The sequence below is a fragment of the Amycolatopsis sp. NPDC050768 genome (assembly GCF_040654155.1).
Lineage (GTDB): Bacteria > Actinomycetota > Actinomycetes > Mycobacteriales > Pseudonocardiaceae > Amycolatopsis.
This window is the reverse complement of the sequence record NZ_JBFAHL010000026.1, coordinates 56,938-113,668: the sequence shown is the minus strand read 5'-3', so window position 1 is coordinate 113,668 and position 56,731 is coordinate 56,938. Positions and strand designations below refer to the sequence as shown.

Sequence of the window (56,731 nt, the reverse complement as noted above, 5' to 3'; positions counted from 1 at the left end):
GCCCATTATGTCCGCAGCGGTCAGCCTTCCCCGGCCACGTTCTCCACCGAGCGGCCTGTGGTGCGCGGGCCGAGGATCGCAATGTCCAGCGCCACCAGCACGAGCGCCGCGCCGATCACCACGAACAGCGTGGTCGCGCCCGAGCTATCGAGCAGCGGGACCAGCACGAACGGCATCAGGCCACTCGCCAGCCGCGAGATCGAGTACGTGCCGCTCGACGCCGTGGAGCGCAGCGCCGTCGGGAAGATCTCGGCCTGGTAGATGTGGTAGGAGTTCGAGAACACGTTGCTGATCGCCGTGTAGATGAAGCCGAACACGATGGCGAGAGCAATGGAGTTCGCGAGCCCGAACGCGAGGCCGAAGACCGCCATCGCGAGCACCGAACCGATGACCAAGTGCTTGCGCTCCAAGCGTTCCACGAGCGGCAGCGACAACGCCGAGCCCACCGGGTAGCCCAGGAACGTCAGCGCGGTGAACAGCAGCGACTGCGAGACCGGGTAGCCCTTCGCGGCGAGCACGAGCGGGACCATCGTGCCGAAGCCGTAGTAGCCGATGGTCTGCAACACGTGGAAGACCGTCATCATGATCGTGCGACGGCGGTACGTCGACCCGAACAGGTCACGGATCGGCGCGGCCTTGCGCACCGGCTTCTCGACCGGCGCGGGTGCGGGCTCCTCGGCCGGGGCCTGGCCCGCCTCGGCCTCGAGACCCCGGATCACGGTCTCCGCCTCCTGCGTGCGCCCCACCGAGTGCAGCCAGCGCGGCGACTCCGGCAGGCCGCGGCGCAGCAGGAACACCACGCCGGCGCCGAGCGCGCCGATCACGAACAGCCAGCGCCAGCCGGCGATGCCCAGGAACGACCCCTCCGTGAGCCCCTTCGCGAGGAAGCCGACGACCGGCACACCGCAGAACGCGAGCGTGTACGCCCACGCGATCAGCTTGCCGCGCTTGCGGGCGGGCAGCAGGTCGGTGAGGTAGGTGTCGGCCAGCGGCGGTTCGGCGCCGAGGCCCACACCGGCGAAGAACCGGGTGATCAGCAGCATGATCGCGTTGCCGCTGAACGCGCCGAGTAGCGAGAAGAACGAGTACAGCGCCAGGTTGAGCAGGAACGCCCCGCGCCGGCCGAAGCGGTCGGCCAGGCGGCCGAGCAGCAGCGCGCCGAAGAACATGCCGAGGAAGGTCGAGGCCAGCAGCGGCGGGAGCGCCGCCTTGCTGAGCTTGAACTCGCTGACCAGCACCGCGCTGATCGTCCCGGTCAGGAACACCTCGTAGAACTCGAAGAACAGACCGAGCCCGACGGCGACGGTCGCGCGCCGATGGGTGCGGGTGACCGGCAGCCGGTCGAGCCGCGCCGCGACCGCGGCCGTCCCCGGCTCCGCCGTGTCGAGGGGGTTCGCCATCCGTCGTCTCCTTTGACAGTTCATGGCCGCGCGGATCCAGCGTAAGGCAGGATCCACTATGTGATTCGTGCCCCCATGATGTGGCGGTAGGCGCGCGGACGTCAAGGGTCGCGGAGCGTTGTGGATCAGCCTGAGGGGTCCACCGATCGGGACGGATCCACCCCCGGCAGGCCCCTCACCAGCACGAAGGGTGGCAATCCGCGCGGTCGCATCGCACGACAAGAAATCTTCACTCCGCGACGAAACCGGCGAATCAGCCACAACGGACAGTGAGACCACTCCCCCGCGCACCGACCAGCGCGAACTCGCCCCGGGGTAGCGCGGTCCGTGAAGGGCACGTACCCACGCTGCAGCGCTAGCGGTTGTCTTCGGTGGCCCGCGCTCCACCAACCGACCACTCACGACACCGCGCAGCGGCGCCGAAGTCAGCCGATGACGTCGCGGGCCATTCCCGCGCGGTATCCCAGGCGTTCCGACGCCGCGGCCGCCGCGTCGAGCACCAGCGGCGCCAGGCGCGGCACGTCGGCCGACGTCATGCGCTGCGTCGGCGCGCCGATGCCGATCACGGCGCTCAGCTCGCCCGTCAGCCCGAACACCGGGGCGCTCAGCGAGGCCGCGCCGAGGTCGCGTTCCTCGAAGCTGCTGGCGTAGCCGTCGGCGCGGACCTGGGCGAGCTGCTGGTTGAGCAGGTCGATGTCGACGATCGTGTGCTCGGTGAAGCGCGCCAGGCCGTGCCCGACGGCGTCACGCAGCGCCAGCCGGTCCCACGCCAGGAAGACCTTCCCGGCCGAGCCGGCGTGCAGCGGCATCACCATGCCGACCACGAACAGCCGGATCACGGGGTGGCGCGACTCGGCCAGCGACACCACCGTGCGAAAGGCGCCGTCGCGCACGTACAGGCAGGCCGTCTCGCCCGAGTCGTCGCGCAGTTTGTGCAGCACGGGACGCACGAGCCGCACGAGGTCGAGGCCGAAGGTGCCCGGCGCGGCCCAGCGCACAAGGCCGAGCCCAACGCGGTAGGTGTCGTCGTACCGGTCGAGGAAGCCTTCGCGCACGAGGTTGTGCACCAGCCGCTGGCAGGTGCTGGCCGGCAGGCCGGTGGCGCGGGTGATCTGCTGCAGGGTCAGCTCGGGCTCCTCGATCGTGAACGACTCGAGGATCTGCTTGAACTTGCGCAGCACCAGCACCGGCGCGGTGCCGCCCCGCTCTTCCGCCATCGCCGCCCCGCTTCTGTGACCCACCCGACTGTTTCGCCGAGTGTAGTCAGCCTCGATCGTCTTGACGGCGACACGCACACCCGTATTCTGGGTTTGCAACTCACTATGTGGTTGGAGCGTGATCATGAGCAATCGAGGCCCTCTCACCGGAGTGCGGGTGGTCGAACTGGGCAACTTCGTCGCCGCGCCCACCGCCGGCAGACTGCTGGCCGACTTCGGCGCCGACGTCGTGAAGGTCGAGCGCCCGGGCAGCGGCGACGAGCTGCGCCGCTGGCGCCTGCACGCGGGTGACACCTCCCTGCTCTTCCGCACACTGGGCCGGAACAAGCGCTCCGTCACGCTCGACCTGCGCTCCCCCGAGGGCCAGGACGTCGCGCGCAAGCTCATCGCGAAGGCCGACGTCGTCCTCGAGAACTTCCGCCCCGGCACGCTCGAACGCTGGGGCCTGGGCCCGGACGAGCTCAAGCAGCTCAACCCCGGCCTCGTCCTCGTGCGCGTGTCCGGCTACGGCCAGACCGGCCCGTACCGCGACCGGCCGGGCTTCGGCGGCGTCGCCGAGGCCGTCGGCGGCCTGCGCGCGCTCACCGGGTACCCCGACCGCCCGCCGACGCGCGTCGGCGTGAGCCTCGCCGACTCCGTCGCCGGTCTGTATGCCGTGATCGGCGCGCTGATGGGCCTGCTGCGCCGCGAACGCGAGGGCGGCGGGGGCGAGACTGTCGACGTCGCGCTGTACGAGGCCGTCTACTCGCTGATGGAATCGCTGGTCCCGGACTTCGACGCGTTCGGCGTGGTCCGCGAGCCCGCCGGCTCCGCGCTGCCCGGCATCGCGCCGTCGAACACCTACCGCTGCGGCGACGGCAAGTACATCGTCGTGAGCGGCAACGGCGACGCCATCTTCCGCCGCCTCGCCCACGCCATCGGCCGCCCCGATCTCGCCGACGACCCGGCGCTGGCCGACAACGCCGGCCGCGTCGCCAACTCCGCCCGCCTCGACCAGGTCATCGGCGACTGGGCGCAGGGCCGTTCGCAGGAAGCCGCCGAGACGACGCTGCGTGCCGCCGACGTGCCCTGCGGCCCCATCCTCACCGCCGAGGACATCAGCAAGGACCCGCACTTCGAGGCCCGCGGCATGCACCAGCGCCGAACCGTGCGCATCGACGACAACGACGTCGAGGTCACCTTCCCCGGCGTCGTCCCCGCGCTCGGCGAGCACCCGGGCAGCGTACGGACGCTCGGGCCGGAGCTCGGCGAGCACACCGAAGACGTGCTGGCCGAGCTCGGCTTCGACGACGAGGCCCGCGCGCGCCTGCGCGCCGGCGGCGTGATCTGACCCTTCCGCACAGACCGAGAACAAAGGAGACCCACCATGGACGAGGTCCTCATCACCGAGGTCGTGCTGCGCGACGGCCTGCAGGACGAAGCCCGCACCGTGCCCACCCCCGACAAGCTCCGCCTCGCCCGCGGCCTCATCGACGCCGGGTTCCGTGCGCTCGAGGTCGGCTCCTTCGTCTCGAAGCGCCGCGTGCCGCAGATGGCCGACACCGACGAACTCCTGCGCACGCTCGACCCCGCGAACAGCCCTGTCACCCTGCACACGCTGGTCTTCACCGAGCGCGGCGCCCAGCAGGCCGTGGAAGCCGGCGCCCGCTCCGTGCGGCTCGTGGTCTCCGCGAGCGACGGCCACAGCACGGCCAACGCCGGCGTGCCGACCGAAGGCGCGCTCGCCCGGCTTGAGAGCTGCGCCGAGATCCTCACCGCCGCGGACGTCGCCATCGAGGCGACCATCGCGACGGCCTTCGTCTGCCCGTTCGACGGCGACACCGACCCCGCGCGCACCGCCGCCACCGCGGAACGCCTGGCCAAGCTCGGCGCCGGCGTGCTGCACCTCGCCGACACCATCGGCGCGGCCAACCCGAGCCTGCTGCGCCGCGGGATCGAAGCCGTGCGCGACGCGGTGCCCGACCTGCCGCTCGGCCTGCACCTGCACGACACCTACGGCTTCGCCGCCGCCAACGCGTGGGAGGGCCTGCGGCTCGGCATCCGCCGCTTCGACTCGTCACTCGGCGGGATCGGCGGCTGCCCCTTCGCACCCGGGGCCTCGGGCAACATCGCCACCGACGACCTGGTCCACCTGCTTCACCGCGAAGGCATCGCCACCGGCCTCGACGTCGCAAAGCTGGCCAGCCTGCGTGACGAGGTCCGGCTCGCCGTCGGGCACGAGCTCGGCTCGGCACTCTCGTCGGTTCCTGCCACGCCCGCCGCGCTCGTCTGAAAATTCCCGTCCCGCCGGATTCCTGGTCATTCGGAGTACCGGAGCTGAGCCGATTGCTGGTAGCGTGCCCGCACCTGAACGCGCGTCCGGTACCCACCGGGGAGCGCAACGCGCGCGGCGGTGAGGCGGATCGCAATGCGAGACGATGTGGTCGAGGCAAGCTCGACCGTCGGGCACCCGCCCGACGCGGTGTGGCAGATCGTCGGCTCCCCCGAGCTCTATCCGAGATTCCTGCCGGCGATCAGCTGGTGCGAGGTGACCGAGGCCCCGCTGCGTGGCCGTGGCCCGCGCTGCCTGATCAGGCTGGCTCCCGACCGGGAAACGTTGGTGGAAGGCACCATCCACGCGGTGGTGTACCGGCCCGGCGAACACGTGGTGTGGTGCGGGCTGCCCGACGAGCGCAACTGGATCTCGTTCGAGCTGCGCGCGCTCGCGGGCGGGGCGACTGAGATCGTGCTGCGCCTGATGCTCCCGTCGCTGCCGCCCGAGCACCACGACCTGCTTTCCCGCTCAGCGGTCAAGGGCATGCTGAAAGAACTGACGCGGCGGATCGAGCTGCAGCTGTCCGGCGAAGCCGCCGAGCCGCCGGAGTACGACCGCGCGACGACGCTGCGCACGGCCAACACGTTGGTACGCGCGGGCGTGCTCGTCGCGGGCCGGCCGGACAAGGTCGCGAAGCAGCTCAACTCGCTTTCGCAGTGGGGCGCCACGATCGCGGGCGGCTACCTCGCGGCGACCGCGCGCGGCGCCGACGACATCGCCGTGCACGACGAACGCAACAGCCGCTCGTTCCGCGACATCGACGAGCGCAGCAACCAGCTGGCCAACTCCCTGGCGAAGCTGGACGTGCGGCCGGGCCAGCGCGTGGCGCTGATGTGCCGCAACCACGCGGCGATGGTCGAGGCGTTCGTCGGGTGCAGCAAGCTCGGCGTGGACGTGGTGCTGCTCAACACCGGCTTGTCGCCCTCCGCGGTGGAAGACGTGCTCACCGAGCACCAACCCGCCGCCGTGCTGGCCGACGACGAGTTCGCGCAGACCATCGCGGGAGTGCAGGGCGACTTCCCCCGCGTGAGCACGTGGGACGACGCCGAGCAGGGTTACCGGACCGTCGACGAGCTCATCCACGAGGCGTCCAAGGCGCGACCGAAGCCGGCCAAGCGGCCGGGCCAGATCGTGGTGCTCACCTCCGGCACCACCGGCACCCCGAAGGGCGCGCGCCGTCCGACGCCGAAAGGCCTGAGTACCGCGGCGAGCATCCTCGCGCGGATTCCCTTGCGGGCACGGGACAAGATCGCCGTCGCGGCACCGCTGTTCCACAGCTGGGGCCTGGCCGCGTTGCAGGTCGGGATGTCCGTGCGGGCGGAGCTGTCGCTGATCCGCCGGTTCGACGCGGAGCAGACGCTGCGGATGATCGCCGAGCACCGCTGCGACGCGCTGTTCGCCGTGCCGATCATGTTGCAGCGCATCCACGAGCTGCCCGAGCGCGTGCGCAGCCGCTACGACCTGTCGTCGCTGCGGATCGTGGCCAGCAGCGGTTCCGCGATGTCGGGCTCGTTCGTCAGTTCGTTCATGGACACCTACGGCGACATCCTCTACAACTTCTACGGCTCCACCGAGGTTTCCTGGGCCAGCATCGCCGATCCGGTCGACCTGCGCGCCGCGCCGACCACCGCCGGCCGCTGCCCGCCGGGCACCCGCATCGCCATCCTCGACGACGAGCGCCGCCCCGTGCCGCCCGGCGACGAGGGCCAGATCTTCGTCGGCAACGACATGCTCTTCGACGGCTACACCAACGGCTCCAGCGTGCCGCGCTCGAAGGACCTGATGGCCACCGGCGACGTCGGCTACCAGGACGCGGCCGGCCGGCTGTTCGTCACCGGCCGCGCCGACGAGATGATCGTGTCCGGCGGCGAGAACGTGTTCCCGCGCCCGGTGGAAGAGGCGCTGGTCGCGTTGCCCGGCGTCTACGAAGCGGCCGTGGTGGGCGTGCCGGACGAGGAGTTCGGCCAGCGCCTCGCCGCGTACGTCGTGCTCCGCCGCGGCGCGCGCATGCACGCCGAGGACGTGCGGCACTACATCCACCAGAAGCTGGCCCGCTTCGCCGTGCCGCGCGATGTGTACTTCGTGCCGGAGCTCCCGCGCAACGCCACGGGCAAGATCCTCAAGCGGATGCTCAACGACGACCTGTGGCCGTTGCCGCAGGCGTGAGCGTCAGCGGTCGGCCTTGCGGCTGACGATCCACCGGGCGACCCAGGGCGCGGGGATGAGCAGCAAGAGGGCGTAGTAGCCGAGCACGGGTTCGACGGCGGCCGCGACAAAGGCGATCAGCAGCGCGGCCGTGGACAACAAGTTGTTACCGAGCCACAGGTCGGTCACGGAATCGGGGCTGCGGGCCACGTTCCGGTCCCGGCGGATGATCAGCACCAGCGCGGACTGGGCAAAGCTGCTCGCGAAGATCGTGCCCGTGTAGAACATGGCGGCGAAGCGGTTGGTCCCGAACGAACCGGTGATCTCCGTCGGGAACGGCAGCACGGCGATGGTGAAGAGCCACACGAAGTTCGCGTACACCAGCGGCCCGCTGTAGGCGCGGACCTCTTCGAAGATGCGATGGTGGCCCCACCACATCCGCGCGATCACCACGAAGCTCAGCACGAAGCTGAAGAGCTGGTTCCAGTGCTCCAGAACGACATCGACGGCTTCCTTGTGCTCCGCCGCCAGCTCGGGCACCAGATCGGTGAGCGGCAGCACGAGCAACGTCAACGCGATGGCCACCACGGCGTCGCTGAAGAACACGAGCCGCTCGGGTGATTTCGTCCGCTCCACATTGCTCTCCACGCTGTGATCCAACCACCTCACGGTGTGTGCGTGAAGCTGGGGCCGGGTGTCTACTCAGGACAGTCACTTCCGCAAAGCGGTAGCCGCCGCAGCCGCGACCGCCTCCGCCAAAGCAGCCAGCGCGGGTGAGTCCAGCTTCCACTGTTGCCAGTACAGCGGCACATCCGCCGGCCGGTCCGGCGCCAGATCCACCAAAGAGGACTCCCGCGTCTGGAGTTCCGGCACCATCCCCCAGCCCAGGCCGGCGGTGACGGCATCCGCGAAGGACTGCGACGACGGCACGTAGTGGCGGGCGCCGAGCGGTAGCGAGCGGCGGGTGAGGGTGCGCAGGAAGCGGTCCTGGAGGTCGTCCTTGCGGTCGAAGAGCACTGCAGGCGCCTCGGCCAGCGCGGAAGCCAGGGGGCGGTCCGCGAGCCAGCGCGCGACGAACGCCGGGGAAGCCATGGCGCGGTAGCGCATGAGGCCCAGGCGCGTTGAAGTGCAGCCCTGCACGGGGTGGGGCGCGGACGTGACGGCGGCCATCACGAGGCCCTCGCGCAGGAGGGTGGCGGTGTGGTCCTGGTCGTCGCTGCGGAGGTCGAAGGACACGCCGGGCACGGCGGCCAGCGCGGGGAGGAACCAGGTGGCCAGGGAGTCGGCGTTGACGGCGATGGGGAGGGTCAGCGGGCCCACGACGCCCACCAGGCCGAGTTCCGCGCGGGTGTCCTCCTCCAGACGCGTGAGCTGGCGCGCGAACCGCACGACGACCTGGCCCGAGTCGGTGAGCCGCACGGGTTTCGTCCGCAGGATGAGCACGCGGCCCAGGCGTTGTTCGAGCGCCTTCACGCGCTGGCTGACGGCCGACGGCGTCACGTGCAGCACGGCGGCCGCGCGGTCGAAGGACTGCTCGTCGACCACGGCGAGCAGTGTCCGGACCTGGTCGAGAGGGAGATCTGACATCACGGCAGCTAATGTTACGTAAGAATCTTTAGCTGGCCTAACCCGAAGGCCCCGCCTTACGGTCGAAGGCGTGGTTCCCGCACTCGCCGCCGGCTTCGGTACCGGCCTTTCGCTCATTGTCGCCATCGGGGCGCAGAACACGTTCGTGCTGCAGCAAGGGTTGCGCGGCGGGGCCGTCAAACGGCTGATCGTGGTGTGCGCGCTGTCGGACGTCGTGCTGATCGCCGTGGGGGTGAGCGGGATCGGCGCGGTGTTGCAGCGTTGGCCGGCGGCGATCACGGCGATCGGGGTCGTCGGTGGGGCGTTCCTGGTGACGTACGGGTTCCTCGCCGCGAGGCGCTGCATGAAGCCCGGCGCGCTGACGACAAGCGCGCTCGAGCCCGTGTCCCCGCGGCGCACGGTGCTCACCGGCCTCGCGCTGACCTGGCTCAACCCCCACGTCTACCTCGACACCGTGCTCCTGCTCGGCTCCGTGGCGGCCGGCCAGGGCGGTGGTCGCTGGGTCTTCGGCGTCGGCGCGGCGCTGGCGAGCGCCGTCTGGTTCAGCGCGCTGGGCCTGGGCGCGCGCCGGCTCGCGGGGGTGTTCGCGCGGCCGGCCGCCTGGCGGATCCTCGACGGGCTGATCGCCGTGACGATGACCGCGCTCGGCGTCTCGATGGTGCTCAGCCGGCTCGCCTGAAATCGCCAAGAAGGCCAACGAGCGCAAATCGTGAACAATAAGACCTAAGAGACATTTGGCGTTGATAATAACTCTGACTCAGAGCTAATGTCGAAGGCATGACCCCACCTCCCGACCTCGCCGAGCGGCTGATGTCCGCCGTGCAGGGCATCCGCCGCGTCGTGCGGCGGCGGGTGCGCGCGGAAGTGCCCGGCCCTCCCCTGCCCGGCGCGCAGGTCGAGCTGCTGCGGGTCGTCGACCGGCTGCCCGGCGTCGGCGTCGCCGCGGCGGCGCGCGAGCTGAGCCTCGCCGGGAACTCCGTGAGCACGCTCGTGAACCTCCTCGTCGAAGCCGGGTTGCTGCGCCGCGAGGTGGACCCGGCCGACCGGCGCGCCGCGCAGCTGCAGGTGACCGAGGCCGCGCGCGAGCGCATGGCGACCTGGCGAAAGGCGCGGACCGGGCTGGTCTCGGCCGCGCTCACGCGGCTGTCCGAAGAGGACACCGTGTCGATCACCGCGGCTCTGCCCGCGCTGGAGAAGCTGATGGACGCCCTGAAGGAGGAGGCATGAGCGCCCTGGAAACCGACCGCGAAGCCGGGCCCGAGCCCGCCGTCAGGTGCGCCGGCCTGCACCACTCGTTCGGCACCACGAAGGCCGTCGACGGCGTCGACCTGGAGATCGTGCCGGGCGAGATCTTCGGCCTGCTCGGCCCGAACGGCGCCGGCAAGACCACCACCATCCGCATGATCACCACCCTGCTGCCGCTCGACGCGGGGGCCATCACCGTGTTCGGCGTCGACGTCACGCGCCGCCGCATGGCCGTGCGCCGTCTGATCGGGTACGTGCCCCAGCAGCTCTCGGCCGACGGCGCGCTCACCGGACGCGAGAACGTGTCGCTGTTCGCGCGGCTGTTCGACGTCCCCCGCTCCCGCCGCGCCGACGAGGTCCACCGCGCGCTCGACCTGGTGGGCCTGCTGAATGAAGCCGACCGGCCCGCGGGCGGCTACTCCGGCGGCATGATCCGCCGGCTCGAGCTCGCGCAGGCACTGGTGAGCTCACCCCGGCTGCTCGTGCTCGACGAGCCGACCGTGGGCCTCGACCCGGTGGCGCGCTCGGCGGTGTGGGACCGCATCACCGAGATCCGCACGCGCACCGGCATGACCGTGCTCGTCACGACCCACTACATGGACGAGGCCGAGCAGTACTGCGACCGCGTCGCCCTGATGCACGCCGGCCGCGTCCGCGCGCTCGGCACCCCCGCCGAGCTCGAGGCGGAGCTCGGCCCGGACTCCACTTTGGACGACGTGTTCCGGTCGATGACCGGCGACGCGCTGCAGAGCGAAACAGGAGGGATGCGCAATGTCCGTGCCACTCGCCGCACCGCCCGCCGTCTCGGCTGACCCGGGACCACTGGAACAACTGCGCATCCTGCTCTCCCGCATCGGCGCGATGTGCCTGGTGGAGCTACAGAAGCTGCGCCGCGACCAGTCCGAGCTGATCACCCGCGCGATCCAGCCCGCGCTGTGGCTGCTGATCTTCGGCGAGACGTTCACGCGGATCCACGCGATCCCGACCGGCTCGATCCCCTACCTCGACTACCTCGCACCCGGCATCCTCGCGCAGTCGGCGTTGTTCATCTCCATCTTCTACGGCATCCAGATCATCTGGGAACGCGACGCGGGCGTGCTCTCGAAGCTGCTCGTCACGCCGACACCGCGGGCCGCGCTCGTGGCGGGCAAGGCGTTCGCGGCCGGGCTGCGCGCGCTCGTGCAGGCGCTGATGGTGCTCGTTCTCTCGGCCATCCTCGGCGTGGGCCTCACCGCGAACCCGCTGCGGCTGCTGGGCATGGTCGTGATCGTGATCCTCGGTTCGGCGTTCTTCTGCTGCTTCTCCATCGTGATCGCCGGCATCGTGCTCTCCCGCGAGCGGCTGATGGGGATCGGGCAGGCCATCACCATGCCGTTGTTCTTCGGGTCCAACGCCCTCTACCCGGTGGACCTGATGCCCGGCTGGCTGAAGGTGCTCAGCCACATCAACCCGTTGAGCTACCAAGTCGACGCCCTTCGCGGACTTCTCATCGGCACTCCGGCCAACCTCGGGCTGGACTTCGGCGTCCTAGTGGGTGCGACCGCCTTGGCGATCGGCGTCGCATCGGCTCTGCTCGGAAGGTTGGCTCGATGACAAACTCTGCTTTACCCACCGTATTCACACGAGCCCGGTCGTAGGTTGGGGACCGTGGGAAAAGGCAAGGGGGTAGCCCCGTTCCTCGGATTGTGCGTGCTGGCAGGCGTTCTCGTCGCGGGCACGATGGCACCGGTCGCCATCGGCGCGGGTGTTTTGTCCAATCAGGTCAGTGACTCCGTCGACGCGATCTCCGCGGATCTGGAGCACGCGGACCCGCCACTCGTGACAACGGTGACAGACCGGAACGGCGGCACGATCGCGACTTTGTACGCGCAGTACCGCATTCCGGTCACCGCGGCGCAGATCTCGCCCGCGATGAAGGCCGCGATCGTCGACATCGAGGACCGCCGCTTCTACACCGAAGGCGGTGTGGACCCGCAGGGCATGCTGCGCGCGGCGGTGAACGACAGCTCGGGCGGAGACCTCCAGGGCGCGTCGACGATCACGCAGCAGTACGTGAAGAACTACCTCATCAACGTCGTCGACCGCAACGACAAGACGGCGCAGGACAAGGACCGCGAGGACTCGTTGGCCCGCAAGCTGCGCGAGGCCAAGATGGCCGTGCAGATCAGCCAGACCGTGTCCAAGAACGACGTGCTCGCCGACTACCTGAACGTGGTGGAGTACACCGGCACCGTCTACGGCATCGGCGCGGCCGCGGAAGCGTATTTCGGGACCACAGCGGACAAACTGACCGTGCCACAGGCCGCGCTGCTGGCAGGCATGGTGAACAACCCCAGCGTCTACAACCCGTACACGCATCCGGACAACGCGCTCAAGCGGCGCAACACCGTCATCGACTCCATGGTCACGGCGAAGTCCATCCCCGCTTCCTTCGCCGCCACCGCGAAAGCGACACCGCTCGGCGTCGTCGGCACGCGCCCGGCCGCGCCGTCGAGCACGTGCATGGGCGCGGCGCCCGACGCCGGGTTCTTCTGCGCGTACGCGGTGAACTACCTCAAGCAGGCCGGGTTCACGATCGACCAGCTCGACACCGCCGGCTACGTCGTGAAGACCACACTCGACCCGCACGTGAGCCAGGTCGTGAAGGACGCGGTGGACGCCAACGTGCCGACGACACAGGACGGCGTGGCCAACACGTTCGCCGTGGTGCAGCCGGGCGCGAGCGGGCACCAGGTGCTCGCGATGGTCGCCAACCGCAACTACGGGACCGATCCGGCCCAGGGCGAGACGTCCACGAACATCGTGGCCGACGCGAGCAACAAGTTCGGCGCCGGTTCGTCGTTCAAGATCTTCACCTCGGCCGCCGCGATGGTGGCGGGCAAGGCCGGGCTGAACACGCCGCTGCCCAACCCGCTCAGCAACTGCTTCACGCCGCCGAACGCGAACAAGTACACGCCGTGCTACTCGGTGAGCAACGACGGCACCAGCTACCCCGACCCCATCTCGCTCGCCAGCGGCCTGGCGACGTCGCCGAACGTCGCGTTCGTGGGGCTCGAGTCGCAGGTCGGCATGCCCGCCGTGCTGGACATGGCGCGCAAGCTGGGCCTGCGCACCACGCTCGCGACCAACGACGCGGGCAACCCGCCGATCACCGATCCGTCGGACGCGCGGTCGAAGAACCCCCAGTACGACGAGCCGCAGTCGCAGTACTTCCAGAACCTGCTCTCGTTCACCCTCGGCAACAGCCCGGTGAGCCCACTGGAGATGGCGAACGTCTCGGCGACACTGATGAGCGGCGGCATATGGTGCCCGCCCGACCCGATCCTGTCGGTGACCGACCGCGACGGCCAAGCTGTGCCCGTAAAGCAGCAGGGGTGCGAGCAGGTGATCCCGACGGGCGTCGCCAACACGCTGGAGGCCGGGCTCTCGCAGGACACCACCGTCGGCACGTCGGCCGCCGCCGCGCACTCGGCCGGCTGGACACGCCCGGACATCGGCAAGACGGGAACCACGCAGCTGTCGGAGTCCGTCGCGTTCGTCGGTGGTGTGGACAACTACGCCGTGTCGTCCATGGTGTTCGCCGACGGCCCGCACCCGGAGGAGATCTGCCCCGGGACGCCCGTACACCTCGGCCAATGCGGCCACGGCGCGTTCGGTGGCACGGTCGCGGCCCCGCCGTACTTCCACGCCATGAGCACGCTGCTGGCGGGTGTCCCCGACACCCCGATCCCGCCGCCGGACCCGCAGTACCTCGACGCGCGGAACTGAACCGCTGTGGGTCCGGCTGAAGGGCTCCTTGAGGGACTTCGATTCCCGCAAGGAGCCCTTCACAATCACAGAGGTGGCCCGCGCGGCCCCGCAGCGTCCCGGCCGACTTGGCGCGAGGGCGAAATGACCGAGTCGGCAGCCCGTCCTTCGTGCCCCCAGCGACCCACGTCGGCGGGTGGCGCGCCGGCGCTGCAGTGAACGCAACCTCGCCGCACTCGTGCCTCATCGGCGGACCGGATCACGCGGAGGATCGGCGTGATCGACTCCCGGTGCGCCGCGGCGGTGACCACGACCTTCGCGTGCCAGGTCCACCGGCGTTGTCGATGTTCGGTGTGCAGTGCCGGCTCCCGGACGTATTCGTGCAGCCGGCTCGGCCTGCACGGTGAGCCCGAAACCGCACCGGCCGAAACCGCGGACGACGACGTGTGGAAGCCCGTCGTCCGCGGCTGAGCGCTCGTTCGAAAAGCGGCTCAGCCGAACAGCGGCGGCGGCAGTTCCTCCGCCAGCACGATCGACTTCAGCTGCGTGTACATGTCCAGCGTTTCCTTGCAGTACTCCCGGCCGAGACCGCTGCCCTTGTAGCCGCCGAAGGGCGAGCCGTCAACGAGGTTGAAGTACTGGTTGACCCACACGGAGCCGGCGTGGAGGCGGTCGGCCGTGCGCATCGCGTTCTTCAGGTTGGTGGTGTAGACGCCGGCGGCGAGGCCGTACTCGACGTCGTTCGCCTGGTCGATCAGCGCGTCGTAGTCCTTCCAGCGGATGACCGACAGCACCGGGCCGAAGATCTCCTCCTGCGCGATGCGGCTGGAGTTCTCGGTCTCGAACACGGTCGGCTCGATGAACCAGCCGTGTTCGCTGCCTGCCACCGTCGTGCGGCCGCCGCCGGTGACCAGTGACGAGTCGGAGCGGCCGGAGTCGATGTAGTCCAGCACGCGCTGCCCCTGCTTCTCCGACACGAGACAACCGAGGCGCGTGGCGGGGTCGAGCGGGGAGCCGACGCGCACCCCCTGGAAGCTCGCGGAAAGCTTGCCCAGGAAGTCGTCGTACAGGTCGTCGTGCACGAACAGGCGGGTGCCGGCCAGGCACGACTGGCCGTTGCAGTAGGTGGCGGCGAACGTCGCGTTGTCGATGACCCGGTCGAGGTCCTCGATGTCGGGGAACACGATGTTCGGGCTCTTGCCGCCCAACTCCAGCGACACCGGCACGAGCCGCTCGGCGCCGGCGTGCGCGACGAGCCGGCCGACCTCCGCGGAGCCGGTGAAGGCGAGCTTGTCCACGTCCGGGTGCGCGGTGAGCGCGGCGCCGGCCTCGTCACCGTAGCCCGGCACGACGTTCACCACGCCGGGTGGGAAAAGTTCGGCGAGCTTCGTGCACAGTTCCAATGTGGACAGCGACGCGTTCTCGTCCGGCTTGAGCACCACCGTGTTCCCGGCCGCGAGCGCCGGGGCAAGCTTGAACGCGGTCATGATCGCGGGCACGTTCCACGGGATGATCTGTCCGACGACGCCGATCGGCTCGCGCTTGGCGATGGCCCAGCCGCCGGCGACGGGATGGTTCCAGCCGTCGTGCGTGACGGCGGCCGAGGCGAAGAACCGGTACTGCCCCACCGCGATCCGGTGGTCCAGCGGCGTTTCGAAGATCGTGCGGCCGATGTCCATCGTGTCGATGGCGGCCAGGCGCTCGGCGTTGGCCTCGATCCAGTCGGCGAGGCGGTGCAGCAGCAGCGACCGCTCCTCGGGACGTGTGGCGGCCCACTTCGGGAACGCCGCGCGGGCGGCGGCCACGGCGGCGTCGACGTCGGCCGCGCCGCCGCGGGTGATCGTCGCGAGCTGCGCGCCGGTCGCGGCGTCCACCGCGGGGAAGGTCTCGGTGGAGAGCGAGCGGAACTCACCGTTGATCAGTGGTTCGTAGTGGGAAGCGAGCGCCGGTTCGAGCTGTTCGACGGTCACAGGTGTCCTCCTCCAACAGTGACGTGGCTTACATCTCCTGCGGAGTATTCGGCACCGGAACGGAGAGTCAACGCGGCGTGCGTTCCCCGGCCCCCACCGTGCGCGAACCGGCTTTCCACGACGCGGGACGCGGCTATCCGTTGCCGCGCAAGGTGTCCGACGGGCCGCAGCCGTAAAGACGCCGGTGCTCGGCGCTGAACCGCCCGGCGTTGCCGAAACCCCACCGCGCCGCGACGGACGCCACCGTCGTCTCCTCCGGTGACCGCTCACGCAGCTCCGCGTGCGCCCGGCGCAGCCGCGTCTCCCGCAAGTACGCCACCGGCGAAGGCCGCCCCGCCCGGCTGAACGCGGCCTGCAGCCCGCGCACGCTCAGCCGCGCGGCCGCCGCGATCTCGAGCAGCCCGATGTCCTCCGCGGCGTTCAGCTCGATGAACGCCTCGGCGCGGCGCACGGCCGTCGGCGACACCTGGCCGGTCGGCTCGGCCTCCGCTTCGCCGAATGTGCTCGGGTACGCCTCCAGCAACGCGGTCGCCGCGAGCCGGAAGAGCTGGGCGGCGAGCAGCGGGCTGCCCGCCATCCCGTCGGCCGACCGCGTTTCCTCCAGCAGCAGCCGGGTCGCGGTGTCCCACCGGCGGGCGGCAGCGGCCGACGCAGGCCCGCCGAGCGCGAAGCGCACCGGCCGCGGTTCGTCCCACCCGCGCAGCTCGGCGGCGATCCGTTCGAGCCCGCCGCGGTCCAGCACGGTGTTGAGCACCTCGGCGCTGTCGTACCACCGCAGCTGGTACGAGCCGTACGCGTCCATCACGAGCGCGCCCGACCCGGCGCCGACGAGACCGTCGGCAGTCGAGCGAACAGCGAAGCGGCCCTTGAGCGGACGCGTGACGAGCACGAAGTCGTCGAACGGCACCGGGTCCACGCGCACCTCGGGCCCGCCGTACACGAGGTCGAACAGCCGCACCTTGGCGAACCCGCGCGAGCTCTGCCGGCAGACGAACCCGCGCGCGCCGCCGACGAGGTCGAGCCGGTGCGGGCAGTAGACGTCGCTGAGCCGCGACCGCGCCTCGTCCGGATCGCGCGTGTCGACCTCGGGTTTCACGACCGCAGCCATGGCTCGGCCCCCTTCGGCCGCTCTAGCGTCTTCCTGACGATCGTAAATTGTATTACAGTGGCGTTCTCTTGACGGCCGCCACGGGAAATGAGGTCAGCCGTGCAGCTCACGCCCAGTGCCCACTCGGATACGTTCTGCCGGGACAACTTGCCTCCGTTCGACCAGTGGCCGCACCTGCTCTTCGAGCTTCCCGAACTGCACTACCCCGATCGGCTCAACGCCGCAACCCGCCTGCTCGACGGAGCCGTCGCGCACTGGGGCCCCGACCGGCCCGCGGTGCTCTCGCCGACGAGCACCTGGACCTACGGCGAACTGCTCGCCCGCGCCAACCAGATCGCGGGCACGCTGGTGAGCCTCGGTGTGGTGCCGGGCAACCGCGTGCTGCTGCGCGGCCCGAACACGCCATGGCTCGCCGCGTGCTGGCTCGGCGTGCTCAAGGCCGGCGCGGTCGCCGTGACCACCATGCCGATGCTGCGCACACACGAGCTGACGAAGATCGTCGACGCGTCCTCCCCCACGCTCGCGCTCGCCGACCACCGCTACACCGAGGACCTGCTGCCGTTCGCCCTGCCGCTGCTCGCTTTCGGCGGCGACTCCCCCGACGACCTCGCGGCCCGGTGCGCGACGCAGCCCGAGACGTTCGCCGACGTCGTGACGGCCGCCGACGACGTGGCGATCCTGGCCTTCACGTCGGGCACCACCGGGCGGCCCAAGGCCACCATGCACTTCCACCGCGACCTCATCGCCATCGCGGACACGTTCTCGCGCCACGTCGTGAAGCCCGAGCCCACCGACCTGTTCACGGGCACGCCGCCGCTCGCGTTCACGTTCGGCCTCGGCGGGCTGCTCGTGTTCCCGCTGCACGCGGGCGCGGCCACGCTGCTGGTCGAGCGCGCGACGCCGCCGGAGCTGGCCGACCTCGCGGCGGCCCACGGCGTCACGGTGCTGTTCACCGCCCCCACGGCCTACCGCGCGATCCTCGCCTCCGACCGAAGAGCCTCGCTGTCGGCGCTGCGCCGCGCGGTCTCGGCGGGCGAGGCGCTGCCGGAGAGCGTGGCCGTCGACTTCCACGAGGCCACAGGCCGCTGGCTCATCGACGGCATCGGCAGCACGGAGATGCTGCACGTGTTCATCTCCGCCGCCGACGAGGAAACCCGCCCGGGCTCCACCGGGCGCGCAGTGCCGGGGTTCCGCGCGCGGATCGTCGACGACGAGGGCCACCCGGTGCCCGACGGCACGCCCGGCCGGCTCGCCGTGCAGGGCCCCACGGGCTGCCGCTACCTCGCCGACGACCGCCAGACCGTGTTCGTGGAGGACGGCTGGAACCTCACCGGCGACACGTATGTGCGCGACGCCGACGGCTACTTCCACTACCGCGCCCGCAGCGACGACATGATCGTGTCCTCCGGCTACAACATCGCCGGCCCCGAGGTCGAGGAAGTCCTCATGGCGCACCCCGACGTGCTGGAGTGCGCGGTGGTCGCGGCGCCGGACGAGGCGCGCGGGTCGATCGTCGCGGCCTACGTGGTGCTGCGCGAAGGCGCGGACAGCGACGCCGCGATGGTCAAACAACTGCAGGACTTCGCGAAATCCGTTGCGGCGCCGTACAAATACCCGCGGCGGGTCGAGTTCGTGACCGAGCTGCCCCGCAACCCCAGCGGCAAGCTGCAACGGTTCCTCCTGCGCCGCCGGGCGGCCGGGCAGTCCGCGGAACCGCAGCCCGTCAACCCCTGAGCGTGGCCGAGCCCGTCAGTGCGACCGGGCGGGGATCAGGTTCCAGCCGAGGGTGACCACGGTGCCGTCCACGCCGGGCACGATGTCGGCGTGGTCGGCGCTCGCCCGCAGCAGCAGAAGCCCCCGGCCACGCAGCGACACGGGGTTCGGGTCGTCGACCGGCGCGCGCCAATGCCCGTGATCGGTGATCACGATCTCGACGCGGTCCCGCCGCACCACGGCTTCGAGGTCGAGCAGACCCCGCCCGTCGCCGCCGTACGCGTGGTCTGCGACGTTGGCCAGCGCTTCGTAACTGGCGAGCACGATGTCCTGCGCCCGGTCCTCGGGCACGCCCGCCGCGCGCACCCACGCCGTGAGCCGGTGGCGCAGCGCGCGCAGGGCACCTGGCTCGGCCACGACGTCGCGGCAGCTCAGCGGGGTCCCGCCCGGCTGGATGTCCTGGGGGAGCTTGTCTTCGGGCAGGGCCACGATCACGCCTCCGTTCCCGAAGCGAGCGCCTCGTCGACGGTGGTGAACAGGCCGATCCACGTGTCGAGCCCGGTGCTGGTGAGCGGCCGCGTCGTGACGTGCGACGTCGAGACCACGCGCAGCCTTCGCTCCCCCAGCCGCTGGTGCGCCGCGGCCAGCACCTGGAGCCCGGCCGAGCTGAGGAAGGTGACCTTGCGCAGGTCGACCACGAGTACCTCGGGACTCTCGTCGACCACGCCGGTCACGATCTCGTCGAGCTCGGGCGCGGTGACGAGGTCGATCTCGCCCGCGACGGTCACCACGGCGGCCCGCTCGTGACGCCGCACCGTGACCAGCAGGTCGCCGGTCTCGGGCACATCCCGGTGAGAAGACGTCACAAGATCCCATCGTGCAGGATCGCCGCCGCGCGCGCCACTGCCGGCGCTCAGCGCGGCAGCTTCACGACGGTGACGAAGAAGTCGTCGATCTGGCGCACGACCTCCACGAACCGGTCGAAGTCCACGGGCTTGGTCACGTACGCGTTGGCGTGCAGGTCGTAGCTGCGCAGGATGTCCTCCTCCGCCTCCGACGTCGTCAGCACGACGACCGGGATGCTGCGCAGCTCCGGCGTCGCCTTGACCTCGGCGAGCACCTCGCGCCCGTCCTTGCGGGGCAGGTTGAGGTCCAGCAGGATCAGGCCCGGGCGCGGCGCGTCGGCGTACCGGTCCTCGCGGCGCAGGAACTGCAGGGCCTCCACCCCGTCGGCCACCACGTAGAGCGCGTTGCGGATCTTGTGGTGCTCGAACGCCTCCTGCGTCATCAACACGTCGCCCGGGTCGTCCTCGACGAGCAGGATGTCGATGGGGGCCATGGTTTCGGTCATGCGTCCTCGTTCCCGGTTCGGGTCTCGATCAGGGGCTCGGTGTGCGCGGTCCGCGCTGGTTCCGGCTCGGGCGACGGATCGGGCGCGGGCAAGGTGAAGCGGAAGCGGCTGCCTTCGGTCACCTCGGTGTCGAGCCAGATGCGGCCGCCGTGGAACTCCACGATCTTGCGGCACATCGCGAGCCCGATCCCGGTCCCGCTGTAGGCCGACTTGCGGTGCAGCCGCTGGAAGATCACGAAGATCCGCTCGGCGTACTGCGCCTCGATGCCGATCCCGTTGTCGGACACGGAGAACAGCCACTCGTCGCCCTGGCGCTCGGCGCTCACGCGGACGACGGGCGGGACTTCGCCGTGGAACTTCAGCGCGTTGTTGACCAGGTTCTGCAGCACGGCAGTGAGCAGCGGCCCTTCGCCCCGGACCCGGGGCAGCTCATCGCGCTCGATCCGCGCGCCGGTCTCCTCGATCACGGGCTCGAGGTTGCCGAGCGCGTCGTCGAGCAGCTTCCCGGTGTCCACCATGGTCATCTCGCCGGCGCGGCGGCCCACACGGGAGAAGGAAAGCAGGTCGTTGATGAGGTTCTGCATGCGCTTCGCGCCGTCGACGGCGAAGGCGATGTACTGCTCGCCGCGTTCGTCGAGCTGGCCCTTGTAGCGGCGTTCGAGCAGCTGGCAGAAGCTCGCCACCTTGCGCAGCGGCTCCTGCAGGTCGTGCGAGGCCACGTAGGCGAACTGCTCGAGGTCCGAATTGGACCGTTCGAGCTCCTGCGTGCGGGTGTCGAGCAGCTCGTGCGCCTGCTCCAGCTCGCTGACCTCGCTCACGATCCGCAGGCGCATCGCGTCGACGTCGGAGCCCAGCTCCACGAGCTCGCGCGGGCCGGTGCCGCGCACGGGCCGGTGGATGTCGTCGGTGGCGGACACCGCGCGGACCTCGGCGGCCAGCCGCATGATCGGCACCGTGATCACGCGGCGCAGCCAGACCCACAGCAGGACCAACAGGATCACCACGAGCCCGGCGATCACGAGCAGCAGCACGGTGAGCTGGCTGGCGGCGCCGTTGAGGTCGGCCCGGCCGACGTCACGCGCGGCGGACACGTGCGCCGAGAGCGTGCCAAGGGTGACCCGGACCCGGTCGAACAGTGTCTTGCCGGCATCGGCCGCGCCGATTCCGGGCGGCGGGGCTCCGGGTGACGTCGGCTTCGTGACCGCGTCCTGCCACGCGCCGGCGGCGCGCAGCACGGACTCGAGGTCGTCGCCGACCTGGGTGCCGGGCAGCGCACCGAGGCGACGCAGCTCGGCCGCGGCGTCGTCCTGCTGCGTGCGGCCCGCCAGGTAGGGGTCGAGGAACTCGCGCCGGCCGGTGAGCAGGAACCCGCGGATGCCGGTCTCCTGGTTCAGCAGCGCCTGCGAAAGCGCGTTGGCCTGCAACAGCTGCGGGCCGCTCTGGTCAAGCAGACGGCTGCGGGCGTCGTTGAGGTTGCCCACCGCGAGGACCCCGCCGGCGACCGCCGCCAGCAGGAGCACCGCCTCGACGAGGCCGACCACCGAAACCCAGCGGCGGATCGGCCAGTGCGGCTGCGCGCGGACGTACCGGCTCACTCCGCGGCCTCCGCACGATCTTCGAGGTGCGTGAGCATGGTGAGGGCGACGTCGTCGTCGAGCGGGCCGGCGTTGAGCTCCTCGACACAGGTGATGAGCCGGTCGAGCACCACGCCGTGGCCGGTGTCCGGGCCGGCCTCGCCGAGGAGCTCGACGAGCAGCCGCGCCATCTCTTCGTGGCCGAGGCGCTCCGCTCCGCCGCCGACGCGGCCCTCGAAGATGCCGTCGGTGTAGAGCACGAGCGACCAGCCGGGTTCCAGGTCGACGTCCAGCGGGTCCCAGCGCGCGTCCGGGACGACGCCGAGCGGCACGCCCAGCCTTTCGCCGGACAGCAGGCGGCCGGTGCCGTCGCGGCTGATCAGCAGCGGGGGCGGGTGGCCGGCGAGGCTCATCCGCGCCGATCGGCGGTCGGGAGCGACGACGACCGTGCACAGCGTCGCGAACAGCGGGCGGATCCGCTCGTGCACGAGGACGCGCTCGACCGTCGCGAGCACGTCGGCCATCGGCATGCCGGCCAGCACCAGCGCGCGCCACGCGATGCGCAGCGCGACGCCGAGGGCGGCTTCGTCCGGGCCGTGGCCGCAGACGTCGCCGATCACCAGGTGCACGGTGCCGTCGGTGAGCTCCACGGCGTCGTAGAAGTCGCCGCCCAGCAGTGAGCCGTTGCGGCCCGGGCGGTACTTCGACGCCAGCTCCAGGCGCGGGTCGGCGAGCAGCGGGGTGGGCAGCAGACCGCGTTCCAGACGCGAGTTCTCGCTGGCCAGCAGCTGTTGCTGCAGCAGCTGCTGCTCCACCTGCTCGGTGCGCTTGCGTTCCCACGCGTAGCGCAGCGCCTTACCCAGCAGCGGGCCGTCGACCTGGTTCTTGCCGAGGTAGTCCTGGGCGCCCGCGGCGACGGCGGCGACCCCGGTGGTCTCGTCGTTCTGCCCGGTCAGAACCACCACTGCGGTACCGGGCGCGTGCTGGCGCACCCGCGTGAGCCCGGTGAGCCCCATGGCGTCGGGGAGCTGGAGGTCGAGCAGGATGCAGTCGGCGACGACCGGGCCGGCGAGGGCTTCGGCCAGCGTCCGCGCGCGGGCGAGGGTGGCCGGCACCGCGGCGTCGGCGAGCAGCTCTTCCACGATCAGGGCGTCGCCGTCGTCGTCCTCGATCAGGAGGACGCGCAACCGCGAACCCGGCGTGGCCGGAACGGCCGGCGGGAGCACCGGTGAGGTGTCCCGCTCCATGGTGTCCGGCGATTCCCTGTTCGACAGAGCGACCAGCCTTTCGAGAACCGTGCCGTCCCGATACCACCCGCGCGCGATTCGAGGCGACACGAAGGAGAGCCCTGGCGCGGACGAATCCACACCGGGGCTCGAAGGCTGCCTTTTCAACCTCCGCTCACCCTAGCCCGGCCGCAGCGTGCGGCCTATGCCGGACATACCGGAGCGTCCCGCTACACGGTGAACCGGTCGGGGTCCGCGGCCTTCCAGTCGACGGCCCACTCCTCGGGCGGCTCGGCGAGCAGTTGCCCCGGCTCCAGCCAGTCGTACAGCTCGGCGTAGGAGCGCACCACGTGCGGGTCGAGGCGGCGGCGCAGCTGGTGCGGCGCGAGGTCGGCCGGTTCGGACACGCCCATCGCGGCCATGATCTGCAGGGCACCGGCGACGGTCGAGTGCTGGTAGCGCTGAACCCGCTGCGACTTGTCCCCGACGTCGAGCGCGCGCCCGCGCCGCGGGTCCTGTGTGGCGACGCCGACCGGGCACTTGTTGGTGTGGCAGCGCTGCGACTGGATGCACCCGACGGCGAACATCATCGCCCGCGCGGCGTTGGTGTAGTCGGCGCCTTGGACCAGGCGCTTCACCAGATCGGCGCCCGTGGCGACCTTTCCGCTGGCGCCCAAGCGGATGCGGTCGCGCAGGCCGGTGCCGACGAGTGCGTTGTGGACGGTGATGAGCCCTTCGGTGAGCGGCGTGCCGAGGTGGTCGGCGAACTCCAGCGGCGCGGCGCCGGTGCCACCCTCGGAACCGTCGACGACGATGAAGTCGGGCGTGACCTCTTCGTCCGCCATCGCCTTGCACAGCGCCAGCATCTGCCGCCGCGAGCCGACGCACAGCTTGAAGCCGGTGGGCTTGCCGTCCGCGAGCTCGCGCATGCGCGCGACGAAGTGCACCAGCTCGCGCGGGGTGGAGAAAACGCGGTGGTACGGCGGGGAAATCACGGTCTGCCCGATCGGGACGTCGCGCACCCGGGCGATCTCGGCATTGACCTTCGACCCCGGCAGCACCCCGCCGATCCCGGGCTTCGCACCCTGGGAAAGCTTGAGCGACACGCACTTCACCGCGTCGTGCTGCGCCTTGTCGGAGAACTCGGCGGGGTCGAAGTCGCCGTCGGAGGTGCGGCAGCCGAAGTAGCCGGTGCCGACCTCCCAGATCAGGTCTCCCCCGCCGCGCAGGTGGTACTCGGACAGCCCGCCCTCGCCCGTGTCGTGCGCGAACCCGCCGAGCGCGGCGCCCTTGTTGAGCGCGAGGATCGCGTTGGCCGACAGGCTGCCGAAGCTCATCGCGGAGACGTTCAGCAACGCCATGTCGTAGGGCTTCGTGCAGTCCGGCCCGCCGATCCGCACGCGCGGCGGCGTCTCCGCCTGCTTGACCGGCGCCATGGAGGGCACGAGGAACTCGTAGCCGTCGGCGTACACGTCGCGCTCGGTGCCGAACGGCTCCTCCGCGTCGGTGCCCTTCGCGCGCTGGTAGACGATGCTGCGCACGTTGCGGTCGTACGGGCGCCCGTCGAAGTTGCGCTCGATGAAGTACTGCTGCAACTCCGGGCGGATGGCCTCCAGCAGGAACCGCGCGTGGCCGAGCACGGGGTAGTTGCGCAGCACGGAATGCTTCGTCTGCAGCAGGTCGTACACGCCGACCAGCGCCGGCACCAGCAGCGGCCCGGCGAGGAACCACCACCACGCGTTGCCGGCCGCCAGCACCACCGCACCCGCCGCGACCACCACGAGCAGCGCCACCGCGCCGAACCTCACCGCACTCAATCCACGCACGGGGAGAACGTAGCCGCAGCACCGCCTTTGCGCAGGTCCGGGCGGCCTTTCGAGCCGCCGGGCCAGATCGTTTCGTCCCGTTCGTGCCCGATCGACTACCGGAACCGGACACAGCCGACGTGGTGTGACCCACGCCGGCCGTGCTTCCGGGTCAGTAGGCCAGGTTCGGCCGCAGCCAGCGTTCCACCTCGTCCAGGTCCAGGCCACGCCGGCGGGCGTAGTCCTCGACCTGGTCGCGGCCGAGGCGCCCGACGGTGAAGTAACGGGACTCGGGGTGCGCGAAGATCAGGCCGCTGACGGCGGCGGCCGGGGTCATCGCGTACGACTCGGTGAGGTCGATACCGAGCTCGCGGGCGCCGAGCAGGTCGAAGAGCTCCTTCTTCTCGCTGTGGTCAGGGCTCGCGGGGTAACCCAGCGCCGGGCGGATACCGCGGAAGCGTTCGGCGTGCAGGTCCTCCAGCTTGGGCTGCGCGTCGGGCTCGAACCAGCGGCGGCGCGCCTCCAGGTGGATGAACTCGGCGAAGGCCTCGGCCAGGCGGTCGGCCAGGGCCTTGACCATGATGGCGCGGTAGTCGTCGTGCTCGGCTTCGTAGTGGTGCGCCAGATCCTCGGCGCCGTGGATGGCCACGGCGAAGCCGCCGAGGTGGTCGCCGGACGGCGCGATGTAGTCGGACAGGCAGCGGTTGGCGCGGCCTTCGGGCTTCTTCGTCTGCTGGCGCAGCATGGGGAAACCGCGGCCGGCGTACTCGCCGTCGAGCAGGATGTCGTCGCCCTCGGAGTGCGCCGGCCAGTAGCCGTACGAGCCGCGGGCGGTGAACGAGCCGTTGGCGATGATCTCGTCGAGCAGCGTGTTGGCGTCGTCGAAGAGCTCGCGCGCGACGGGCTGCTCCAGGATCGCCGGGTATTTGCCCTTGAGCTCCCAGGCCAGGAACAGGAACTGCCAGTCGACCATCTCGCGCAGCTCGGCGATCGTCGGCTCGACCACGCGCACGCCCGTGAACTCCGGCACGGGCACGTCGTCGAACGACACCTGCTCGCGGTTGGCGCGGGCCCGCTCGACGGTGAGCAACGGCGTCGCGTGGCGGTTCTCGTGCTGCTCGCGCAGCCGCTGCTGCTCCGCGCGGTTGGCGACGTCGAGCACGTCGGAACGCTCCGTGTCGAGCAGGTCGGACACCACGCCGACCACGCGCGACGCGTCGAGCACGTGCAGGGTGGAGTGGTCGTAGACCGGCGCGATCTTCACGGCCGTGTGCTGCTTCGACGTGGTGGCGCCGCCGATGAGCAGCGGCAGCTTCAGCCCGCGCCGCTGCATTTCCGTGGCCACGCTGACCATCTCGTCGAGCGACGGCGTGATCAGCCCGGACAGCCCGATCACGTCGGCGCTCTCGGCCACCGCCGTGTCGAGGATCCGCGCGGCGGGGACCATCACGCCGAGGTCGATCACCTCGTAGTTGTTGCAGCCCAGCACCACGCCGACGATGTTCTTGCCGATGTCGTGCACGTCGCCCTTCACCGTGGCGAGCACGACCTTCCCCTGGCCGCGGGAGGTCTCGATGCGGCCTTCGAGGCGCATCTTCTCCTTCTCCGCCTCCATGTACGGCTCCAGGTAGGCCACCGACCGCTTCATCACGCGGGCGCTCTTCACGACCTGCGGCAGGAACATCTTGCCGGAGCCGAACAGGTCGCCGACGATCTTCATGCCGTCCATCAGCGGGCCCTCGATCACCTCGAGCGGCCGGTCGAACTGCTGACGCGCCTCTTCGGTGTCGGCCTCGATGAAGTCGACGATGCCGTGCACCAGCGCGTGCGACAGCCGTGCGCCGACCGGGCCCTCACGCCAAGACAGGTCGACAGTTCGCTTGGTACCGCTGCCCTTCACCGTCTCGGCGAACTCGACGAGCCGGTCGGTCGCGTCCTCACGGCGGTCGAAGAGCACGTCCTCGACGAGCTCCAGCAGGTCCTTCGGGATGTCCTCGTAGACGGCGAGCTGGCCCGCGTTGACGATGCCCATATCGAGCCCCGCGCGCACGGCGTGGAACAGGAACGCCGAGTGCATCGCCTCGCGCACGACGTCGTTGCCGCGGAAGGAGAACGACAGGTTCGAGATGCCGCCGGACGTGTGCGCGCCGGGGCAGCGCTCCTTGATCCGAGGCAGGGCCTCGATGAAGGCCTTGGCGTAGCCGTTGTGCTCGCTGATGCCGGTGGCGACGGCCAGCACGTTCGGGTCGAAGATGATGTCCTCGCCCGCGAAGCCGGCCTGCTGCGTGAGCAGATCGTAGGCGCGGGCGCAGATGTCCACCTTGCGCTGCGCGGTGTCGGCCTGGCCCTTCTCGTCGAAGGCCATCACGACGACACCGGCGCCGTAGTCGCGGATGCGGCGGGCCTGCTCCAGGAACGGGCCCTCACCCTCCTTGAGGCTGATGGAGTTGACCACGCCCTTGCCCTGCACGCACCGCAGGCCGGCTTCGAGCACGCTCCAGCGCGAGCTGTCGATCATCACCGGGATGCGCGCGACCTCGGGCTCGGTGGCGATCAGGTTGAGGAACGTGGTCATCGCCTGCACGGAGTCGAGCAGGTCCGCGTCCATGTTCACGTCGAGCAGGTTGGCACCGCCGCGCACCTGCTCCAGCGCGACGTCCACGGCCGCCTGGTGGTTGTCGCCCTCGATGAGGCGGCGGAACTTCGCGGACCCCGTGACGTTGGTGCGCTCACCGATCATCACGAACCCGGTGTCCTCGCCGATCGTGAACGGCTCCAGCCCGCTGAAGCGCGAGCGGTGCGCCGGGTCGGGCACCTCGCGCGGTGCCACGCCCTGCACGGCTTCGGCGATCTTCGCGATGTGCGCGGGCGTGGTGCCGCAGCAGCCGCCGACGATGTTGACCATGCCCTCGCCCGCGAACTCGCCGAGCATGCCGCCGGTCTCGGCGGGCGTCTGGTCGTAGCCGCCGAACGCGTTGGGCAGGCCGGCGTTGGGGTGGCACGCGGTGTAGGTGCCCGCGATCTTCGCCAGCTCCTCCACGTGCGGGCGCATCTCCGCGGCACCCAGCGAGCAGTTCACGCCGACGACCAGCGGTTCCGCGTGGGCGACGGAGCTCCAGAACGCCTCCACCGTCTGCCCGGACAGCGTGCGGCCCGACAGGTCCACGATCGTCACGGAGATCCACAGCGGCAGGTGCGGTGCGACCTCGCGCGCGGCCGTGATGGCGGCCTTGGCGTTGAGGGTGTCGAAGATCGTCTCGATGAGCAGCAGGTCGACACCGCCGTCGGCGAGCGCCTGGATCTGCTCGGCGTAGGACGCCTTGACCTCGTCGAAGGTCACCGCACGGAACGCCGGGTCCTCGACGCGCGGCGAGAGGGAGAGCGTGACGTTGAGCGGGCCGATGGAGCCGGCCACGAAGCGGCCGCCGAACTCGTCGGCCGCCTGGCGCGCCAGCGCGGCCCCGCGCAGGTTCATCTCGCGCACGTGGTCCTGCAGGCCGTAGTCGGCCTGGCCGATGCTGGTGGCGGTGAAGGTGTTGGTGGTCGTGATGTCCGCGCCCGCGGCCAGGTACTGGCGGTGGACGTCGAGGATCACGTCGGGCCGGGTGAGGTTCAGCAGGTCCGGGTCGCCGGTGACGTCCTTGGGGTGTCCCTCGAGCCACTCGTCGCGGTAGTCCTCGGGGGTCAGACCGGCGCCCTGCAGCATCGTGCCCCACGCGCCGTCGAGCACGGCGATGCGCTGGTCGAGCAGGTCCCGCACGTTTTTGGTCCTGCACTGCTGAATCCTGCGCTGCTGGGTCATGCCACCTCCGTCGTAGTCACGGAGGCGCCCTTCGGTTCACAGTGGAGCCGGCCGAGCGTGGCGGACTCACGTGGTCCGTTGCAGCGCCTCTCGACCTTGGTAGTCGAGACTACCGGATCCCCCTGTTACAGGCAGCCACTGTTCACACTCCGGGACGGTCAGTCACCGAGCGGCGCACCCCGCCACTTCCACTCCGTCCGCCGTGACCTGCCCGGCAACGCGATCCGGCCCGCGCACCAGCGGAGGCCGTCCCACGGATCGGACGCCGGGGCCTCGCCGGGGAACAGCCGCGCGACGACGTTCGCGCAGACCTCGCGGGGCGGGTCGAGCTCGGTGCCGAGTCCGGTGGCCAGGTCTTCGCCGTGCAGCAGGAGTTCGGCGCAGCCCATGGCTGCGAAGCCGGCCAGATCGGCGCGGCCGGTGGGGTGGTAGGCCCGGGTGTCTTCCGCGCTCGTGCTGACGGCCGCTTGAAGAAGTCGGGCGCCGGTGAGGGCGAGCTCCAGGAGTTCGTCTGGTGTGGCGCCTTCGTCGGCCTTGGCGAGGAAGCGCACGTAGTGGTCCTGCGGCCGGCTGACCACCTGGGCGGCGTAGGACATCAGGACGTCCCCGACGTGCTCCGCGGTCTGGCGGCAGTCCCACTCGAGCTCGCCGGCTTTGCGGGTCCAGTCTTGGGCGAGGGTGGGCCGGAGCGTGGTGTCGACGCAGGTGAGCGCGCGTTCGAGAGCCGCGGCGGTGACGGTCATGGGGTCATGGTGCCTCAGCCGGGGTCGAGCTCCTTGCGCAACCGGGTGAGCGCCCGGTGCTGCTGCACGCGGACAGCGCCCGCGCTGAGGCCCAGCGCCTCGGCGGTCTCCTCGGCGGTCAGGCCGATGATCACGCGCAGGACGAGGATCTCACGCTGCCGGTCGGGCAGGATCCGCATGAGGTTGGTCATGCGCTCGTCCAGCGCCTGCCGACTGACGACCGCGCCGGCCGCCCTGCGCGCGTCGGTCACCTTGTGCTGTGCGATGCCGTACACGAGCGGGAGAAACGACGAATGGCCGCGGTCGTAGTCGGGCAGTTGCCTGAGCACCGCGAGGCAAACCTCTTGTGCGATGTCGTCCGCGCTCGCGAACCCGCCTTTCTGCCGCCCGGTCCGCGCCCGGCAATACCGCACGACAAGAGGCCGCACCGCTACGAGAATCTGGATCATCGCTTCGCGATCGCCCTGCGCGGCTTGGGCGACGATCTCATCGAAGCCGTCGCGCAGGATGCGCGCCGAGGTCGAGTCGGCGCCCAGCTCCTGGCTCATCACCCGGCTCTTGACCTGCGCCAGCATCTTGTCGAGCTCCAACTCCTCCCGCAGAGCGCCGGTGAAGGCGCTGTCCGCGGCGGCCAGCCAGTCGGGCACGTACTTCCGGTCGGTCATCGCGCTTCCCTCCTCCCCACGTAAAGACGTTCGAGCTGCCGGCGCGCGTGGCGCAGGTTGGATCGCACGGTGCTCGGCCGCATCGTCAGCGCCGCTGCGATCTCCTCGACCGAGTAGCCGTCGATGTACCAGGCCATGACCTCGCGCTGCCGCGGCGGCAACTGCTCCAGCACCTGCACGATCAAGGTTCGTTCTTCGTACTCGACCAGGCCGGGGTCGGAGACCGCCGGGTGTTTCTCCGGTTCGAAGTCCTCGTGGCCTTTCCGCTGCCGGTGGTTGTTGTTCGCGGCCCGGACGGCTGTCGTACGCACCCAGGCTTTCGGGTGCGTGATGCCGTCCCACGAAGACAACGCCTTCGTCATCGCCTCCTGGGCGGCGTCCTCGGCGGTGGTGCGGTCGTGGCCCTGCTTGCGCAGGAAGCCGACGAGGAGCGGGAAGTCAGCGCGGAAGAAGTCGTCGAAATCGGCACGATCGCTCACCCGGCATCGCTCTCCCTCCCCTGGCGCAAGCCGTTCGACAGTAGGAGCGCGACAAGGGGCCGAACGTGCAACGACACCGGAAAACACCCGCGCGTCGCAGAGCAGATCGTCAGTGAGTCACGGGGTGTTCCGGTGCCAGAACGTGCAGTGGTGGTCGGCGGCGAAGCCGGGGTCCGGGTGAAGGCCGTCGGCCGCGAGGGAGACGACCGAGCCGGCCGGCCAGGACGACAGCGGGCTGCCGTGGACGAAGGCCGCCCAGGCGTCGACCATCTGGTCGGACAGGGACTTCTGCGCGGGGGTGAGGGCGAGGGCGGCCGGGTGGCCGTCGAGGTCGAACAAGTACGGGAGTTCGGACGTGTGCGCCGCGCCGAGCGGGAAGGGGGCCGGGACGCCGGTGGCGGCCGGGGAGGTGGCGTCGGTGAAGTCGTAGCGCCAGACCGACGGCAGGGAGCGCGACAGCTGGTCGGCCACGCAGGAGAAGGACGAGTCCGTGACGGCCGCCGCGTAGGCGCGGGAAGCGTTGCCGCCGAAGGAGGACGGTGGGTATTCGGCCGCGACGGCCGTCGCGTCGGGGAAGTAGCGCGCGAGGGCGGCGGGGTAGCCGGCCGGGGTGATGGGCGGGGCGCCGGCCGCGAGCTGCTGGGCGAGGAAGTAGGTGAACTCGTCGTGGGTCGTGCCCATGAGCACCGGCACGGGGGCGGCGGAGCCGTGCCGGACGGCCGTGACCGGGTCGGCCGGGAGGACCGTGCCACCGGTGACCGGGCCGGGGATCTCGATGCCGGCCAGCGAGTAGTAGACGGGGGCGGTGGCCAGCTTCGCCACCGGCAGCGCGCGCAGGCAGGCAGCGGCCGTCGCGCGGTCCGGGCAGCCGTGGACCGCCGAATAGTCCACACTGGACTTTCCGGCCGCCGCGAGGGTGGCCTGCGCCTGGCACGGGGCGCTTTGGACGATCGCCGCGCGGAAGAGACCGCGGGATCCGGGGGCGACGAGGTGGTCGCACACCGACATGCCGCCCGCGGACTCGCCGGCGATGGTCACGGCGTCGGGGTCACCGCCGAAGGCCGCGATGTTGTCGTGGACCCAGCGCAGGGCCTGTTGCTGGTCGAGGAAACCGTAGTTTCCGGGCTGCGCGCCCAGGGCCGGGTCGGCGAGGAAACCCAGCGCTCCCAAGCGGTAGTTGATCGTGACGACGACCGCGCCGCCGCGCACGACCAGCCGGGTGGCGTCGTAGCCGTCACCGCCGCCGTCGAGGAAGGCGCCACCGTGGATCCACACGAGCACGGGGCGTTTCGCCGTGGAAACGGGTGGCGTCCAGACGTTGAGGTACAGGCAGTCCTCGCTCGTGCCGGTCGCGGTGCCCTGCGGGCAGCGCGGGCCGGGGGCCGTGGCGTCGCGCTCGGCGGTCCAGGACGCGGGCGGGGCCGGGGGCTGCCAGCGGCGCACGCCGACCGGCGGCGCCGCGTACGGAATCCCTTGGAACACGCGGTGATCCGGGGTCACCGTGCCGCGGACCGGGCCCGACGCCGTGCGCACGACCTCGCCCAGCCGCCCGATCGCCGCGTCCGAAGCCGCGCACGCCGACGCGGCCACCGCGAGCACGAGGAGCACCACCGCGAACCCACGCCGCCGCACCACTGCCTCCGCCACCGCGCGGACGATACCGGGCACCAAGATTTTTTCACGGTCCGGGATCCCCTCGCCGGAGCCGCGAAACGTGTCGGCGCTGGTCCCGACGTCGGCCACCCGGCCAAAGTAGCTCACCACTAAGCAACTTCGACAGATCGCTGACGTCCCTCACGGCTAAGCCACCCATTAGGCTGACGTCATGGCCGACCACGTGGACTCCGTGCTCGCGCAGTGGGCTGCGCAGCGCCCGGACCTCGACGTGTCCCCAATGGCCGTGATCGGCCGGCTGAAACGGGTGTCACGCCTGATCGACACCGAGCTGGCCCGCACGTTCGCCAAGCACGGCCTCGACGCGGCGTCGTTCGACGTGCTCGCCACGCTGCGCCGCAGCGACCCGCCCCACCGCCTGACACCGACCGAGCTCATGCGCACGGCCATGGTCACCTCCGGCGCCGTGACGCAACGGCTCGACCGGCTCGAAGACCGCGGCCTGATCGCCCGCAGCCGCAGCGAAACCGACGGCCGCGGCATCGTCGTCGCCCTCACCGTCGAAGGGCAGGCGCTGATCGACTGCGCCCTGCCCGACCACCTCGACACGGAGCACCGGGTGCTCGACGCCCTCGACCCGCCCGCGCAGGCCGCCCTCGCCGACGCCCTGCGCGTGCTCCTGGAATCCTTCGGCGACCGCACCGGCTGACTCTGGAGGCACCGCGTGAGCACCGACGACCTGGACCCGTTCCTCGGCGAGTGGACGGTCAGCATCCGGTTCCCCCACGCGCCCGCCGACCAGCCGCCGCCCGTCGCCCGGTCGGTCTTCGAGCGGATCCTCGACGGCCGCTACCTCACGCAGCGCACCGAAGTCCCCGTGCCCGAGGCCCCGGACAGCTACTCCGTCGTCGCCGCCCACGAGGACGGCACGTTCACCCAGCACTACTACGACGCCCGCGGCGTCAGCCGCCTCTACGCGATGACCTTCCGCGACGGCGTGTGGACGCTGCTGCGCGAAGCCGCCGACTTCTCGCCCCTGAACTTCCGCCAGCGCTTCACCGGCACCTTCAGCGCGGACGGCAACCGCATCGACGGCGCGTGGGAGATGGCGATGCCGGGCAAGGACTGGAAGCACGACTTCGAAATGCACTACACGCGGATCAACTGAGCCCCGGCCCGCTCACTCCAGGCCCGCTCACTCCAGGCCGTAGCGCCGCAGTTTGCGGTACAGCGTCGCGCGGCCGATCCCGAGCAGGGCGGCCGCCCGCACGCGATTGCCGTTCGCGGTGCGCAACGCGTCGGAGATGGCCAGGCGTTCGGCCTTCTCCAGCTCCGTCAGGCGCGGGTGCGCCGGTGAGGAGCGCAGGCGTCCCGGCAGATGGCGTGCGCTGACGGTCGGCCCGGCGGCCTCCGCTTCCGCCGCCACGACCACGGCCTTCAGCTCGACGAGGTTGCCGGGCCAGTCGTGCCGCTGCAGCGTCGACCGCGCGTCCTGGGTGAAGTGCGTGCCGCGGCCGAACCGCTGCGCGAGCTCCGGGATGTCTGCCGTTCGCTCGCGCAGGCTGGGCACCAGGATCTCGACCGGCGACCATTCGGTGCGCAGCACGTCCGCGCACTCCGGCCCGGTGCCGGTCGTGAGCGTCGCGATCACCCGGGCGGGATGCCCGGCGGTCAGGAGGGCGGCGAGCCGCGCGGCCCGGCTCCCCGGGAGGCGCTCGACGTGGCGCAGCAGCACTGCCGGCGCCGCCAGCGCCTCCGCGACTTCCGCCAGCCAGCCCTCGTCGTCGGCGGCCTCGAGGACGACGGGATCACCGAGCGCCGCCCTGGCGACGCCGGTCTTGCCCACACCCGGCTCGCCCAGCAGCAGCACCGGCCGGCTGCCCGCCCGCGCCACCGACCGCTCGAGCGAACGCCAGGCCGGCGAGGTACCCGCCAGCCCGGCGTCGGCGAAGAGGGAAAGCCGGGCGCGCCGGCGTCCCGGACGCGGCCGCGGTGGCTCGACGAGCACGAGCAAGCCCCGGCTGTCGCCCGGCAATGCGGGCCGGAGCCGGACCTTCACGCCGTCGTCGAGGATCAGTTCGGTCGTGGTCAGCCCGCCCTCGCGCGCCGCCTCGATCGCACAGGACTCCAGCGTTTCGATGTCGCGGGCTCGCAGCAGCCCGGCGGCGGCGTCGCTGACGAGCCTGGTGCGGCCGTCCAGCACAGCGATCGGGTACCGGCCGGGGCCGGCCCGCAGGTAGGCCTCGAGCAGACGGTGTTCGTGCGCCGAGGCGGCGTGCAGCAGCTCCCGCTCGATCGCGCCGGTCGCCGTGGTCGCGAGCGCGTGCAGCACCCGCAACGGCACGTCGAGCTCGCACACCACCGCGACCGCGCCGCTGACCTTCCGCGTGACCGGGTCGGTCACCGGGGCGCCGACGCACACCGTGCTCTGGTACAGCTCGAAAATGTGCTCCGGTCCCCCGACCACGACCGGCCCGCCCGTGTCCAGGACGTGGCTGATCCCGTTGGTCCCCGTGGAGCGCTCCGACAGGTCCGCACCCAGCCGGGTGTCGATCCGGGCGAGGTGGGCGCCCACCGCCTCCTCGTCGGCCCAGCAGCCGACGACCCGCGCGTGGCCGTCGCTGAGCACCACCGCGGCGCCGAGCCCGACGAGGTCACCGGCCAATTTGGACAGGACCGGGGTCGCGGCGCGGACCAACGGGGTCTCCAGCGGCACCGGCACCTGCGGCACGTGGTCACGCGTGACGTCGAGCTCGGCGAAACTCGAGCGGCGCCAGGCGGCGGACAACCAGGCCGGCAGGTCCTCCGGCAGCAACCGCTCGGTCAGGAAGACTTCCCTGGCGTGGCGCAGGCGGGCCAGCCCGTCGCGCGTGTCGATCTCGTAGCCCATCCGTTGTCACTCCATTGTGTTCACGGACCGAACCTCCGGCGCACCCATCATGGGCCATCGACCGGGCGCCGCGGCTGTCTCATTGTGAGACAACCGCGCCACGCGGGGAAACCGCAAGGTGTGTGCATGACGAAGGATTCAGTCGCCCCGCGAGAGAGCGCCCGGCCCGCGACACTCACGTCCGCGGACGTCGAAGCCGACGTGGTCGTGGTCGGTGGCGGAGGCGCCGGCCTGCCCACCGCGCTGTTCAGCCGGTGGCTGGGCAACGAGGTGGTCCTGCTGGAGAAGGCACCGGAACTCGGCGGCACGGTCAAGAAGGCCGCGTTCTGGTACTGGGTGCCGAACAACAAGCCCATGCGCGCGCTCGGCATCGAGGACCGATTCGAGGACTTCCTCCGCTACGTCGCGCGCCTGTCCCAGCCGACCCGGTTCGACCCGGCGAGCCCGACGGCCGGCCTCACCGACTGGGAAGCCTCGATGGCCCGCGCGTTCTACGACAGCGCCGGCCCCGCCGCCGAGCTGCTGGCCGAGCACGGCGCGCTCACCTACCGGCATTGCCCGGACGTGCCGGACTACTGGTCGGAACTGCCGGAGGACAAGGCTCCGAAGGGACGCGTGCTGGTGCCGGAAGGCGCCCGGGAATCGATGTCCGACGGCGGCGAAGTGGCAGTCCGGCAGATGTCCGCGGCCGCCGAGCGCGACGGTGTGGACTTGCGCACGGGGCACCGGGTCCAACGGCTCGTCGTGGACGGTGTCCGCGTTGCCGGTGTCGAGGCCACGACCGCCGCCGGGCAAACGGTGCGGGTGCTGGCGCGCAAGGGCGTCGTGTTCGCCACCGGCGGCTTCTCCCACGACGACGAGCTGCGCCGCGACTACCTCGGCGTCCCCGCCTACCCGGGCTGCGCGGCGGTGACCAACGAGGGCGACTTCGTCCGCATCTCCTCCGCGATGGGCACGCAGTTCGCCACCATGAACCACGCCTGGATGTGCCCGGTGCCGCTGGAGAAGACCGGGCGGCCCGACCTGGTCGGCATGTTCTCGGTGGCCGGCGACTCGATGATCCTCGTGAACCGGCGGGGCGAGCGCGTGGCCAACGAGAAGCTGCCCTACAACGAGGCCGCACGGACGTTCTTCCGATGGGACCCGGCCGCGGGCGAGTACCCGAACCTGGTGCTCGTCCAGGTGTGGGACCAGCGCAGCCAGGACCATTCCGCCGGCGACGAATACGGCCGCCTGATCGTCCCGCCGGGCAGCGACGACTCCCACGTGGTCAAGGCGCGGACGCTCGACGAGCTCACGGTGAAGATCCGCGAGCGCCTCGCGGCCCACGCCGCCGAGACCGGTGGTTTCACCCTCGCCGACGACTTCGCCGAGAACCTGCCCCGGACGATCGACCGGTTCAACCGCTTCGCCGCGAACGGCAAGGACGAGGACTTCGCCCGCGGCGAGACCGCGATCCAGCTGGTGTTCAACGGTCCGGTCAAGGAGGAGCCCGGCCGCGAGAACCCGACGATGTGGCCGATCAGCGACACCGGTCCGTACTACGCCGCGCTCGTCACCGGCGGCGTCCTCGACACCAAGGGCGGCCCGCGGACCGACCCGGACGGACGGGTGCTGGACGACCTCGGTGCCCCCATCCCGGGACTCTTCGGGGTCGGCAACTGCGTGGCCTCGGCTTCGGGCCGCGCTTACTGGGCGGGTGGCGCTACGCTCGGCCCGATCATCGCGTTCGCGTACCGGGCCTCAGGCGCCGTGGACCGCGCCTGGCGGCCCGCCTGAGGGCAGGAGCCGAAATGGCCTTGAGCACGCAGATCATGACCGACGAGCAGCGCAAGTCCGTGGCGATGGAATACCTCAAAGCCTTCGACCGCGGCGGCGTCACGTCGAGCGGTGGCGGCATTCTCGACCTGTTCGCCGTCGACGCGCAGGTCTACTTCCCGAAGTGGGGCATCGCGGACGGCCGCGACGAGATCGGCCGGATGTTCTCCGACGTCGGCGGCACCCTGAAGGCCATCAAGCACCACTACTCCGAGCTGACCTGGATCTTCTCCGGCAGCGACCTCGTCGTCGTCGAAGGCACCAGCCACGGCGAGCACCGCGACGGCCCGTGGCGCGCCGGCTTGCCCGACTGGGCGGCCGGCCGATGGTGCGACGTGTTCGAGATCCGGGACTGGAACATCCACCGCTGCTTCATCTACCTCGATCCGGATTACGCCGGGCAGGACACGGATCGCTACCCGTGGCTCGCTGAAGAGAAGTAGCGCGGCCGGCGGGCGCCCGAGGACGTGGCGCCCGCCGGCGCGCGGTCAGCCCATGCTCTTCGCGCCGTCGAGCGACTCGCGGATGATGTCGGCGTGGCCGGAGTGCTGCGCGGTCTCGGCGATGATGTGCACGAACACGCGCCGCGCCGACCAGCTCGCGTTCTCCTCGAACCACGGCGCCTTCGGCAACGGCTGGGTCGCGCCCAGGTCGGGCAGCGTGGCGACGAGCTCGTCGGTCTTGGCGGCCACGTCGGCGTAGACGGCCAGCACGCCTTCCAGCGTCTCGCCGGGCAGCAGGGCGAAGTCGTTGGCGCGCTCGGCGAAGTCGGCTTCGGTCATCTCCGCGAAGTCCGGCATGGCCGCCGGGCCCTGCACGATGAACTCCGCCCAGCCGCGTTCCACCGACGTCACGTGCTTGATGAGGCCGCCAAGGCACAGCTCGCTGGCCGTGGTCCGCAGACGGGCCTGGTCATCGGTGAGGTCGCGCGTCGTGAACCGCAGGAAGTGGCGGTGCTTTCCCAGCATCGCCAGCAGGTCGGCGCGCTCGCCCGTCGTCACGTCGGTCGTCAGGGTCTCGTTCACGGCTTCGTCCTCTCGTCGGTGTCTGCGTACAAACCTAAGGTAAAACCCATTCCGGCCACTTTGTGACCTCAATAGACGAGAATCTGGATTCATGGCCAACACGAGCTCGCGAACCCTGCGGTTGCTGTCGCTGCTGCAGACGCACCGGTACTGGCCCGGCCAGGAGCTGGCGGGGCGCCTGGAGGTGTCGATCCGGACGCTGCGCCGCGACGTCGACCGGCTGCGTGAGCTGGGGTATCCCGTCGAGGCGCAGCGCGGCGTCGACGGCGGTTACCAGCTCGCGCCGGGCGCGACGCTGCCGCCGCTGGTGGTCGACGACGAGGAGGCCGTGGCGCTGGCGGTGGGCCTGCAGGCCGCCGCGCAGGGTTCGGTCGAGGGCATCGCGGAGTCGTCGCTGCGCGTACTGGCGAAGGTGGTGCAGGTGATGCCGGCCCGGCTGCGGCGGCGCGTCGACGCGTTGCGCGCGATGACCGTGCCGCTCGGCTGGAACGGCGCGCCCGGCCCCAGCGTCGACCCCGGCGTGCTCACGGCCATCGCGCTCGCCTGCCGCGACAGCGAACGGCTGCGGTTCTCCTACACCGCCGCCGGCGGCCTGCAGACCGAGCGGCACGTCGAGCCGCTTCGCCTCGTACCGGTGGGCCGCCGCTGGTACCTCGTCGCGTACGACCTCGCCCGGCACGACTGGCGCAGCTTCCGCGTCGACCGCCTCAGCGACCCGCACGGCACCGGCGCCCCGTTCCGCCCGCGCGAGCTGCCCGCGACCGACGCCGCCGAGTTCGTCCGCGCCGGGCTCGACAACGTCGCGCGGCCCTACCGGGTGGAGGTCGTCGTCGAGGCGCCGGCCGCCACCGTACGCGAGCGCATCGGCCAGTGGACCACGGTCGAGGAGCTCGATGCCGGCCGCTGCCGGGTACTGATGACCGCCGACGCGCTGGACTGGCCCACCCTCGCGCTCGGCGTCGTCGGCGCTGAGTTCCGCGTGGTGACACCGCCGGAGTTGCTGGACCGCGTGCACGAATGGGCAGCGCGCTTCAACCGGGCGTAGGTATCGTGAGTTCCTCGGGAGGCTGCCATGGCCACAGTCAGCGTGCGCTACCTCGTGGACGACGTCGACGCCGCGATCGGGTTCTACCGCGACCACCTCGGATTCAGCGAGGTGATGCACCCCGCCCCGGCCTTCGCGATGCTCGCCCGCGGTGACCTGCGGCTGCTGCTCAGCGCGCCGGGCGGCGGGCCCGGTGGTGGACAGGCCCTGCCGGACGGCCGGGTGCCCGAGCCGGGCGGCTGGAACCGATTCGCGCTGGAGGTCGAGGACCTCGACGCCGAGGTCGGTCGGCTGCGCGCGGCCGGGGTGGCGTTCCGCGGCCCGGTCGTCGACGGGGTCGGCGGACGGCAGGTGCTGATCGAAGATCCGTCCGCCAACCCGGTCGAGCTGTTCCAGCCCACCCGCGCCGAAGCTCGCCTCGACGCGGGCTGAACGAAGTCAGCGCACCTTCGCGGGCTCCGCCGGCGTCGGGGCCCAGCCCCAGCTGTGCGGCGCCTCGCCCGGCTCCACGATCGTGCCGGCGCGCACGGTGAGCACCGGCACGAACGCGCGGTCCAGGCGCAGCGATGCGCCCACCGCGTCGGACACCGACCAGTCGCCGGAGACGACGTCGAGCACCGACAGGTCGGCCGGGCGCCCGACCTCCAGCCGGCCCGCGCGGTCGGCGATGCCGGCGGCCGCGGCCGGGCCCGCGGTGGCCATGGTGAGCACCTCGGGCACGCTGAAGCCCAGCGCGAGGTAGCGGCTGAGCACCTCGGTGAGGCTGAAGACGATCTCGCCGTGGCCGGTGAGCGTCATGTCCGTGCTCACCGCGTGCAGCGGAATCCCCTGGTCCAGCACCCGGCGGGCGACGTCGAACGACAGGTTCTTGCAGCCGTGCGCCGAGTCGAACAGCACGCCCCGTTCGGCCGCGGCCAGTGCTTCGGGCAGCACCACGCCGTCGGCGTCCAGCACGCCACCGGGGTTGGCGGTGTAGACGTGCGTGACGATGTCGCCGGCGTCGAGCAGGTCGAGCGTCTCCGGGCCGACGCGCGGGCCGGCCAGGCCGCCGATGTCGCCGACGTGCACCATCAGCGGCACCCCCGCCTCCCGCGCCACCGCGCGAGCGGTCCGGAGCATCTCCAGACCCGGGCCCTGCAACGCGGGCGACACCATGCGCACCTTGATCCCCCGCACCAGGCCGGGGTTCTCGGCCAGCACGCGGCGCACGCCGTCGGGGTCGAGGTCGTCGGCGGTGGTCACGTCGGGTTTCACCGCGAGCCCGCGCCGTCCGATGTGGACGAACGGCACGACCTGCGTGCGGCACGACGGCAGCAGCGCCTTGAACTCCACGAAGTTCTCCGCGCCGGAGCTGCCCGCGTCGACCACCGTCGTGACGCCCGAGAGCACGCCGGCGACGTCCGCGTCCAGGCTGAGCGCGGAGCCGGGCGCGAACACATGCGTGTGCAGGTCCACGAGCCCCGCCGTGACAAGGCTTCCGGTCACGTCAACCACGCGCGCGGCACCGGCACGATCGAGGTCGGGCCCGATCGCCGTGATGACCGAACCGGTGACGGCCACGTCGAGCCGCCCGGAAAGCCCGGCACCGGCGTCGACGACCTCACCACCGACCAGCAGCAGATCCGTCACTGTCCCGCCTCACTCACGACCAGCAGCCCGTCGAGCGCCACCGCGCGGCCGGCGGTCACCGAGACCGGGTTCAGCTCCAGCACGAAGCCCGGCCACGGCAGGCTTTCGACGAACCGGGAAAACCGCACGAGGAACGCCACCGCCTGCGCGCCGGCCTGCTCCAGGGCAAGTCCCTTCGACTTCCCCGTGGTCCGCAGCCGCCGCAGCAATGCCAGAGCCGCGGCTTCGTCCAACGGCGCCAGCGCGAAGCTGACGTCGTCGATCAGCTCCGTCGCCACTCCCCCGGCGCCGCACGACACGACCGGACCGAACACCGGATCGCGGAATCCCGACACGAGCAGCTCCGTGCCGCCGACGGCGGACTGCTGCACGAGCACACCCAGCAGATCCGCGCCCAGTGCTTCGGTGCGCGCCGCGAGTTCGCGGTACGTCTGTTCCGCGGTGGCCCGGTCGCCGACGCTCAGGCGCACCAGCCCGACCGCCGCGCGGTGCGTGATCTGTGGCGAGAGCGCTTTCAGCACCACCGGGAAGCCGAGTTTCTCCGCCAGCGCACCGGCTTCCTCGGCCGAGTGGGCGGTTTCGCCGCGCAGCACGTCGAAGCCCGCCTCCGCCAGCAGCCGGTGCACCTCGTGCTCCGCCACCACGTCACCACTGGACACGGCGGGCAGCGTGGCCTCGACGACCGGGGTCACCAACTCCGGCGCCGCCGCCAGGATCGCGCGCGAAACCTCGTCGTCCGTCCTGATCGGACCCGTGAGCAAGCCCAGCGTCTCGACCGCCACGCGCTGATCGTCGAACACGTGCAGACCCGCGTCCGTGTACAGCTTCACGGCCTCGGCCGTCGCCCCGCGCGAGTAGACGGCGACCGCCAGCTCACCCTTGCGGTGCAGGTCGATGACCGGCCCGGCGATGTCCTCGGGGTACACGATCTCGCCCACGCTGAACTGCGTCAGCAGCACATCGGCTTCACCCGACTTCGCCACCGCGTCCAAAGTGGACGACAGCTGCGAGCGCCACTTCTCCTGCACGTAGGCCTCGGGGGTGAGGTCGACCGGGTTCTTCGTCGACGCGATCTCCGGCATCGTCGGGGCCAGCGCCGCGCGCGTTTCCGGCGACAGCGCAGGCACTTCCAGCCCGGCCAGCGCGCACTGGTCGGACGCCAGCACCCCGGCACCCCCGCCGTGGCCCATGATCACGACCCGGCGGCCCCGCAGCGGCGGCAGCCCGGCTCGGCCGTGGAGGTACCCGGCGGTTTCGAGCAGCTGCTCCACGGAATGCACCTGCACGGCACCTTCCGCTTCCAGCAACGCGTCCCACACCCGCGTCTCGCCGGCCAACGCGCCGGTGTGCGCGGCGATGGCCGCCGCGCTCGCGGCCGAGTGACCGACCTTCAGCACCAGCACCGGCTTGCCGAGCTCGCGTGCCCGGCGCAGCATCTTCGCGAACCGGGCGCCGTCGCGCACGCCTTCCAGGTACGCCAGCACGATCTCGGTGCCCGGGTCCTCGACCACGGTCTCGAGCAGGTCGACGACGCCGAGGTCGACCTCGTTGCCCGTGCTGATCATGTACCGGAAGCCGATGCCGGACTCCTGCGACCACGCATGCGCGTTGGCCGCGAGCCCGCCGCTCTGGCTGACCATGGCGATGCCGCTGGTCAGCAGCTCGTCGGTGCCGCGCAGCCAGGTCGCGAACGTGCCCGTGAACCCGATCGCCGTGTTCACCACGCCGAGGCAGTTGGGCCCGATCAGCCGCACGCCCGTCGAGCGCACGACCTCGGCCAGCTCGGCCTGCAGCCGCTCGCCCTCGGGGCCGTTCTCGCTGAACCCGCCGGCCCACGCGATCGCGCCGGGGATGCCGGCCTCGTGCAGCTCGCGCGCGACGCCGGACACGTTGGCCGCGCCGAGGCCGATGATCGCCACGTCGACGTCGGACGGCAGTTCGGCGATGGAGCGGACGGCCGGGTAGCCGGCGACGGTCTCCGCGGTGGGGTGCACCGGGTACACGTCGCCGGCGAAGCCGAACTTCCGCATGAGGGCCGCCGCCGTGCCGCCGCGGTTGCCCTGCCGGTCACTGGCCCCGATCACCGCGACCGAACGCGGCGCCAGGATGCGTTGCAGTGGCGTCACTTGCCCTGCCACACGGGTGAGCGGCGCTCGACGAACGCGCGGCTGCCTTCCTTCGAATCGTCGGTGGCGGCGACGTCGCGGTCGAGCTGGCGGGTGTACTCGTCCAGGGCCGGGTTGAGCGACGAGATGCGGTACACGCGCGTCGCGGCCTGCACGGCGCTGGGCGAACCCGCGACGACCATCGCCGCGAGCTCCTCGGCCTTCGCCAGGATCTCGCTCTGCGGCGCGACCTTGTTGACGATGCCCTGGCTGTAGCAGTCCTGCGCGGTCAGCCGGCCGTTGCACAGCGTCAGGAACGCCGCCGTGGCGCGGGGCAGCGCGAGGAACTTCGCCTGCGGCGAGCCGAGGCGCCCGACGTTGGTGTGCTGGTCGCCGAGCCACGCGTCGTCGGCCATCACGCGCAGCTGGCACTGCATCACGAGCGTCAGGCCGACGCCGACGGCGAACCCGTTGATCGCGGCGATGAGCGGCTTGTCGAGGTTCGCGTCGTACGGCATGCCGCCGCCACCCCAGTAGTACGCGGGGTTCGACGGGTCCTCGTGCGGCGTCTGCTGGCCCTTCGCCTGGTACTCGGCGAGGAACTTGATGTCGCGCCCGGCGCAGAACGCCTTGCCCTCACCGGTCAGGATGCCGACCCGCACCTCGGGGTCGCGCTGCATGTCGAGCCACACCCGACGCAGCTCGCGGTAGGTGAAGGTGTGCAGGGCGTTGCGCACCTCGGGCCGGTTGATCGTGATGTACGCGACGTGGCCCTTCTTCTCGTACTTCACGAACTCCAGGTCGTTCGGCATGGTCGACGGGTCGTAGGTGCCGGGCATCGGCGCGGATCTCCTCTGGTCGCAGGGAAAGCAGGGTTACAGCTGACGCAGGAACGCACGGGCTCGGTCCGTGCGCGGGTTGTCGAAGAACTCGGCGGGCGGCCCGGCCTCGACGACCTTGCCGTCGGCCAGGAACACCACCTGATCGCCCACTTCACGGGCGAAGCGCATTTCGTGCGTGACCACGACCATCGTCATGCCGTCGGCGGCGAGCTCGCGCATCACGCGCAGCACCTCGCCGACGAGCTCGGGGTCGAGCGCCGAGGTCGGCTCGTCGAACAGCATCACGTCGGGCCGCTGCATGAGCGCCCGCGCGATCGCCACGCGCTGCTGCTGCCCACCGGACAGCTGCACCGGGTGGGCGTGGGCGCGGTGCTTGAGGCCGACGCGCTCGAGGATCGCCAGCCCGCGTTCCTCGGCCTCCTCGCGTTCGAGCTCGCCGTGCAGCAGCGGCGCGAGCGTGAGGTTGCCGAGCGCGGTGAGGTGCGGGAACAGCTCGAAGTGCTGGAACACCACGCCGAAGCGGCGCCGCTGTTCGAGCAGCTTCTTGCGCGGCATGTCGTGCAGCTTGCCGCCGCGCACCACGCGCCCGATGATCTCGCCGTCGAGCAGCACGTGGCCTTCGTCAGGGGTGAGCAACCCGTTGATGCACCGCAGGAGCGTGCTCTTGCCGGAGCCGGACGGGCCGATCAGGCAGGCGACCTGGCCCTCGCCGAGCGTCACGTCGACGCCGTCGAGGATCTTCGCTTCGCCGTAGCTCTTGCCGACGCCGACGATCTCCAGCAGGTCCGCGCGGGTCTGCTTCACGGGCACCTCGCCTGTCGTGTTCTCATGCGCTGCGAGCACCGGCGTCTCCTTCCGTGGCGATGACCGCCTCGGGCGTGCGGACGCGGCGCCGGTAGGCGCTGGCGCGGCGTTCGAGGTAGCGCTGGCCGACACTGGCGAGGCTCGTCAGCACGAGGTACCAGATCGAGGCGACGAACAGCATTTCCATCGTGGCGAGATTCTGCGACGCGATCTGCTCGGCGACGCCCAGCACCTCCGTGCCGGCGATGGCGTAGACCAGCGACGTCGACTTCAGCAGCATCACGAACGTGCTCCCGGCGGGCGGGATCATCACCGGGATCGCCTGCGGCAGCACGACTTTGCGTTCGATCTGCCACGTGCTCAGCCCCATCGCCGCGGCCGCTTCGCGCTGCGACTCGGACACCGACTGGGTGCCGGCCCGCACGATCTCGGCCAGGTACGCGCCCTGTTCGAGCGAGAGCGCGACGCCGCCGGCGACCATCGGCACGAGCACCGAGTTCGTCGAGACGGACCAGAGGCTGAGATCGGTGAACGGGAGCCCGATCCCGAGCCGCGGCAGGAAGAGCGCGAAGTTGCCGAAGATCAGGATGAACACGATCAGCGGCACGCTGCGGAAGAACCACACGTACAGCCAGCTCGCCGTGCGCGCCACCGGGTTGCGACTGACCCGCATGTACCCGACGACGATGCCGATGATCGAAGCCACCACGAACGACACGAGGGCGAGCGCGATCGCGCCGAGCACGCCTTCGAGGATCCGCCAGTCGAACAGGTAGCGGCCGATCACCGAGAGGTGGATGTTGTCGTTGTGCAGCAGCGTGTTCAGGATGATCAGCAGCACGACCGCGAGCGCCAGCCAGGAGATGATCCGGCCGACGGGCGAGCGTACGGCGTGCTGCTGCGGGATCGGGTCGGCGCGGGTGAACCGTCGCCCGGGGTGGGTTTCGGTGGTCATTTGGTGGCCTGGTTCAAGGTCGCGGTGGGCACCAGCTGGTTCTGCGGCAGACCGAAGCCGGTGAGGATCTTGGCGTAACTGCCGTCCTTGATCATCGCGTTGACGGCGGCCTGGAACGCGGCGGCGAGCTTCGGCTGGTTCTGGGCGATGGTGAAGCCCTCGTCGCCCTCGTCGATCTGCTCGGCGATCGCGTCGTTGGCCTTGGTGGCCACGAGCTTGCCCTGCGACTGCTGCGCGGTGTAGACGACGGTCGGCGTGGGGATCATGCCGCCGTCGACCCGCCCGGACTGCACGGCGAGCACGATGTCCGCCGTCGCCGAGAGGCCGACCATCTGCGGGGCCGGTTTGCCGCCCTGCGTGCAGTGCTTGACGATGTCGTTGAAGATCGCGACGGTCGCGGCCGCGGCCTTGCCGAGACCGATCTTCTTGCCGCACACGGCGTCGAGCGTCTCGAACTGCGAAGCCTTGTCGGCCGTCGCCAGGATGCCCTGGAGGTTCTTGAACGCGCCGACGACGTTGGCCTTGGCGATGATGTCGGCGTTGGCCGCGCTGGCCGAGCCGCTGACCACGATCTTGCCCGCCTGCATGGCGGGCAGCTGGTCGGGGTAGAGCACCTGCTGCCAGGCGACCTTCAGGCCCATCATCCCGGCGGCGTGCTCCACGAGCTTCACCACCGCGCCGGTGGGCGTTTTGGTGCCGGTTTCGTACATGGCCATGGGGGCGGCCTGGAAGTTCGCGCCGCCGTTGATCGTGCCGGCCGCCGCGATGTCGGCGGGGACGAGCGCCTTGATCGCGGGGTCGACCGCCGCGGGGGCGACGGCCGCCGCGGCCGGCTGGCTCGCGGCGGCGGACCCGGCCGGAGCACCGACCGGGGTGTCCGTGTTCGAGCAGCCGCTCAGTGCGGTCGCCACGGCGACGCCTGCGGCCAGCGAAAGCACCAGCTTCTTCATGGGGACTCCTCAGTCCAACTGCACTGTTGAGCTGCCTGTCGAGCAGCGCTCACAGTGCCCCACTGGTCCGGTCGAGTCAAGTACTTGACTGACCAAACTTGTATGACAAGTATTTCTGCAGAGCCGGACTTGCCGTACCTCGTCCGGGTGGATCAGTGCGCGCTCGCCTACACTGGGAGCGCTGTCGTTTCCCGGCCCGACCTGGCCGGGACGTGGGGCTGCGGCGCCGGTGCAGGGGGCGGCGGGCACACGAGGGATCAACCACAGGAGGTGCCAGCGGTGTCGTCGGTACTCGGATCGCCGTCATTGACCGAGTCGCTCAGCGACGCACTTCGCCAGCAGATCATCCGCGGCGAGGTCGCTCCCGGTCTCCGGCTCACGGAGGCGTGGGTGGCGAGCCGGTTCGACGTCGCGCGCCCCACGGCCAAGGCCGGCCTCGACCGGCTGGTCGCCGAAGGTCTGCTCCGCCGCGGCCCCCGGCGCAGCTCGATCGTGCCGCAGCTGTCCACTGAGGACATCCGCGACATCTACTTCAGCCGCGAGCCCGTGGAAACCCTCGCGGTGCGCACACTCGCGGAGGCCAAGAACGTGCCCGCCGACGCCCAGCAGGCGCTCAACATGATGCGCCTGGCCGCCGAGCAGTCGCTGCACTCCGACCACACCGAGGCCGACGTCGCGTTCCACCGCGCTCTCGTCGCGGCCGCCGGCAGTCCCCGCCTGCAGCGCATGCACGGCACCGTGATGGGCGAGGCGCAGCTCTGCATCGCCCAGGTTCGCCGCACCGCCTCCACCGACCTGGTCGAGCTCACGGCTCGCCACGCGGCCATCATCGAGGCCATCCGCGAGGGCGACGGGTCCATCGCGGAAGAAGCGATGCGCGCCGACCTGCACGGCTGCCGCGACATGCTGCTCGCCGACGCGGCGAAACGCGCGGGGGTCGCCGTCTGACGGCGTCTCTTCGCCGGCGGTGCGGATCGCTGCCGGGTTGGTCTCGACCGCCGCTGCCAGCGGAGTAGCCGGCGGGTATTGGCACGTCATCACTGAGCCGAGTTCTCCGGCGGGCGACCGGGCTTGAAGCGCGCCCACTCGCCGCGAGTGGCACGAGTTCACCCACCACAGCCGGGCCGCACGCGCCTTTCAGGCGTGCGGCCGTCCGGGACGCCGCGGCCGGAATGCGCTAGCGCGCCGCGCGGCGAAGCCAGGCCGCCGTCACCAGCCGGCCGCCCAAGCCCGCCGGCGCCGCGGCCTGGCCACGGTCACCAGCCCAAGCGGGGAACTCCTTCAAGCCAGGCCAGGGATTCCTCCGTCGGCACCGTCGGTTTGTATTCGCACGCCACGTTGCCGCGGTAGCCCGCCTGCCAGAGTCGCTCGAGCACGTCCGCGAAGTCGACTTCGCCAGTGCCCGGTTGGCCGCGGCCGGGGGCGTCGGCGAGCTGGACGTGGGCGATGAGCGCGGCGTGGGTGTCGATGACCTGCTCGAGGTCGTCGCCGCTGGTGGTGAGGTGGAAGGTGTCGAAGAGCAGGCCGATGGTGTCCGCGCCGGTGTCGGTGCGGGCCTGCTCGACAACGCGCGCGCCGTCGGCGGCGGTGGTGAGGGGGTAGGCGCCGTTGAGGCCGCGGCCGAGAGGTTCGACCAGGACGGTGCCGCCGACCTTGCCGAGGCGCTGGGTCGCGGTGGCGAGCTGTTCGCGGGCGACGGCGTCCTCTTCAGCGGGGTCACCGCCGTCGGCGCGTTGGCCGTAGAGGGCGTTGAAGGCCGGGCAGCCGGTGCGCTCGGCGATGGCCACGACGAGGTCGAGGTTGGCCGCGAACTCCTCGCGCCGCGCGGGGTTGGAGACGATGCCGCGTTCGCCGCCGGGCATGTCGCCGGCGAAGAGGTTGAGGCCGGCCAACTGGACGCCCGCGTCGGAGATCGCGGCCACGAACTCGTCAACCTCCGCGGCCGCAGGCACCGCCGAGGGCCACGGCCACCACGTCTCCACGGCAGTGAACCCGGCACTCGCCGCGCGCGCGAAGCGTTGCAGGTAAGGGACTTCCGCGAACAGCAGCGAGACGTTCGCGACGAGCCGCAGCTTTCCGTCCTCGGTCATCGGGCGCTCCACTTCTCGACGCCGGACAGCGCGGCCACCTGCGTCAGCAACGCGGAGTGGTCCAGTCCACCGGATCCGGTCGCGCGCAACGACGCCATCAGCTCACCCACGAGCGCGCCGGCCGGCGAGAATACCCCGTTCGACCGGGCGGCGGCGCGGTAGATCTCCAGGTCCTTGTGGTGCAGGTCCACGCGAAAGCCGGGCTCGAACTTCCCGGCCAGCATCGCCTCACCCTTGCGCGCCAGCACGGTGCTGCCGGCGAGGCCGCCGCCGAGCACGTCCACCGCGGGCGCGAGGTCCACGCCGTGCGTCTCCAGGAACACGAGCGCCTCGGACACCAGCTGCAGCGTCCCCGCGACGAGCAGCTGGTTCGCCGCCTTCACCGTCTGGCCGCTGCCAGGGCCGCCGACGAGCACGATCGTCGTGCCCATCGCCTCGAGCACCGGCCGCGCGCGCTCCAGCGTCTCTGGCGCGCCGCCGACCATGATCGACAGCTTCGCTTCCTTCGCGCCGGCCTCGCCGCCGCTCACGGGCGCGTCGAGCATCGGCATCGACACCTCCGCGGCGCGTTCGTGCAGCTCACGTGCCACGTCCGGGCGGATCGTGCTCATGTCGACCAGCAGCGTGCCGGCGGCGGCCGCCTTGAAGACGTCGGCGTACACGGCCTGCACGTCGGGGCTGTCCGGCAGCACCGTGACCACGACGTCGGCGCCGGAAATGGCTTCGGCGAGCGACGGGGCGAGCGCGCCACCGCCCTCGGTCAGCGGACGGCCTCTGTCCGCGGTACGGGTGAAGCCTACGACGTCGAAGCCCGCTTTGACGAGGTTGAGCGACATCGGGAGACCCATGACTCCCAGGCCGACGACCGCGATCCGCACTCTGTCTCCCTCCGATGGGCGCCCTGGAATGGACGCCGGTTGGACGGGTGCCACCTTTCCTCGTGTCCGGCACGTCGGTCAAGTACTTTTGTCAGGTGAATTTTGTCTAGCAAGATTACCCTGCGAGCGGACACAGCGGTACCGCACGAGGACGCGGTGATCGTCAGGCGGCCGAGTGCGCGGGCACCCGAGCCGGCGCGGGAACCGGAGTACGCGTCGGCAACGCCGTCGGTGCGGCCGGCCGGCGACGCAGCGAGCCGAGCCACTGGACCAGCAGCACAGCACCGCCGGGAGCCGTGGACAGAAGCCCCAGCAACCCGTACACGACAGCGACCGTCACCCCCTGCTGCGCGCCCAGCCCCGCGGCGGCGAACGCCAGCGCAGCGACACCTTCGCGCGGCCCGAACCCGCCGACGTTGATCGGCAGCCCCATCGCCAGCAGCGCGAGCACGAGCAGCGGCAGCAATGTCATCAGCGAAGCGGTGGCGCCGGCCGCGTGCGCCGCGACTACGAAGAGCGTGAGGTGCCCGGCCAGCGCCACGAGCGACAACGCCGTGACCCGCGGCCAGGTGCGCAGCCCCAGCAGCCCCGCGCGAACGTCCGCCATCGACTCGGCGAACCCCCGCCGCCACTTCGTCGCGCTGTGCAGCCAGCGGTCGCCCGTGCTGCACGCGACCGTGAGCACCACGATCGCGACGAAAAGAACCCCGGCGCCTGCGACAGTCAGCACATCGTGTGCAACCCCGGGCAACACGGCAGGTCGGAAAATCAACACGGCGAGTCCGGCCGCCACCACCACGACCTGTCCGGCTGTGCGTTCGAGCACAACAGCTCGCACACCCCGCGCCACGTCACCGGCCTGCCGGCCGTGCTCGACCGCCCGGTGCACGTCGCCGAGGATCCCGGCGGGCAGCACACCGTTGAGGAACTGCGCGCGGTAGTAATCCGCCACGGCCTGGCGCAGCGGCAGCCGCAGGCCCAGCCGCGAAGCGACCACGCGCCAGCGCCAAGCACTCACGACGGTGGTCAGCAGCCCGATCGCCAGCGCGGCCAGCACCGGCCCCAGGCCGATCACGCGCAGGCCGTCGAGGAAAGCGTCGGTGCCGAGGCGCCACGCCAGCACCCCGATGATCGCGAACCCGGCGAGGATTCGGAACCACGACCAGAACGTACGCATCAGGCCACCTTGATCGGGATGGAACGCCAGCGGGAAAGGACTTCGGTGAGCCGGCGGGCCGCGCCGTCCCACTCTTCGAGGGCGCTGCCGCGGCCGAGCGCCGCCGTGCGCAGGTCACGCCGCAGCTCGGCGTTCGTCACCCAGCTGCGCAGCGCGGAAGCGAGGGCGCCCGGCTCGCCGGGCGGCACGAGCAGGCCAGGCACGGCGCCGTCCGACGAGCGGCCGAGCGCGTCCGGCACCCCGCCGACGTCGCTGGCCACCACGGGGATGCCGCGCGCCAGGGCTTCGGTGATGACCATGCCGTAGGTCTCCGCGTGCGAGGGCAGCAGCACCAGGTCGGCGCGGTCGTACGCCGCGTCGAGTTCGGCGCCGGACTTCGGGCCGCTGAAGGTGACGCGTTCGGCGAGGCCGAGGCGGTCGACGGACCAGCGCAGCTCGTCGACGTACTCCGGCGCGCGCGTCAGCGAGCCGACGAAGTCCACGGTGAGGTCGAGGTCAGGCAGCTGGGCCAGCGCTTCGACGAGCACGTCCTGGCCCTTGCGCGGGGTCACCGCCGCCACGCACAGCAGCCGCGAAACCCCGTCGGTCCCCGACGCCAGCGGCGCCAGGTCCACGCCCGGCTCCACCACGGCGACCGTCGACGGCCCGAGGCGGTGGCGGCGGATCAGTGTGCGCGCGGCCGTCGGGCTGGTGGCCACGACCTGGCGCACCACCCGCAACGTCTCGCGCTCGCACGCGTCGAGCTCGGCGGCGTGCACGGGGTCCAGGCCGGTCTCGTCGGCCAGCGGCAGGTGTACGAGCACGCCCAGCCGCAGCCGCCGCGCGTGCGGCACCACCACGTCGGGCACCCCGCACGCCACCAGGCCGTCGATCAGCACGGTCGTGTGGTCCGGCAGCGCCGCGAGCGCCCGCGCCAGCCGCGCGCGCCCCGTCGGCCCCGGCTCTGGCCACGATCCGGGCACGGCGACCTGCAGCACGGGCACCCCCGCGCCCGGCAGGCTCTCGCACATCCGCCGGTCGTAGGTGTTGCCCCCGCTGGGCTCCGTGACGTCGTCCACGTTGCCCGGCAGCACGAACGCGACCACGTCCCCGGCCCGATGACTCCGCACGTTGCCTCCTCACGCCGCTCTCACCCAGCAAACACGAACGACAGGTGCCGGCGGTTCAATCACGCCCGGAATTCCCACCCCACGAACGGGCGATGGCCGAGTACCGAGGCACCTCGCCCCGACACCCGGCCACCGTTCGTGGTCCCCTCGCCGCGCGGCCTACAGCCACTTCGGCGAGTTCCCCTTTTCGAGCCGCTTCCACCGGCTCACGAACTCCCGCTGCATGCCCGCGCGCACTCCCCCACCGGTCCCGTACAGCACGCCGAACGTGAACCCGACGCCTTCATCGCGGCCATCGACACCGAGGCGGTACACGACCGGCCCCGCCACCACCCAGTCCTGGTGGTCACCGAGCAGCTGCTGCACGTTCTTCACGTTCTTGCGCCACACGCGCACCTTGTCGCCGAACACGGGCCGCACCACGTCCGCCGCGTAGCGGGCGCGCTTGGCCTTCTTGCGCACGTCGTGCAGTGCGTGCTCCAGCTCCCGGCCGGACAGCCCGTGCGCCGCCTTCTCCGCCTTCCGCAGCTTCCCCGCGGCTTTGCGCACCGGCTTGCGCAACACCTTCTTCGCAGGTCCGGCGTCGGTCGGCACACCCGACACCACGGCGTCCAGCTCCTGCACCAGAGCCAGGTACCGCTTGCCGCGCAACGCTTCCAGCACCTTCTTGCGCGCGTCCACGGCCTCGCGGGAGAACCGCCGCGTCAGGAACTGGTCGACCGGACCGACCACGAGCTCGGCCGACGCGCCGTCGAGCCACTCGCGCACGAGCGCCTCGACGACCTCGCCGTCACGGGCCGGGCCCAGCTCGCCGCCCAGCCACTTCAGCTCGCGCGTCACGCTCGGAATCCGGTCGTCGTCCACAATGGACGAGAACGTCCGCAGCGCGCTCCGCAGCTTCCTCGACGCCACGCGCAGCTGGTGCACGGAGTCCTCGACGTCGCGCCGCACCCCGACGTCGGCTCGCCGCAGCGCCGCGAACTGCTCCCGCAGGTAGGCGCCGACGACCTCGCCGGCGTCCGGCCGCTTGCCCACCACCTGCCCGTTGGGCACGCGGTCGCCGATCAGCCGCCGCAGCTTCGAAGGCCACTGCGACGTCCGGGCGCCTGCGTCGACCAGCGTGCTCTCCAGCTCGTCGAGCAGGTCCGGTGTGGCGTCGCCCTTCAGTTCCACTTCGAACTCGCGCCACCGGTCCAGCCGCGCGGTCTTGCCGCCGACCTCGCCGGTCACGTGGTCGTCGGTCACCGTCGCCACGATCTGGCCCGACGCGTCGGTGAGGCGATGCTCGAACCGGTCGGTCTTGAGGTGCGCGATCGGCAGCAGCTTGTGCCCCAGGGTGTGGGCGCGCAGCAGCTGGTTCAGCTCGCGGGGCACCTTGCCGTCGTCGGCGCCGAGCGGGACTTGCAGCTCCTCGCGCTCGTCGGGCCCGACCGGCAGCTTCAGGTGCCATCCGGCGTCGTGCCCGCCCACGCGGCGGCGCAGGGTGATCCCGGCGCGTACGAGGGAAAAGCCGGCGGTGTCGTAGTACGTCGCGTCGAGCTGCTCCTCGGCCGGAGCGTCCTGGCCCTGCACCGTCCCGCCGCCGACGAACTCGGGGACCACCGCGTCCTGCGCGACCTCGTACTTGCGCTCGCGTTCGATTTCGACCACGGGTCTGTTCATTCCGTCACTCCTCAGGTTCGTTCACGAAAGTCTGAGGCATGAAGGGCGTTCACGGCGCGCGATGCTCCAGCGGTGGGCTCACGTCCGGATAGCTCGCCTCCTGGGCCGGCACGGCCGTGGTCACCGCCGTTCCGCGTTGCTCGGCCTCCCGGCGCGAAATCCTGCGGTTCACCACGGCCTCGCCCACCTGCTCGCCGCGGATGCGGCCCAGCACGGTGAGCGTGATGGCGTGCACGATCGCCAGCACCAGCAGCAGCACGCCGACGCGGCCCACCACGCCGGGCAGATCGCTGTCGCCCAGCGGAATCGTGGACAGCAACGCCAGCAGTCCCAGCGTCACCAGGTGGAACAGCACCGTGACCAACCGGGTCATCGACGCGCCGGCGGCCGGGTCACCATAGGAACTCTCCAGGTACCCGCGTCCGCTGCGGTAGATGACCTGCCCGTCGATCAGCACGAGCACCACACCGATGGCGAGGAACGAGACGTACGCTTCTGTGCTCATCCCGGCACACTCCTTCCGGCCTCTTCCGAAGAACTACCCCTCGACCAGCGGGGGAAAACCCGCGGCGACGGTTCAGCCGCGGAACGTGTCGGGGTGCGGGCCCGTGCGGTGGTCGGCGTCGAGCTTGCCGATCGCTTCCAGGTCCTCGTCGGCGAGTTCGAAATCGAACACGTCGATGTTCTCGCGGATGCGCGAGGGCGTGGCCGACTTCGGGAACACGATGTTGCCCAGCTGCAGGTGCCAGCGCAGCACCACCTGGGCCGCGGTCTTGCCGTGCTTGTCCGCCAGCCCGGTCAGCACCGGGTCGGACAGCACGGCCGCCTGCGCGAGGGGGCTCCACGCCTCCGTCGCGATGCCGTGCGCGCGGTGGTAGGCGCGCATTTCGGTCTGCTGCAACGCGGGGTGCAGTTCGATCTGGTTCACCGCCGGCACCGTGCCGGTCTGGCGGGCGAGCTCTTCGAGGTGCTCCACCTGGAAGTTCGACACGCCGATCGAGCGCGCCTTCCCGGCGCGCAGCAGCTCTTCGAAGCCTTCCCAGGTGCGCACGTACTTGTCCTGGTGCGGCAACGGCCAGTGGATCAGGTACAGGTCCACGTATTCGAGGCCGAGCCGGCGCAGGCTGCCTTCGAGCGCGTTGATCGCATTGTCGTGGCCTTGGGCGTCGTTGGCGAGCTTCGTGGTGACGAAGACTTCCTCACGAGGCACACCCGACTTCTCGATGCCCTCGCCTACACCGGCTTCGTTGCGGTACATCTGCGCGGTGTCGATGTGGCGGTAGCCCGCCTCGAGCGCGGTCCGCACGGCGTCGGCGGTGTCGTCCTCCGGGATCTGGAACACGCCGAACCCGAACTGCGGGATGCGCACGCCGTTGTTCAGCTCGAGGTCCGGGACGTTCGTTGTGTGAGCAGTCATGATCTCGGCCTACCCGAGGCCCCGGGCCCCGAAACTCGCTCAGGACGCGACCGCGGCCGCCAGCGCTTCGGTGAGCGTCGTGTGCACGGCCAGCGTGTCGGACGCGCCGGTCACGTCGAGGCAGCGGCGCACGCCGTGCACGCCGTCACACACCACGGTGAACGAAACAGCCCGATCGTGCGCGGCGAACAACGCGCGGATTCCGGCGCAGCCGAGGAACTCGACGCGGGAGAGATCCGCCACCACGGGCCCGCCGAGCTGCGCGGCGTCCGCGAGTGCTTTGGCGAAAACGTGGGCGGTGGCGGCGTCGAGGTCGCCCACCGGGGTGAGCACGCGGGTGCCCTCGTGGTCGGTGGTCGTGATGGTGAGCTCCGCCGGTATCGAGACCGGGGAAAACGGGGTGTTCATGGAGCGCTCCTCTCGCAGGAACCTGCAGGGGCGCTGACCGGAGCACGTGTCTGAACAACAGCCAACACGTCCGACCGTACGCCGGTGTGCTGTGAGGTCAACCCTCGTCGAACACACGTTTCAGTACGGCGAGCCCGGCCGCGATCTTCTCCGGGGCCACGGCGCCGTACCCGAGGGCCAGCCCGGACGGCGCGGGTTCCCCGCAAAGTCCCGCCAATGTCTGCACGCCGACACCGCCCCGGTTCGCCCGTGCCGCAACAGGTTCCACGTCCACTTCGGACAGTGCACACAGGTGCAACCCGGCAGCCGAGGGCACCGGCGTGAGCAGTTCCGCGAATTCCTCGTGCAGCAGCGTCGTGATGTGCTCGTGGCGCGCGGCGTATTCGCGCGTCGCCTTGCGGATGTGGCGGGCGAACAGGCCCTCGTCGAGGAACCGGGCGAGCGCGGCCTGCGCGTGGTGGTCGCCGTGCCAGTCGGCGAGCTGCCGGGCGTGGAGGAGCGCGTCGCGCAACGAGCGTGGCGCGATCAGGAAACCCAGGCGCAGCACGGGAAGCAGCGTCTTGGAGAACGAGCCGACGTAGGCGACGCAACCGGCGCGGTCGAGGCTCTGCAACGGTTCGAGCGGCCGGTCGGAGAACCGGAACTCGCTGTCGTAGTCGTCCTCGATCACGAGCGCGCCGGCGCGCTCGGCCCAGTCGAGCAGCGCGGTGCGGCGCGCGAGCGACATCGGCGTGCCCAGCGGGAACTGGTGCGACGGCGTCACGTACACCAAGCGCGTGCGCGCGGGCAGCGCCGAAACCTGCAACCCCTCGCTGTCCACGGGTACGCCGACGATTTCGGCGCCGTGCGAACGGAACAGCAGCCGCGCCATGCGGTAGCCGGGTTCTTCCATCGCGATGCGGTCGCCGGGTTCGAGCAGCACGCGGCACAGCAGGTCGAGCGCCTGCTGGGCGCCTTGCGTCACGAGGACGTCGTCGGCGTCGGCGCGCACGGACCTCGAAACGCCGACGTGGCGCGCGATCGCCGCCCGCAGCCCGGCGTGGCCCGCGGGGTCGCCGTACTGCGCGAAACCGGTTCGCCGCAGCTCCGCCGACAGCAGCCGGCGCCAGGTCTGCAGCGGGAATAGCCGCGCGTCGGGGATACCGACGCGGAAGTCGTACTCCGGATCGGCGCCCGCCGGCTCGAGCGGGGGCAGCGTCCGCCACACCTCGCGCGGGCGCAGGGCCGAACCGGCGGGTGCGTGTCTCGTCCGGCCGGCGGGCAACTCGGCGGACACGTAGGTGCCGGAACCGACGCGGCCGGAAAGGAACCCGTCGGCGGTGAGCCGGTCGTAGGCCACGGCGACGGTGTTGCGGGAGACCGACAGTCGTTTCGCCAGCTCACGGGTGGGCGGGAGGCGTTCGCCGGAGCGCAGCCGGCCGTCGAGGATCGCGTCGCGCAGCTCGCGGTAGATGCGTGTGCCGAGGTCGCCGCGCCCGGCGAGCGTCACGTGGAAGTCCACCTCCGGCAGCCTACATTGGCCCGGTCCTGATGCGCGAAATTGGATCTCGTGCAGGGCCAAACGCTCTTTTAACTTCTACGGCATGACGACGATCGAGCGCCCCGCCTCCGTGACCAGCTCGCGGCCCGGCCGCCTGCTCGCGGGCGCGCAGCTCGCCGCTTCACTGGGCGATGGTGCTTTTCTCACGTGCTCGGTGCTGTATTTCACGCGTGTTGTCGGATTGACACCAGGCCAGGTGGGGCTGGGCCTCACGCTGGGCTGGGCGGTCGGCACGGTCGCCGGCGTGCCGCTCGGGAACGTGGCGGACCGCCGGGGTGCGCGGGGCGCGGCGGTGCTGCTTTCGGTGGCGACCGGGCTGGCGATCACGGCGTTTCTGTTCGCGGGTTCGGCGTGGACGTTCACGCTCGCCGCTTGTTGTTATGCCACCGGTCAATGTGGGGTCAGCGCCGTGCGGCAGGCTCTGCTGGCCGCGGTGGCGGAACCGCAGCAGCGCACGCGGATCCGCGCGCACCTGCAGTCGGCCGGCAATGCGGGGCTGGCCGTCGGAGCGGGACTCGGCGGGCTCGCGCTGCTGGCCGACACGCCCGGCGCTTACGTCGCCGCGTTCTCCCTCGACGCGGCCGCGTTCGCAGTGTCCGCCGTGCTGCTGCGCCTGCTGCCGGCCGTCGCGCCGGTGCCGCGGGTCAAGGGCGAGCCGGCGCTGGCCGTGCTGCGTGACCGG

Annotated in this window: 53 protein-coding genes (2 of these 53 running past the window's edge); 18 read left to right on the top strand and 35 right to left on the bottom strand. The window is 71.1% G+C overall.

Annotation, left to right across the window (positions count from 1 at the left end; all coding sequences use genetic code 11):
• The 3 genes from AB0H62_RS46350 to AB0H62_RS46340 form a co-directional block, all read right to left on the bottom strand.
• A protein-coding gene (locus tag AB0H62_RS46350; RefSeq protein WP_255637768.1) for a universal stress protein crosses the window boundary here: on the bottom strand, positions 1-6 show its start. Its footprint begins 489 nt before the window's first position; only the first 6 of its 495 coding nucleotides appear in the window; its start codon is at positions 4-6; its stop codon lies beyond the left edge, outside the window.
• Between the two features lie 14 nt (positions 7-20).
• On the bottom strand, positions 21-1,400 hold the full coding sequence (locus tag AB0H62_RS46345; RefSeq protein ID WP_360592497.1) for an MFS transporter: 1,380 nt from the start codon (positions 1,398-1,400) through the stop codon (positions 21-23).
• Between the two features lie 425 nt (positions 1,401-1,825).
• Positions 1,826-2,617, bottom strand: coding sequence for an IclR family transcriptional regulator (locus tag AB0H62_RS46340; protein ID WP_220238965.1), 792 nt, complete (start codon positions 2,615-2,617; stop codon positions 1,826-1,828).
• Positions 2,618-2,741: 124 nt separating this feature from the next.
• Here AB0H62_RS46340 and AB0H62_RS46335 point away from each other — a divergent pair, with 124 nt between their 5' ends.
• The 3 genes from AB0H62_RS46335 to AB0H62_RS46325 all read left to right on the top strand — a co-directional run bounded on the left by AB0H62_RS46335 (position 2,742) and on the right by AB0H62_RS46325 (position 7,097).
• Positions 2,742-3,947, top strand: coding sequence for a CaiB/BaiF CoA-transferase family protein (locus tag AB0H62_RS46335; protein WP_360592495.1), 1,206 nt, complete (start codon positions 2,742-2,744; stop codon positions 3,945-3,947).
• 36 nt (positions 3,948-3,983) lie between these two features.
• Positions 3,984-4,889 carry a hydroxymethylglutaryl-CoA lyase gene (locus AB0H62_RS46330; RefSeq protein WP_220238963.1) on the top strand — a complete coding sequence of 302 codons (906 nt, stop codon included), beginning with the start codon at positions 3,984-3,986 and terminating at the stop codon, positions 4,887-4,889.
• 135 nt (positions 4,890-5,024) lie between these two features.
• The gene (locus AB0H62_RS46325; protein WP_220238962.1) at positions 5,025-7,097 is read left to right on the top strand and encodes an AMP-binding protein; all 2,073 of its coding nucleotides are present in this window, start codon (positions 5,025-5,027) and stop codon (positions 7,095-7,097) included.
• Positions 7,098-7,100: 3 nt separating this feature from the next.
• On the opposite strand, the gene AB0H62_RS46320 is transcribed toward AB0H62_RS46325, so the two are convergent.
• Together AB0H62_RS46320 and AB0H62_RS46315 are read right to left on the bottom strand one after the other, a co-directional pair.
• On the bottom strand, positions 7,101-7,724 hold the full coding sequence (locus AB0H62_RS46320) for a TMEM175 family protein (RefSeq protein ID WP_255637767.1): 624 nt from the start codon (positions 7,722-7,724) through the stop codon (positions 7,101-7,103).
• Positions 7,725-7,787: 63 nt separating this feature from the next.
• Positions 7,788-8,663: a LysR family transcriptional regulator ArgP gene (locus AB0H62_RS46315; protein WP_360592493.1), complete on the bottom strand. Its 876-nt coding sequence runs from the start codon at positions 8,661-8,663 to the stop codon at positions 7,788-7,790.
• A gap of 70 nt (positions 8,664-8,733) precedes the next feature.
• Between AB0H62_RS46315 and AB0H62_RS46310 the strand changes: the two genes are divergently transcribed.
• From AB0H62_RS46310 to AB0H62_RS46285, 6 genes are all read left to right on the top strand, one after another.
• The gene (locus tag AB0H62_RS46310; RefSeq protein ID WP_220238960.1) at positions 8,734-9,342 is read left to right on the top strand and encodes a LysE/ArgO family amino acid transporter; all 609 of its coding nucleotides are present in this window, start codon (positions 8,734-8,736) and stop codon (positions 9,340-9,342) included.
• A 98-nt stretch (positions 9,343-9,440) separates the two neighbouring features.
• Complete coding sequence (locus tag AB0H62_RS46305) at positions 9,441-9,890, top strand: MarR family winged helix-turn-helix transcriptional regulator (protein ID WP_360592491.1); 450 nt, start codon at positions 9,441-9,443, stop codon at positions 9,888-9,890.
• Complete coding sequence (locus AB0H62_RS46300) at positions 9,887-10,720, top strand: ATP-binding cassette domain-containing protein (protein WP_360592490.1); 834 nt, start codon at positions 9,887-9,889, stop codon at positions 10,718-10,720. The genes AB0H62_RS46305 and AB0H62_RS46300 overlap by 4 nt, the downstream gene beginning before the upstream one ends.
• Entirely contained in the window at positions 10,680-11,501 is an 822-nt protein-coding gene (locus AB0H62_RS46295; RefSeq protein WP_220238957.1) for an ABC transporter permease, read from the top strand. The genes AB0H62_RS46300 and AB0H62_RS46295 overlap by 41 nt, the downstream gene beginning before the upstream one ends.
• A gap of 126 nt (positions 11,502-11,627) precedes the next feature.
• Positions 11,628-13,676 (top strand): transglycosylase domain-containing protein, encoded by a 2,049-nt coding sequence (locus tag AB0H62_RS46290; protein WP_360592532.1) that lies wholly within the window; start codon positions 11,628-11,630, stop codon positions 13,674-13,676.
• A 255-nt stretch (positions 13,677-13,931) separates the two neighbouring features.
• The gene (locus AB0H62_RS46285) at positions 13,932-14,126 is read left to right on the top strand and encodes a hypothetical protein (protein ID WP_360592488.1); all 195 of its coding nucleotides are present in this window, start codon (positions 13,932-13,934) and stop codon (positions 14,124-14,126) included.
• A 20-nt stretch (positions 14,127-14,146) separates the two neighbouring features.
• Here the strand turns inward: AB0H62_RS46285 and AB0H62_RS46280 are convergent, their stop codons facing one another.
• Positions 14,147-15,625 carry an aldehyde dehydrogenase family protein gene (locus AB0H62_RS46280; protein ID WP_220238956.1) on the bottom strand — a complete coding sequence of 493 codons (1,479 nt, stop codon included), beginning with the start codon at positions 15,623-15,625 and terminating at the stop codon, positions 14,147-14,149.
• A gap of 133 nt (positions 15,626-15,758) precedes the next feature.
• Positions 15,759-16,733: an AraC family transcriptional regulator gene (locus AB0H62_RS46275; protein ID WP_360592487.1), complete on the bottom strand. Its 975-nt coding sequence runs from the start codon at positions 16,731-16,733 to the stop codon at positions 15,759-15,761.
• Positions 16,734-16,832: 99 nt separating this feature from the next.
• Here AB0H62_RS46275 and AB0H62_RS46270 point away from each other — a divergent pair, with 99 nt between their 5' ends.
• Positions 16,833-18,467 (top strand): AMP-binding protein, encoded by a 1,635-nt coding sequence (locus AB0H62_RS46270; protein WP_220238954.1) that lies wholly within the window; start codon positions 16,833-16,835, stop codon positions 18,465-18,467.
• 15 nt (positions 18,468-18,482) lie between these two features.
• Here the strand turns inward: AB0H62_RS46270 and AB0H62_RS46265 are convergent, their stop codons facing one another.
• The 11 genes from AB0H62_RS46265 to AB0H62_RS46215 form a co-directional block, all read right to left on the bottom strand.
• Entirely contained in the window at positions 18,483-18,935 is a 453-nt protein-coding gene (locus AB0H62_RS46265; RefSeq protein WP_360592486.1) for an ATP-binding protein, read from the bottom strand.
• A 2-nt stretch (positions 18,936-18,937) separates the two neighbouring features.
• Complete coding sequence (locus tag AB0H62_RS46260; protein WP_360592485.1) at positions 18,938-19,312, bottom strand: STAS domain-containing protein; 375 nt, start codon at positions 19,310-19,312, stop codon at positions 18,938-18,940.
• A 47-nt stretch (positions 19,313-19,359) separates the two neighbouring features.
• Positions 19,360-19,797: a response regulator gene (locus tag AB0H62_RS46255; RefSeq protein WP_220238953.1), complete on the bottom strand. Its 438-nt coding sequence runs from the start codon at positions 19,795-19,797 to the stop codon at positions 19,360-19,362.
• Positions 19,794-21,392, bottom strand: coding sequence for an ATP-binding protein (locus AB0H62_RS46250; protein ID WP_360592483.1), 1,599 nt, complete (start codon positions 21,390-21,392; stop codon positions 19,794-19,796). The genes AB0H62_RS46255 and AB0H62_RS46250 overlap by 4 nt, the downstream gene beginning before the upstream one ends.
• The gene (locus AB0H62_RS46245; RefSeq protein WP_360592481.1) at positions 21,389-22,618 is read right to left on the bottom strand and encodes a SpoIIE family protein phosphatase; all 1,230 of its coding nucleotides are present in this window, start codon (positions 22,616-22,618) and stop codon (positions 21,389-21,391) included. Before AB0H62_RS46245 ends, AB0H62_RS46250 begins: the two co-directional genes overlap by 4 nt.
• Before the next feature lie 209 nt (positions 22,619-22,827).
• Complete coding sequence (locus AB0H62_RS46240) at positions 22,828-24,423, bottom strand: FMN-binding glutamate synthase family protein (protein WP_220238950.1); 1,596 nt, start codon at positions 24,421-24,423, stop codon at positions 22,828-22,830.
• Between the two features lie 151 nt (positions 24,424-24,574).
• Positions 24,575-28,204 (bottom strand): methionine synthase, encoded by a 3,630-nt coding sequence (gene metH / locus AB0H62_RS46235; protein WP_360592480.1) that lies wholly within the window; start codon positions 28,202-28,204, stop codon positions 24,575-24,577.
• A 158-nt stretch (positions 28,205-28,362) separates the two neighbouring features.
• A complete protein-coding gene (locus tag AB0H62_RS46230) occupies positions 28,363-28,947 on the bottom strand; it encodes a DinB family protein (protein ID WP_220238948.1) in 585 nt (194 codons plus the stop codon).
• A 14-nt stretch (positions 28,948-28,961) separates the two neighbouring features.
• Positions 28,962-29,495 (bottom strand): sigma-70 family RNA polymerase sigma factor, encoded by a 534-nt coding sequence (locus AB0H62_RS46225; RefSeq protein ID WP_360592531.1) that lies wholly within the window; start codon positions 29,493-29,495, stop codon positions 28,962-28,964.
• 113 nt (positions 29,496-29,608) lie between these two features.
• On the bottom strand, positions 29,609-30,091 hold the full coding sequence (locus AB0H62_RS46220) for a sigma-70 family RNA polymerase sigma factor (protein ID WP_220238947.1): 483 nt from the start codon (positions 30,089-30,091) through the stop codon (positions 29,609-29,611).
• Positions 30,092-30,208: 117 nt separating this feature from the next.
• Positions 30,209-31,834: a carboxylesterase family protein gene (locus tag AB0H62_RS46215; RefSeq protein WP_360592479.1), complete on the bottom strand. Its 1,626-nt coding sequence runs from the start codon at positions 31,832-31,834 to the stop codon at positions 30,209-30,211.
• A gap of 82 nt (positions 31,835-31,916) precedes the next feature.
• Between AB0H62_RS46215 and AB0H62_RS46210 the strand changes: the two genes are divergently transcribed.
• A complete protein-coding gene (locus AB0H62_RS46210) occupies positions 31,917-32,414 on the top strand; it encodes a MarR family transcriptional regulator (protein WP_360592477.1) in 498 nt (165 codons plus the stop codon).
• A gap of 15 nt (positions 32,415-32,429) precedes the next feature.
• Entirely contained in the window at positions 32,430-32,873 is a 444-nt protein-coding gene (locus AB0H62_RS46205; RefSeq protein ID WP_360592475.1) for a hypothetical protein, read from the top strand.
• A gap of 27 nt (positions 32,874-32,900) precedes the next feature.
• Here AB0H62_RS46205 and AB0H62_RS46200 read toward each other — a convergent pair whose 3' ends face one another.
• Positions 32,901-34,595, bottom strand: coding sequence for a helix-turn-helix domain-containing protein (locus AB0H62_RS46200; RefSeq protein WP_360592474.1), 1,695 nt, complete (start codon positions 34,593-34,595; stop codon positions 32,901-32,903).
• Positions 34,596-34,721: 126 nt separating this feature from the next.
• On the opposite strand from AB0H62_RS46200, the gene AB0H62_RS46195 reads away from it, so the two are divergent.
• Positions 34,722-36,374: an FAD-dependent oxidoreductase gene (locus AB0H62_RS46195; protein ID WP_360592473.1), complete on the top strand. Its 1,653-nt coding sequence runs from the start codon at positions 34,722-34,724 to the stop codon at positions 36,372-36,374.
• Between the two features lie 14 nt (positions 36,375-36,388).
• Positions 36,389-36,856, top strand: coding sequence for a nuclear transport factor 2 family protein (locus AB0H62_RS46190; protein ID WP_360592471.1), 468 nt, complete (start codon positions 36,389-36,391; stop codon positions 36,854-36,856).
• 45 nt (positions 36,857-36,901) lie between these two features.
• Here AB0H62_RS46190 and AB0H62_RS46185 read toward each other — a convergent pair whose 3' ends face one another.
• Positions 36,902-37,381 carry a DinB family protein gene (locus tag AB0H62_RS46185; RefSeq protein ID WP_255638813.1) on the bottom strand — a complete coding sequence of 160 codons (480 nt, stop codon included), beginning with the start codon at positions 37,379-37,381 and terminating at the stop codon, positions 36,902-36,904.
• Between the two features lie 148 nt (positions 37,382-37,529).
• Here AB0H62_RS46185 and AB0H62_RS46180 point away from each other — a divergent pair, with 148 nt between their 5' ends.
• Positions 37,530-38,483 (top strand): YafY family protein, encoded by a 954-nt coding sequence (locus tag AB0H62_RS46180; protein WP_360592469.1) that lies wholly within the window; start codon positions 37,530-37,532, stop codon positions 38,481-38,483.
• Between the two features lie 27 nt (positions 38,484-38,510).
• Positions 38,511-38,915: a VOC family protein gene (locus AB0H62_RS46175; protein ID WP_220238939.1), complete on the top strand. Its 405-nt coding sequence runs from the start codon at positions 38,511-38,513 to the stop codon at positions 38,913-38,915.
• A gap of 6 nt (positions 38,916-38,921) precedes the next feature.
• Here AB0H62_RS46175 and AB0H62_RS46170 read toward each other — a convergent pair whose 3' ends face one another.
• From AB0H62_RS46170 to AB0H62_RS46145, 6 genes are read right to left on the bottom strand one after another with little or no spacing between them, the layout of a single operon-like run.
• On the bottom strand, positions 38,922-40,112 hold the full coding sequence (locus tag AB0H62_RS46170) for an amidohydrolase family protein (protein ID WP_360592467.1): 1,191 nt from the start codon (positions 40,110-40,112) through the stop codon (positions 38,922-38,924).
• Positions 40,109-42,238: an acetate--CoA ligase family protein gene (locus tag AB0H62_RS46165; RefSeq protein ID WP_360592465.1), complete on the bottom strand. Its 2,130-nt coding sequence runs from the start codon at positions 42,236-42,238 to the stop codon at positions 40,109-40,111. The genes AB0H62_RS46170 and AB0H62_RS46165 overlap by 4 nt, the downstream gene beginning before the upstream one ends.
• Positions 42,235-43,056, bottom strand: a complete 822-nt coding sequence (locus AB0H62_RS46160) for an enoyl-CoA hydratase-related protein (protein WP_220238936.1) — start codon at positions 43,054-43,056, stop codon at positions 42,235-42,237. Before AB0H62_RS46160 ends, AB0H62_RS46165 begins: the two co-directional genes overlap by 4 nt.
• Positions 43,057-43,092: 36 nt before the next feature.
• Positions 43,093-43,902 (bottom strand): amino acid ABC transporter ATP-binding protein, encoded by an 810-nt coding sequence (locus AB0H62_RS46155; protein ID WP_304504292.1) that lies wholly within the window; start codon positions 43,900-43,902, stop codon positions 43,093-43,095.
• Entirely contained in the window at positions 43,886-44,818 is a 933-nt protein-coding gene (locus tag AB0H62_RS46150; RefSeq protein WP_360592463.1) for an amino acid ABC transporter permease, read from the bottom strand. The genes AB0H62_RS46155 and AB0H62_RS46150 overlap by 17 nt, the downstream gene beginning before the upstream one ends.
• Positions 44,815-45,768 carry a transporter substrate-binding domain-containing protein gene (locus AB0H62_RS46145; RefSeq protein ID WP_220238934.1) on the bottom strand — a complete coding sequence of 318 codons (954 nt, stop codon included), beginning with the start codon at positions 45,766-45,768 and terminating at the stop codon, positions 44,815-44,817. The genes AB0H62_RS46150 and AB0H62_RS46145 overlap by 4 nt, the downstream gene beginning before the upstream one ends.
• Positions 45,769-46,047: 279 nt before the next feature.
• Between AB0H62_RS46145 and AB0H62_RS46140 the strand changes: the two genes are divergently transcribed.
• The gene (locus tag AB0H62_RS46140) at positions 46,048-46,716 is read left to right on the top strand and encodes a GntR family transcriptional regulator (protein ID WP_220238933.1); all 669 of its coding nucleotides are present in this window, start codon (positions 46,048-46,050) and stop codon (positions 46,714-46,716) included.
• Between the two features lie 308 nt (positions 46,717-47,024).
• Here AB0H62_RS46140 and AB0H62_RS46135 read toward each other — a convergent pair whose 3' ends face one another.
• The 9 genes from AB0H62_RS46135 to AB0H62_RS46095 all read right to left on the bottom strand — a co-directional run bounded on the left by AB0H62_RS46135 (position 47,025) and on the right by AB0H62_RS46095 (position 56,010).
• On the bottom strand, positions 47,025-47,858 hold the full coding sequence (locus AB0H62_RS46135; RefSeq protein WP_360592461.1) for a TIM barrel protein: 834 nt from the start codon (positions 47,856-47,858) through the stop codon (positions 47,025-47,027).
• Positions 47,855-48,736, bottom strand: coding sequence for an NAD(P)-dependent oxidoreductase (locus AB0H62_RS46130; protein WP_360592459.1), 882 nt, complete (start codon positions 48,734-48,736; stop codon positions 47,855-47,857). The genes AB0H62_RS46135 and AB0H62_RS46130 overlap by 4 nt, the downstream gene beginning before the upstream one ends.
• 163 nt (positions 48,737-48,899) lie before the next feature.
• Complete coding sequence (locus AB0H62_RS46125; RefSeq protein ID WP_360592457.1) at positions 48,900-49,913, bottom strand: lysylphosphatidylglycerol synthase transmembrane domain-containing protein; 1,014 nt, start codon at positions 49,911-49,913, stop codon at positions 48,900-48,902.
• Complete coding sequence (locus tag AB0H62_RS46120; RefSeq protein WP_360592456.1) at positions 49,913-51,022, bottom strand: glycosyltransferase family 4 protein; 1,110 nt, start codon at positions 51,020-51,022, stop codon at positions 49,913-49,915. Before AB0H62_RS46120 ends, AB0H62_RS46125 begins: the two co-directional genes overlap by 1 nt.
• Before the next feature lie 159 nt (positions 51,023-51,181).
• Positions 51,182-52,684: a CYTH and CHAD domain-containing protein gene (locus AB0H62_RS46115; RefSeq protein WP_220238930.1), complete on the bottom strand. Its 1,503-nt coding sequence runs from the start codon at positions 52,682-52,684 to the stop codon at positions 51,182-51,184.
• Positions 52,685-52,733: 49 nt separating this feature from the next.
• Complete coding sequence (locus AB0H62_RS46110) at positions 52,734-53,189, bottom strand: hypothetical protein (RefSeq protein ID WP_220238929.1); 456 nt, start codon at positions 53,187-53,189, stop codon at positions 52,734-52,736.
• Positions 53,190-53,261: 72 nt separating this feature from the next.
• On the bottom strand, positions 53,262-54,101 hold the full coding sequence (locus tag AB0H62_RS46105) for an aldo/keto reductase (protein WP_220238928.1): 840 nt from the start codon (positions 54,099-54,101) through the stop codon (positions 53,262-53,264).
• A gap of 39 nt (positions 54,102-54,140) precedes the next feature.
• The gene (locus AB0H62_RS46100; protein ID WP_360592455.1) at positions 54,141-54,509 is read right to left on the bottom strand and encodes an STAS domain-containing protein; all 369 of its coding nucleotides are present in this window, start codon (positions 54,507-54,509) and stop codon (positions 54,141-54,143) included.
• Positions 54,510-54,606: 97 nt separating this feature from the next.
• Positions 54,607-56,010 carry a PLP-dependent aminotransferase family protein gene (locus AB0H62_RS46095; RefSeq protein WP_360592454.1) on the bottom strand — a complete coding sequence of 468 codons (1,404 nt, stop codon included), beginning with the start codon at positions 56,008-56,010 and terminating at the stop codon, positions 54,607-54,609.
• A gap of 82 nt (positions 56,011-56,092) precedes the next feature.
• Here AB0H62_RS46095 and AB0H62_RS46090 point away from each other — a divergent pair, with 82 nt between their 5' ends.
• Positions 56,093-56,731: the 5' portion of an MFS transporter gene (locus tag AB0H62_RS46090; RefSeq protein ID WP_360592453.1), read on the top strand. Its footprint extends 573 nt past the window's final position; 639 of the gene's 1,212 nt are visible here — the first part of the coding sequence; it begins with the start codon at positions 56,093-56,095; the stop codon falls past the right edge of the window.

Bases quoted from the DNA above. Each gene is read 5' to 3' on its own strand.
- AB0H62_RS46105 (WP_220238928.1), bottom strand. From the start codon at position 54,101: ATGACTGCTCACACAACGAACGTCCCGGACCTCGAGCTGAACAACGGC.
- AB0H62_RS46180 (WP_360592469.1), top strand. From the start codon at position 37,530: ATGGCCAACACGAGCTCGCGAACCCTGCGGTTGCTGTCGCTGCTGCAG.
- AB0H62_RS46275 (WP_360592487.1), bottom strand. From the start codon at position 16,733: ATGGCTGCGGTCGTGAAACCCGAGGTCGACACGCGCGATCCGGACGAG.
- AB0H62_RS46325 (WP_220238962.1), top strand. From the start codon at position 5,025: ATGCGAGACGATGTGGTCGAGGCAAGCTCGACCGTCGGGCACCCGCCC.
- AB0H62_RS46135 (WP_360592461.1), bottom strand. From the start codon at position 47,858: ATGACCGAGGACGGAAAGCTGCGGCTCGTCGCGAACGTCTCGCTGCTG.
- AB0H62_RS46190 (WP_360592471.1), top strand. From the start codon at position 36,389: ATGGCCTTGAGCACGCAGATCATGACCGACGAGCAGCGCAAGTCCGTG.
- AB0H62_RS46185 (WP_255638813.1), bottom strand. From the start codon at position 37,381: ATGCTGGGAAAGCACCGCCACTTCCTGCGGTTCACGACGCGCGACCTC.
- AB0H62_RS46125 (WP_360592457.1), bottom strand. From the start codon at position 49,913: ATGCGTACGTTCTGGTCGTGGTTCCGAATCCTCGCCGGGTTCGCGATC.
- AB0H62_RS46330 (WP_220238963.1), top strand. From the start codon at position 3,984: ATGGACGAGGTCCTCATCACCGAGGTCGTGCTGCGCGACGGCCTGCAG.
- AB0H62_RS46100 (WP_360592455.1), bottom strand. From the start codon at position 54,509: ATGAACACCCCGTTTTCCCCGGTCTCGATACCGGCGGAGCTCACCATC.
- AB0H62_RS46335 (WP_360592495.1), top strand. From the start codon at position 2,742: ATGAGCAATCGAGGCCCTCTCACCGGAGTGCGGGTGGTCGAACTGGGC.
- AB0H62_RS46160 (WP_220238936.1), bottom strand. From the start codon at position 43,056: ATGCCCGGCACCTACGACCCGTCGACCATGCCGAACGACCTGGAGTTC.
- AB0H62_RS46300 (WP_360592490.1), top strand. From the start codon at position 9,887: ATGAGCGCCCTGGAAACCGACCGCGAAGCCGGGCCCGAGCCCGCCGTC.
- AB0H62_RS46230 (WP_220238948.1), bottom strand. From the start codon at position 28,947: ATGACCGTCACCGCCGCGGCTCTCGAACGCGCGCTCACCTGCGTCGAC.
- AB0H62_RS46245 (WP_360592481.1), bottom strand. From the start codon at position 22,618: ATGGAGCGGGACACCTCACCGGTGCTCCCGCCGGCCGTTCCGGCCACG.
- AB0H62_RS46345 (WP_360592497.1), bottom strand. From the start codon at position 1,400: ATGGCGAACCCCCTCGACACGGCGGAGCCGGGGACGGCCGCGGTCGCG.
- AB0H62_RS46195 (WP_360592473.1), top strand. From the start codon at position 34,722: ATGACGAAGGATTCAGTCGCCCCGCGAGAGAGCGCCCGGCCCGCGACA.
- AB0H62_RS46255 (WP_220238953.1), bottom strand. From the start codon at position 19,797: ATGACCGAAACCATGGCCCCCATCGACATCCTGCTCGTCGAGGACGAC.
- AB0H62_RS46175 (WP_220238939.1), top strand. From the start codon at position 38,511: ATGGCCACAGTCAGCGTGCGCTACCTCGTGGACGACGTCGACGCCGCG.
- AB0H62_RS46210 (WP_360592477.1), top strand. From the start codon at position 31,917: ATGGCCGACCACGTGGACTCCGTGCTCGCGCAGTGGGCTGCGCAGCGC.
- AB0H62_RS46200 (WP_360592474.1), bottom strand. From the start codon at position 34,595: ATGGGCTACGAGATCGACACGCGCGACGGGCTGGCCCGCCTGCGCCAC.
- AB0H62_RS46315 (WP_360592493.1), bottom strand. From the start codon at position 8,663: ATGTCAGATCTCCCTCTCGACCAGGTCCGGACACTGCTCGCCGTGGTC.
- AB0H62_RS46290 (WP_360592532.1), top strand. From the start codon at position 11,628: ATGGCACCGGTCGCCATCGGCGCGGGTGTTTTGTCCAATCAGGTCAGT.
- AB0H62_RS46145 (WP_220238934.1), bottom strand. From the start codon at position 45,768: ATGAAGAAGCTGGTGCTTTCGCTGGCCGCAGGCGTCGCCGTGGCGACC.
- AB0H62_RS46295 (WP_220238957.1), top strand. From the start codon at position 10,680: ATGTCCGTGCCACTCGCCGCACCGCCCGCCGTCTCGGCTGACCCGGGA.
- metH (WP_360592480.1), bottom strand. From the start codon at position 28,204: ATGACCCAGCAGCGCAGGATTCAGCAGTGCAGGACCAAAAACGTGCGG.
- AB0H62_RS46115 (WP_220238930.1), bottom strand. From the start codon at position 52,684: ATGAACAGACCCGTGGTCGAAATCGAACGCGAGCGCAAGTACGAGGTC.
- AB0H62_RS46305 (WP_360592491.1), top strand. From the start codon at position 9,441: ATGACCCCACCTCCCGACCTCGCCGAGCGGCTGATGTCCGCCGTGCAG.
- AB0H62_RS46225 (WP_360592531.1), bottom strand. From the start codon at position 29,495: ATGAGCCAGGAGCTGGGCGCCGACTCGACCTCGGCGCGCATCCTGCGC.
- AB0H62_RS46340 (WP_220238965.1), bottom strand. From the start codon at position 2,617: ATGGCGGAAGAGCGGGGCGGCACCGCGCCGGTGCTGGTGCTGCGCAAG.
- AB0H62_RS46110 (WP_220238929.1), bottom strand. From the start codon at position 53,189: ATGAGCACAGAAGCGTACGTCTCGTTCCTCGCCATCGGTGTGGTGCTC.
- AB0H62_RS46150 (WP_360592463.1), bottom strand. From the start codon at position 44,818: ATGACCACCGAAACCCACCCCGGGCGACGGTTCACCCGCGCCGACCCG.